Genomic DNA, 55,594 nt, shown 5'->3' on the forward strand with positions numbered 1-55,594 from the left:
GGGTCCTCCGACAGTGAGCGCGAGTCCCACATCAAGCGCTTCCGCCAGGCCCTCGACGCGACCGGCATGACCGTGCCGATGGCCACCACCAACCTCTTCACGCACCCGGTCTTCAAGGACGGCGCGTTCACCGCCAACGACCGCGACGTGCGCCGCTACGCGCTGCGCAAGACGATCCGCAACATCGACCTGGCGGTCGAGCTCGGCGCGAAGACCTACGTCGCCTGGGGCGGCCGCGAGGGCGCCGAGTCCGGCGCCGCCAAGGACGTGCGCGCGGCCCTGGACCGCATGAAGGAGGCCTTCGACCTCCTCGGCGAGTACGTCACCTCCCAGGGCTACGACCTGAGGTTCGCCATCGAGCCCAAGCCGAACGAGCCGCGCGGCGACATCCTGCTGCCCACCGTCGGTCACGCCCTCGCCTTCATCGAGCGCCTGGAGCGCCCCGAGATGTACGGCGTCAACCCCGAGGTCGGCCACGAGCAGATGGCCGGCCTGAACTTCCCGCACGGCATCGCGCAGGCGCTGTGGGCGGGCAAGCTCTTCCACATCGACCTCAACGGCCAGTCCGGCATCAAGTACGACCAGGACCTGCGCTTCGGCGCCGGCGACCTGCGCGCCGCGTTCTGGCTCGTCGACCTCCTGGAGAGCGCCGGCTACGACGGCCCGCGTCACTTCGACTTCAAGCCGCCGCGGACCGAGGACCTCGACGGCGTGTGGGCGTCGGCCGCCGGCTGCATGCGCAACTACCTGATCCTCAAGGAGCGTGCGGCCGCCTTCCGGGCCGACCCCGAGGTGCAGGAGGCCCTGCGCGCCTCGCGCCTGGACCAGCTCGCCCAGCCGACGGCCGCGGACGGCCTGCAGGCCCTGCTCGCCGACCGCGGCGCCTTCGAGGAGTTCGACGTGGAGGCGGCCGCCGCGCGCGGGATGGCCTTCGAGCGGCTCGACCAGCTGGCGATGGACCACCTGCTGGGGGCGCGCGGCTGAACGACACGCGTACGCGCGCGTGCGGGGCGATCCACCGTCAGGTACGCGCGCGTGGGCCTGGTGAAGGACCACCCGGATACGCGCGCAGTGATCGGTCCCCGCGCGGAATGCTCCGGAATCGTGCGGTCCATGGCATCGGGCCGTATCAACTTCCCGGCGGGGCTCGCGGCATGCCCGTTGTGCGGCGAGTCTGGACGGTATGGCCATGCCGCCCGTACCGCCTCAGCCGCCCGAGCCCCCGGGGAACACGCCGCCGCAGGGCGGCGGATTCGGCCCACCGGAGAAGCGCTACGACCCGCCGACCGAGCGCCTTGACCCACCGACGGAACCCTTCGGACGCACCCAACGCCTCGGTCCCGCCGAAGGATTCGGGCCGTCCTCCTACGGTGCCGGGCCGCCGCCTCCGCAGCCGCCCGGGCCGCCCGACGGAGCGGGTGGCCCGGCAGGTCCGAGGCGGCGGCGCAACCCGCTCTTCGTGCTGCTGGTCGGGATCGCGGCGATCGCGGCCGTGGTCGTCGTCGTGCTGATGGCGTCCGGGAGCGGCGACTCGTCGGACAAGAAGTCGCCGGCGCGGAGCAGCGCGGGCTCCAGCCGCTCGTCCACGCCGTCCCCGGGCATTCCGACCGAGCTGCCGAGCCGGCTGCCCAGCAAGCTGCCGACCCGCCTGCCCAGCGAGCTGCCCAGCAGCGTCCCGAGCGATCTGGAGTCGCTGATCCCGTCGCTGGTCGGTGACCTTCCCTAGCCGTCAGATGCCGTGCGGCAGCCGCACGTAGACCACCGTCGTCTCGATCCCGCTGTCGACCAGCCGTCCCTGCGCGTCGAACGCGCCCACGCCGTCCGTCATCCCGAAGTCGTTGTCGTTGACGAGAGCGAGCGTGTCGTGGTCCACGCGCGCGACGCCCTCGATCTTCCCCGGCACGCCGGTGACCTTCCCCAGGTCGACGACGAGCTTCTTGCCGAGCACCGGGACGCCCGAGGCCGCCGGGTCGGCGAGCTGCTCCAGGGAGGGGGACGTCGTGTCGTCGTCGTAGGGGCCGCCGAGGATGTCCGCCTCCCGGCTCAGCCGCACGAGCTGGAGACGGGCCGCCTTGTCGGTGCGCTCCTCGACCAGCAGCCGGTCGCCGCCCACGGCCACGACCGAGGAGATCTTCAGCTCGGAGGTGTCGTCCTCGCCGGGGTCCACCACGCCGACCGGGTCGAAGCGGTAGGCGTACTCGGCGGTGACGGCCTTCCTCTTCGGCGAGAAACGCAGCAGACGCGTGGTGCGCGAGGCCTCTCCGGAGGCCGTGTCCGGCAGCGACAGGGGGCTCTGCAGGGCGATCACCAGGTCGCCGCCGGAGAGTTGGGCCAGACCCTCGAAACCGCGGTTGGTCTTGCGGTGCAGCAGGACGGCGGGCAGCGCCTCCACGACCGGGTAGTCCGTGCCGGTGAGGTCGAGCCCCTTGGGCACGTAGCGCGTGAGGACCTTTCCGCGCGCGGAGACGTGCACCAGGGACGGCCCGTACTCGTCGACGAGCCAGAAGGTCCCGTCGCCGGCACGCACGATGCCCTCGGTGTCCAGTCCGTCGGGGTTGTACGACACAGGCGTCTGGGCGTTGTAGTCATAGGGCGCCTCGTCCCGTCCGGCCTGGTTCGGCAGCCCGGTGACCGCCTTCCCGGAGGACGTGGTGATGGGGATGGCGCCGAGCACCTTCACGGTGTCGCCGGTGACCCGGATCCGCACGATCGCCGGGTCGAAGCCCGGCACCGGGAAGGTGCGGCGCTTGGTGCCGTTCACCTTGATCTGCCCGTTGGGACCGCGGTCGGTGACCGTCCAGAACTCGCCCTTGCGGCCCGCCGGGTAGATGTCGCTGCCGATCCCGCCGAGGTCGATGCCGTGGTCGTCGTCCACCGTCCCCGGAAGCAGCGCGTTGCTGAACGCGCCGAGGGGGATGTCGCCGAGCGTCGCCGTGCGGGTGACGTGCGCATCCGCCGACGAGGCGCCCGCGGCCGGACCGGCCGCCGCGAGAGCCGCGATCACGGCGAGCGGCACCCCCGCCGCGACGGAACGATGGACGCGGCGCCGGCCGGTGGCGTGCGGGGACATCAGGCCTCCTGAGGTCAAGTTCGTTGCTGCTGGCCAGATTTGGGTCCCACACGGAATGCCGCGAGACGACGGGGTGAACGCAGGGCGTCGGACGTTCGACGGGCGGACGCCGACTTGCCGACGAGGGACGAAGACCGTCGATGAGCAGGGTGAGCGGACGGCACCGGGTTCCGGGGGAGGCGGCGGTTTCCGCCACGGATCTGGTGACGCTCGCCTGGCGCAGCGGCATGCTGGTGCGAGGACTGACCGCGCTGCCGTTGAAAGGGGGCTGTCCGGCCCACGACACCCCCAGCCGTACGCCGTAGGTTGGGGTGTCCCCTTCCACGAGACAGCATCTCCACGAAGACAGCAGCGCGCTCTCAGGGATTCGTCGGGGTCGCGAGTCAGGGACGTCTCAGGGTCGTGGTGCGGAACCGCCGTGAGCGCGGGTCCGTTTTCAGGACAGAGAGCGGCAGTGGCCGCGAAGGAGGCGACGCACATGTCGAGAAACGCGAAGATGGCCGCAGGAGGTGTGGCGGTCGGACTCATCCTGCTGTTCTGGCTGCCCTGGTGGGCCGCATTCCTGATCATCCTGGGGGTCCCGGCCGCCGCCTACCTCGCGCTGGACCCGTCACAGCGGCGGAGGCTGCGCCGCGTCACCCGCAAGGAGCTCGGCCGCTGACGCGCTAACGCGCACCGGCGGCGCGGTCGCCCAGCACGCAGGAGTCGACCACATCGCCGTCCGCGGGCCTGCCGACGGTATGGTCCGCGGGCGGCAGGGTGCCACGCTCCACCCAGGAGACCAGCGCGTCGAAGGCCGACCGGTAGCAGGGCAGGATCGGCCTCAACCGGTCCGGGAAGCTGTCGTACAGCCCGTCGACGTGCGTGCCGCCCTGGATCGTGTAGTAGCGGTGCAGGCGGCCGCGTCCGCTCGCGTCGATCATGCGGGCGTACACGTCGGAGTCGGCGGCCTTGGGCAGCAGCGCGTCCAGATCGCCGTGCAGGGTGATCAGCGGCTTGCCGATGCGTCCGGTCAGTGCCACGCGGGCCACGGCGCGGTGGACGGCCGCGGGGCGCGTCGCGTAGTCGTAGTCCGCGTCGCCGGCACACGGCGCGAGGATCTCTTCCGTGGTGGTCCCGGCGGACACCCCGGGGCAGGCGGGGTCGTAGCTCGGGTCGAACTCCGCGCGGTAGATCTTCTGCGTCAGACCCCAGTAGGCCTTCTCGTGGTAAGGCCACAGGAACTCGGAGCCCGGCGCGAACCCCACCGCGTACAGGTCCTCGTCCCGGGCCGTCCCCAGCGTCCGTGCCACGGCGGCGGGCAGGAAGGTGAGCAGGTTGGGGCCGTCCGCGGTCCACAACGCTCCCTCCCAGTCCACGCCCCCGTCGTACAGCTCCGGATGGTTCTCCAGCTGCCAGCGGGTGAGGTAGCCGCCGTTGGAGATGCCGGTGACGTAAGTGCGGCGCGGGAGCCGACCGTACCGCTGGGCCACGGCGCGCTTGGCGGCCCGGGTGAGCTGGGTGGTGCGCGTGTTCCACTCGGCGAGGGCGTCGCCGGGGCGGTCGCCGTCGCGGTAGAAGTCGGCACCGCTGTTGCCCTTGTCGGTGGCCGCGTACGCGTACCCCTGGGCGAGGACCTGGTCGGAGATCGCCGTGTCCGTCGCGTACTGCCGACGCGTGCCGGGGGCGCCAGTGACCACCAGGCCACCGTTCCAGTGGTCCGGCAGCCTGATCACGAACTGCGCGTCGTGGTTCCAGCCGTGGGTGGCGTTGAAGTGCGAGGAGTCCGGGAAGTACCCGTCGATCTGCACGCCCGGCACTCCGGACGGGGACCGGGTGGCCTTGGCGGTCAGCCCGGCCTGGTCAGCCGTGTCGGTGTACGGCGTGCCGGCGAGCCCGGCCGTGGTCAGGTCGGGCAGACAGGCGCTCCGTTGGAGGGCCGCGCCCGGCACCCGGACCTGCTCCTGCCGGGCGCAGTGACCTCCACCGCCCGCGACGGCCCCGGCGGGAGCGGGCCAGACGAGCGTGGCCGCCGCGACGGTGACGGCGACGAACGGGACACGGCGGGACGGACGCACGGCAGCCTCCAGGGCAGACGGGAGGGTGGCGGCGCCCGCCGGAGTGCGGGGCGCCGAGGACTGCCTCATGGTCGTGTCCGGCCCGTGGGCCAGCCATGGGCTAACACCACATCGCATGGCGTGCGTAAGTGGGTGCCCGCCACAGGACGCGTGTGCCCGCTCCGTCAGCTCGGCCGCACGGCCATCTTGTCGAGCGCCTCCAGCAGCCCCGGCAGCTCCGGGCCCCTGCCCACCGGCAGCACCTCACCCGGCTCCTCGTCCAGCAGGACGAACGCTATGTCGTCGGTCCTGGCCACGAGCGACCACCCCGGGCCGTCGGCGCGCAGGGTCCGTGCGTCACCGGGCGCGAAGGAGGACCGGACGCGCCCGAGCGGCGGGGGAGTCTCCACGTAGGCACGCGCCTCGGCGAGGACGCGCCGGATCTTGCTGTTCCCCCCGGACGCCGGCTTCCGGTCCCCGCCGCCGTCCCCGGCGGCCTCCTCGGCCTTCTCCGCCCCGTTCGCACCTTCGGCGCCCTGCGGGCCGTCGAACGTGGAATCGTCGATCTGCTCCCGCCACAGGGCCCACTGCAGCGCGATCTCGTCGGCTCCCAGCCGCCGCTGCGCCGGACCCCACCGGGTGGTGTCCGGCGGCGACAGCGGGGGCTGCTCGGCGACCTCGGGGTCCGGGTCGTGCGGGGCCGGCACATTCGGAGCCGCCACGGCCACAGCGAGCGGCCAGCCGGGCAGCGCGGTGACCACCGAGCGCTCGTCCGGCGACAGGTCGTACTCCATGCCGCAGTCCCAGGAGGCGATGGCCACCGCGACCAGGGAGACGTCATCGACGACGACCGTCCAGCGGGCACCGTCCCCGTCCTGGCCGAGCACCAGACCGTAGCCGTCGGCGAGCGGCGGCAGGCCGAGTGCCGCACAGGCCTCCGGATAGTCGTCGCCCAGCACGCTCGGAAACTTCGCCGGCGTCAGCAGTACCGCCGTCAGCACGTAGAGCGCGTCGTCCGCGGCGGCGACGGCCGCTTCGTCCGTCCCGGCCATCCCAGCCTCCCCATCGGTTCATCCAACGGCGCGCACCCTAGTGCGAGCGGAAGGCGCTTGTCACGACTCCCCGGCCCACCCGGAGCTGCAGTTTTCCGACTGGACGGGGCGAATCGCCCGCGGTCCGGGGAGCGCGGGTCAGGCCGCGGGAAGCCCGAGCAGCGCGCGAGCCACGGTCCGCGGCGACTCGTCGCGCTCCCGCGCGAGTGCGATCACGGCCCGGCAGGCCAGCTCGTTGACCCCGAAGGACAGGGCCTCCGGCGACACCCAGCCCGCCGCCTCGTCGATCCGGTCCTGGTCGTCCTCGGCGCAGGCCGAGACGTACGCGGCGGCGGCCTCGAAAAGATTGTGTGTACGTTTGTCCCGGCCCTCGTTCACTTCCGCGCGTACGGCGTTGAGGAATCTGACACAGGACTTGCGGACCCGGCCCAGCATTCCGACCACCTTCCCCCTGCGTGGTTGTCCTCGCCGATCGTTCATCTCCTGCTACTCAACGTAGAGTTGGAGCTCCGGCGGCAGAAGGGGGACGACGCGGTGAAGCGGTACGAGCGGCTCGAACGGATCCGGCGGATGGACCCCTACCGGGACGCCTCCGAGATCTACCGGCTCAGCGCGGCCTACGAGTTCCCCTGGGACTACACCCGCGCCCTGGAACTGGCCCTCTACCGCACCTACGCCGTGCCGAGCATCGGCCGGCTGCTCGCCGAGACGGCCGAGCTCACGGACCGGACGCAGAAGCGGTACGACGACACCACTCTGCTGCTGGACGCCGTCGTCGAGCACGGCTTCGGCAGCGAGGAGGCCCGCACCGCGATCCGCCGCATCAACCGCATGCACCGCAGCTACGACATCGGCAACGACGACATGCGCTACGTCCTGTGCACCTTCGTCGTCATGCCCAAGCGGTGGATCGACGCCTACGGGTGGCGCCGGCTCTCCCGCCACGAGACCATCGCGTCGAGCGTGCACTACGGCACCCTCGGACGGCACATGGGCATCCAGGACGTCCCCGGGTCCTACGAGGAGTTCGAGTCCTGCCTCGACGCCTACGAAGAGGCGCACTTCGCCTGGGACGAGCGCGCGCGGACCGTCTCGGACGCCACCCTCGCCCTGATGGCCTCCTGGTACCCGCGTCCCCTCGCCCCCGTGCTGCGCGCCACGACCCTCGCCCTCCTCGACGACCACCTGCTGCGCGCCTTCCGCTATCCGCCCCCGCACCCGGTCACCCGCGCTCTCGTGCGCCGCGCGGTACGCGCGCGTGGGCGCGCGGTCCGGCTGCTGCCGCCGCGCCGCGCACCGCACTACGCGCGGCAGAACTGGGAGGTCAGGAGCTACCCGGACGGCTACCGCCTGGACGAACTGGGCACCTGGCCGGTCCCGGGCGTGGGCGGCTGCCCGGTGCGCCGCCCGGGCACGTCAGCCGTCGAGTGAGCCGAGTGTGTCGCGCAGCCAGGCGAGTTCGGCCCGCGAGGTGGCACGCGCGATGGTCAGCAGCCCCCGGCGGAAGGGGTCGTCCAGTTCCTCGGCGCGCAGCGGCCGGTCACCGTCGTAGAAGAAGCTCGCCGGCTCCTCCAGGAACGCGAGCCTGCGCCGTAGCACCATCGCCTGGGCCGCCGGGTCGTCCAGGTGGCGCAGGAACGCGAGCAGCGTGAACCAGCGGTTCTCGTCGGTGATGTCGCGCTCGGCGGGCGCGGCGAGCCGCCGGCGCAGCTCCTGGCGGCCCTCCTCGGTGAGCGTCAGGACGTGCCGGGGCGCCGCCACGGAACCGGGCTGTGTGGCCCGTTCCAGCCGGCCCGCCTTCTCGAGCCGCTTGATGGCGGGGTACAGCGTGCTCTCCGCCACGGGCCGCACATGGCCCGTCAGTGCGGCGATGCGTTTGCGCAGCTCGTAGCCGTGCAGTGGGGCGTCGTACAGGAATCCGAGGATGGCGAGCTCCAGCATGCCCGCATTCTCCCTCATCGGCGCTGTACCTCGCTCACGTAATACATCGGCTCCGATGTATTGTGGTCGATGCAGGAGAGGCGCGGGTCGCGGGAGGGTGCGATGAGGCAGGCCGAGTTCGACGGCAAGGGGAGCTGCATTCGCTGGACGGAGACGCCGGGGGCGCAGCCCGCGCGCGTGTACGTGCACGGGCTGGGGTCGGTCTCGGCCGTCTACCACGCCCACATCGCGGCCCGTCCCGAACTCGCCGGCCGGCGCAGCCTCTTCGTCGACCTGCCCGGACACGGCATCAGCGACCGCCCCGACCACTTCGGCTACACCCTGGAGGGCCTCGCCGACGCGCTGGCCGCCGCCCTGGACGCGGCGGAGCTCACCGGCGCCGAGCTGATCGCGCACAGCATGGGCGGCGCCGTGGCCATCGTGCTCGCGCACCGCAGGCCGGAGCTCGTCTCCCGGCTGGTCCTCACCGAGGCCAACCTCGACGCCTTCCCGCCGCCCACCGCCGGCAGCAGCGGAATCGCCTCCTACGGAGAGGACGATTTCGTCGACGGCGGCTACGCGCGCGTGCTGGAGAAGGTGGGACCCCTGTGGGCGGCGACCATGCGGCTGGCCGACCCGCGCGCCCTGCACCGGGCCGCCGTGGGCCTGCGGCACGGATCCCAGCCCGTCATGCGCGAGATCCTCGAAGGACTGCCGATCGAGCGGGTGTACCTCCAGGGCGAACTGAGCGGCGAACTCGACGGCAGGGACGGCTTGGAGGCGGCCGGCGTGCGCGTGGTGACCGTGCCCGGCGCCGGGCACAACGTCATGTTCGACAACCCCGACGCCTTCGCCGCGGCGGTCGCCGGCCGCCCCTGACGTCAGCCCGCACGCACGGCCAGTGCCAGGAAACGGGCGTCCTCGTCGACGTATGACGTCATGCGGAAGCCCGAACCGGCCAGCAGCGGGCGCAGATTGGCCTCCGCGCGCAGGTCGTCCGGCGTGATCTGCCGCCCCTGGCGCGCCGCGAGCGCCGCCCTGCCGACGGGGTGGAACAGCGCCAGCGTGCCGCCGGGGCGCAGCACCCGCGCCAACTCCCGCAGGTTGGCCGACGGATCGGGCAGATGCGCGATGAGCCCGGCCGCGAACACCGCGTCCAGCGACTCCGACCGCAGTGGCAGCTCTGCCACGTCGGCGAGCAGCAGCCGCCCGTCGCGGTCCCGTCCCGCCCGCACGGCGGCCTGGAGCATCGCCGGGGTCAGATCGGCCCCGACGACCACTCCCGAGGCTCCCACGGCCGCACGCAGGGGCGTCAGGGCGCGTCCGGTGCCGCAGCCCGCGTCCAGCACCCGGTCTCGCTCGTGCAGCCCGAGGCCGGCCACCGCCGCCGCGTAGGCGGGGCCGTCGTCCGGGAACTTGCTGTCCCAGTCCGCGGCGCGGGCGGTGAAGAACTCCTGGACGTGTGTGTGGTCGTCGCTCATGCTCCGCATGATTCCTCACCGACACGGATGATGCCGCAGCGCACACGTTCGAGCTTCGCGCGATCGCCGAGGTGCACGTCTGCGCCATATTCCGGCACTTTTCGAAATGCGCCCCCTTTGTGCGCCCGTGCCCCCGCTAGCGTCCCCAGGCCATGGGACACCTGGACCACGCCACCTTCGGCTGGCTGACCCCCGTGCTGTCGTACGCGATGGCCAGCATCGGCGCCGCCCTCGGGCTGCGCTGCACCGTCCGCGCGCTCGGCGCCACCGGACGCTCCCGCCGCAACTGGCTGATCACCGCCGCCTCGGCGATCGGCACCGGCATCTGGACCATGCACTTCGTGGCGATGCTCGGCTTCGGCGTCAGCGGCACCGACATCCGCTACGACGTACCGCTCACCATCGTGAGCCTGCTCGTCGCCATGCTCGTCGTGTGCGCCGGGGTCTTCGCCGTCGGATACAGCCGCGACCGCACGCGCGCGTTGCTGCTCGGCGGCCTGACCACCGGGCTCGGCGTCGCCAGCATGCACTACCTCGGCATGGCGGCGGTGCGCCTGCACGGACACATCCACTACGACCCGGCCCTCGTCGGGCTCTCCGTCCTGATCGCGGTCGTCGCCGCGACGGCGGCCCTGTGGGCGGGGCTCAACATCAAGTCGCCCGTCGCCGTCGCCATCGCCTCACTGATCATGGGTGCGGCGGTCAGCAGCATGCACTACACGGCGATGTTCGCGGTGAGCGTCCGCGTCACGCCCTCCGGCGGCACCCTGCCCGGGGCCACGGCGATGCAGTTCATCTTCCCCCTCGCCGTCGGCCTCGGGTCCTACCTCTTCCTGACCTCGGCCTTCGTCGCGCTGTCGCCCACCACGGGGGAACGCGAGGCGTCCGCCTCCGCGCAACAACCGGTCGAGAGCCTGGCCCGCTGACACCGGTCCGCACGGCACGCCCCCGAACGACTCCCGAGCGAGGAGGCCATGCGCACACCCCGCAGGACCCCGACACCCGGCGCCGAGACGCCGCCCGCACCGCCGCGCGGCCGCCGCGCCCACGCCGGACCACCGGCCGACGAACTCCTCGACGATCCCGCCGGCACGGCACCGGACGACGCACCCGCGCGCGCCGGACGCCGACGTCTGCGCCCCCGCACCGTCCGGGCCAAGATCGTCTGCCTGCTGATGGTGCCGGTGGTCTCCCTGCTGGCCCTGTGGGCGTACGCCACCGTCACCACCGCCCAGGACATCGCCCGGCTACGGCAGTTGCAGCGCGTCGACTCCACCATCCGCACCCCTGTCGCGACCGCCGTCGCCGCACTCCAGGCCGAGCGCACGGCCGGGGTGCGCTGCGCGACGTCCGCCGGGGCGTGCGCCGACTACAGAAGGCTCCAAGCGCCCACCGACCGGGCCCTGGCCGCCCTGCGCCTCGGCGACGGCAACACGGTCGCCGACAGCGAGGAACTGCCCGCCGGGGTGGCCGGCCGGCTCCGGGCCTTCGTCACCGGCGCCGAGCGACTGCGCCCGCTGCGCACCGAGGTCCTCGACCGCCGCGCCGGCTGGGACGAGACCTACGGCCGGTACACCAGGACCATCGCGAGCGCCTTCGAGGTGGGCGGCGCGCTCACCGGCATCCAGGACGCCGACCTCGGATCCGACGCGCGCGTGCTGCTGGAGTTCTCCCGCGCGGGCGAGGCGCTGGCGCAGGAGGACGCGGTCCTGGCCGGCGCCCGGCTCACCGGCGGCCTCGGCGGCGAGCGGCTGCGGCTGTTCACCGGCGCCGTCGACACCCGCCGTACCCTCACCGCGTCCGCCGCCGTCGACCTGCGCGGCTCCGAACGCGCCGCCTGGCGCCGACTCGCCGACGGCGGCGCCTACACGGCCCTGACCGCCACCGAGGACCGGGTCCTCGCCAGGGCACCGGGCGAACGGGCCCTCGGCGCGGCACCGGCAGCCGACTGGTCGGGCGCGCACACGCGCGTGCAGGACGGGATGCGCGCCATCGAGCAGAGCGCCGGGCACGACGTCGCGGACCGCGCGGATCCCTTCACCCGCGGCCTGCTCACCCCGGCCGGCGCGGCCGTCCTGATGGGCCTCGCCGCCGTCGTCGCCTCGCTCGTCATCTCGGTGCGCATCGGCCGCGGTCTCGTCGTCGAGCTGGTCAGCCTGCGCAACGGCGCGCTGGAGATCGCCCGGCGCAAACTCCCCGAGGCCATGCGCAGACTGCGGGCCGGCGAGGAGATCGACATCCGGGCCGAAGCGCCGCCCGGACCACCCGCGGAGGACGAGACCGGTCAGGTCGCCGAGGCCCTGGGAACCGTGCACCGGGCCGCGCTGCGGGCCGCCGTGGAGCGCGCCGAGCTCGCCAGCGGCATCTCCGGGGTCTTCGTCAACCTCGCCCGCCGCAGCCAGGTCCTCGTGCACCGCCAGCTGAGCCTGCTGGACAGCATGGAACGCCGCTCCGAGGACCCGAACGAACTGAGTGACCTCTTTCGGCTCGACCACCTCACCACCCGCATGCGGCGCCACGCCGAGAGCCTGATCATTCTCTCCGGCGCCGCACCCGGCCGCGCCTGGCGCATGCCGGTGTCGCTGACGAACGTGGTCCGCGCGGCCGTCTCCGAAGTCGAGGACTACGCGCGCGTGGAGGTACGCCAGCTGCCCGAGGCGGCCGTCGTGGGCGCCGCCGTCGCCGACCTCACCCACCTGCTCGCCGAGATCGTCGAGAACGCCGCCCAGTTCTCGCCGCCCCACACGCGCGTGCGCGTCACCGGTGAACCCGTAGGCAACGGCTACGCCGTCGAGGTCGAGGACCGCGGGCTGGGGATGGGCAAGGAGACCCTCGCCGAGGCCAACCGCCGTATCGCGCAGTCCGAGGCGCTCGATCTCTTCGACAGCGACCGGCTCGGCCTGTTCGTGGTCAGCAGGCTCGCGGCCCGGCACGGCATCAAGGTGCACCTGCGCACCTCGCCCTACGGGGGCACGACCGCGGTCGTCCTGCTGCCCACCGCGCTGCTGCACAGCGGCGCGGCGGAACGTTCCCCCGGCGGGGTGGCCGAGGCCGAGCGCCCGGCGGAACGGGCCTACGCGCGCGTGCCCGCGCCCGCCCCGCACCAGGAGTCCGTCCCGGCGTCCGCCGAGCGGCCCGCACTCGTCGCCCCCGCGCGGACGTCCGCCGACGCACCGCCCCCAGGAGTCACTGCCCTGCGCCTGCACCGGCCCCCGGACGATCAGGAGGAGCCCGACCAGCCCGCCGACTCCGACGACCTGCCCCGCCGCGTCCGCCAGGCCAGCCTCGCCCCCCAACTTCGCGGACCGCGCGCCGAGGAACCCGCCCGCACCCCCGCCGCCCCCGACGACGACCAGCGCAGCCCCGAAGCCGTACGGGACCGCATGGCGGCCTACCGGGACGGCTGGGCGCGCGGCGGCGGCAGGCAGCCCGGCCGCGGCGCCACTCCCGATGCCCCCGAGGGCAGCGACAGCACCGAAGGAGACCGCCGATGATCCAGGATCCGAGCATGAGGGCCGGCATGGGGGTCCCCCCGCGTGAACGAAGCCGGGAGTGGGGGAGGTCCGGAGAACTCGACTGGCTGCTGGACGACTTGGTGCTCCGGGTGAGTGAGGTACGCCATGCCGTGGTGCTGTCCAACGACGGACTCGCCGTCGGCGCCTCGACCGACCTGCGCCGCGAGGACGCGGAGCACCTCGCCGCCGTCGCCTCCGGCTTCCACAGCCTCGCCAAGGGGGCGGGGCGGCACTTCGGCGCCGGCGGAGTGCGGCAGACCATGGTGGAGATGGACGACGGCTTCCTGTTCGTGGCCGCCGCCGGCGACGGCTCCTGCCTCGCCGTCCTCACCGCCGTGACCGCCGACATCGGCCTGGTGGCCTACGAGATGGCCCGCCTGGTCAAGCGGGTCGGCGAGCACCTGTACACACCGCCGCGCGCCGCCGCGCGCCCGCCCGCCGCCCGATGAGGCGAAGGGGGGTCCACGCGTCATGACCGACGACAGAAGGGGCGTCGCGGGCGAGCCGGGCAGTCAGTGGTACGACGGCGAGGCCGGCCCCCTGGTGCGCCCGTACGCCATGACCGGTGGCCGCACCAGGCCCGGGCCGACCGGCGTCCGCTTCGACCTGATCGCCCTCGTCACCCTCGACGCGGCCGCGGCCGGCTTCCACGACGCCCTCGCACTGGGGCCGGAGCACCGGGCCCTGATCGACCTGTGCCGCACCGAGACGCAGTCGGTCGCGGAACTCGCCGCCGGCTGCGACCTGCCCCTCGGAGTGGTCAGGGTGCTCCTCGGCGACCTGCTGGAGCTCGGCTGCGTGACGGTCAGCCGCCCGGTGCCCCCCGCACAGCTTCCCGACGAACGGATTCTGCGCGAGGTGATCGAGGGCCTGCGGGCGTTGTAGATGCAAGTTCACACCCATCCGGTCGCGCCGACGTCACACACCCGCGGTGACGCCGACGCCGCCGGCATTCCCGAGAGAAGTGATCGATGGTCTCCGAGCACTCCGATGCCCACGGCGGCGACTCCGCCGCGCTGGCGTTGAAGATCCTGGTCGCCGGCGGTTTCGGCGTGGGCAAGACCACCCTGGTGGGCGCGGTCAGCGAGATCAGGCCGCTGCGCACCGAGGAACTGCTCAGCGAAGCCGGTCAGTTGGTGGACGACACCGACGGCGTGGACCAGAAGGTCACCACGACGGTCGCCATGGACTTCGGTCGTATCACGATCCGCTCCGGCCTGTCCCTCTACCTCTTCGGCACCCCGGGCCAGGACCGCTTCTGGTTCCTGTGGGACGAACTGTCACAGGGGGCGCTCGGCGCGGTGGTCCTCGCCGACACCCGGCGGCTGGAGGACTGCTTCCCGGCCGTGGACTACTTCGAGCACCGGCACATCCCGTTCGTTGTGGCCGTCAACTGCTTCACGGGAGCCCGTACGTACCGCTCCCAGGACGTCTCGCGTGCCCTCGACCTCAACCAGGGCACGCCGGTCGTCCTGTGCGACGCCCGGGACCGCGACTCGGGCAAGGAGGTGCTCATCCGGCTCGTCGAGTACGCCGGGCGGATGCACACCGCCCGGCTGCTCGACTCGGTCGGCTGAGAGCGCCTCAGCTCGCGACGGCCTTCTGCGCCAGGACCTTGTCGATCGTGAGGCGCACGAGGAGTTCGCCCGGCACGCCGTTGCGCGCGCCGAACTCCTCGGCGCGCTCCTCGCCCATGTACCGCGCCCCGATCCGGGTGGCCCAGCGACGCACCTCGTCGAGGTCCTCCGAGATCCGGGCGCGGCCCTGCAGCACCACGAAGTCGTACGGCGGCCGGTCGTCGTCCACGCACAGGGCGGCCCGGCCGTCACGGGCCAGATTCCGCCCTTTCACACTCGTCTTGCCCGTGTTGAACACCACGTCGTCCCCGTCCAGCACGAACCAGATCGGCGTCACGTGCGGGCTCCCGTCGGCGCGGACGGTCGACAGCTTCGCGGTGCGGGTTCCGTGCGAGACGAACGCCCGCCATTCCTCATCGGTCATCTTCTGTGCCATGCCCCCATCCTCCTTGCTCGGACAGCGGCGGTGGGGAAGGCTTGCGGGCGATCCTCCGGCCAGGGGGAGTCGTCACACGGGGAGAAGACCGGATCATGGTGCAGAACCAGGGACTTGGCTGGTTGCTGGACGATCTGACCGAACGCGTCGAGCATGTCCGGCACGCGTTGGTCCTGTCCAACGACGGGTTGGTGGCGGGCGCGAGCACGGGGCTGCGGCGTGAGGACGCCGAGCACCTCGCCGCCGTCTCGTCCGGCCTGCACAGCCTGGCCAAGGGCTCGGGACGCCACTTCGGCGCGGGCCGGGTCCGCCAGACGATGGTCGAGTTCGACGACGCGGTGCTGTTCGTCACCGCGGCCGGCACGGGTAGCTGTCTGTGCGTGCTCAGCGGCGCCGAGGCCGACATCGGCCAGATCGCCTACGAGATGACGCTGCTCGTCAACCGAGTCGGCGAGCGTCTCGATGTGGATGCCCGGCAGCCGGAGCGAGCCGCAGACCTCTGACCTGGGCATTCGTTCTCTCCCGTGGAGTTATCCACAGGCCCGCCACGAGATCCGCCGTGACGGCTACGGTTTTTCCCGAGGCCGCGCGAACGGCGCGGGCCACCTACTCCACGGGGGAGACGACCATGTCAGGCGACACCGCCACCACCTCGCACAGCCCCTCCCTGACGCCCGGCCGCGCGGCGCGGGAACTGGGCCTCAAACGAAGCGAGTTCGACCTCGCCGCCCAGCTCGGATGCGTCCGCACCGTCCCCGACGAGGGAGGCGGCGGCCGGCGCGTGCCCCGCGCCGAGATCGACCGGCTGCACGCCCAGGACGGCTTCCCCGAGACGCTGCGCCGACGCGTCGAGGCGGTCGGCACCAAGGACGGCGCGGAACTGCTGGACGTGCCGCCGGCGAAGTTCACGCGCCTGGCCCGGCTCGGCGTGATCGTGCCGGTGAAGTTCTATCTCAATCGCTACCGTGCCGTGGTCTGGCTGTATCTGGCCGAGGAGCTACGGCAGTTCGCGGCCGACGAGGACAACGCACCGCTGCTGAAGGGACGGACACCGGCCGGTCTGCGGGAGCAGCTGGCGGCGGGGGTGGACCTGCGTCCCCGCAACTGGCGCGGACGCCACCTCGGTTTCCTGCTGCGGCAGGCCGACGACCATCCCTGGGCGCGGGCGGCGGCCGTGGCCTCACTGCTCGATCCCGTCCAGGTCGCCGAGATCGTCCGCGATCCGTACGAGCAGGCGCACCTGAACCGGTTCCTGCCGCGGCCACCGGCGCACGGCGCGCCGGGCTCGCCCGCCGCGCACCTCGCCGAGCGGATCGCGACGGCCGACGACGCGGACGAGATCGGCTGGCTGCGTGCCGACCTGCAACAGGCGGTGGACGAGGCCCGCGCCCACCACCCGGCACCCCGCCCGACACGCCCCCACGACGACGCGCGCTCCCACGACACGGCCCGTTCCCACAACACCGCACGGCCTCACGACACGGCGCGTCCTTACAACACCGCGCGTCCTCACGACACCGCGCGGCCCCTCGACACCGCGCGGCCTCACAACACCGCGCGGCCCCACGACACGGCCCGACCCCCGGCACCCGCCATCCCGCGACAGTCGCCGGCCCTCTCCGAGGAGTCGGCCCGCACCCGCGGTCTGCTCGGCTGGCTGCGCCGCAGAACGCCCTGACGCGGCCGGCCTACAGGGGGCGGAACAGGCCCTCCTGGACCACGGACACCAGCAGCCGCCCCTCCACGTCGTAGATCCGCCCGCGGGCCAGGCCCCGGCCGCCCGTCGCGATCGGTGACTCCTGGTCGTACAGGAACCACTCGTCCGCGCGGAAGGGCCGGTGGAACCACATGGCGTGGTCCAGGGACGCGATGTCGAAGGTCCGCGGACCCCACAGGGGCTGCACCGGGAGGCGGACGGCGTCCAGCAGGGTCATGTCGCTGGCGTAGGTGAGCGCGCAGGTGTGCACCACCGGGTCGTCGCCGAGCGGTCCGACGGCACGCATCCACACGGCGCTGCGCGGCTCGGCGTCCTTGACCTCCTCCGGCGTCCAGCGCAGCCGGTCGACGTAGCGGATGTCGAAGGGCTGGCGGCGCGCCATCCGCTCCAGCTGTTCCGGCAGCGTGCCGTGGTGCTCGCGGATCTCCTCGGTGACCGTCGGCAGCGACTCCGGGTCCGGGACCTTGCGGGCCGGTGGCAGCTGGTGCTCGAAGGGACCTTCCTCAGGCTTGTGAAAGGAGGCGGTGAGATTGAAGATCGTGCGGCCCTGTTGCACGGCGGTGACCCGGCGGGTCGTGAACGACCTGCCGTCCCGCACCCGTTCCACCTGGTACACGATCGGCACGCCCGGCCGGCCCGGGCGCAGGAAGTACGCGTGCAGTGAGTGCACCGGGCGTTCGCCGTCCGTGGTGCGGGCGGCGGCGACCAGCGCCTGGCCCGCCACCTGGCCGCCGAAGACCCGTTGCAGGGACTCGTGGGGGCTGCGGCCACGGAAGATGTTGACCTCGATCTGCTCCAGGTCGAGCAGATCGACCAGTCTTTCGGCCGGATTCGTCATGGGTGCGTTGCTCCTTGGCTCACAGCTGGCCGACGTCGGTGACACGGACGACCGCGCGGCCCTCCGCGTCGGAGGCGGCGAGGTCGATCTCCGCGCTGATGCCCCAGTCGTGGTCGTCGTTCGGGTCGTCGAAGATCTGCCGGACGCGCCAGATGCCGTTCTGCGGCTCCTCCTGGATCACCAGGAGCTTGGGCCCGCGGGCGTCGGGACCGGTGCCGAGGTCGTCGTACTCGTCCCAGTACTTGTCCATCGCCTCGCCCCAGGCGTCGGCGTCCCAGCCGGAGTCGGCGTCCATCTCGCCGAGCTCCTCGACCTGGTCCAGGGCGGCGAGTTCGACGCGGCGGAACATGGCGTTGCGGACCAGGACGCGGAAGGCGCGCGCGTTGGCGGTGACCGGCTTGACCTCGTCGGCCTTCTCCTGGGCCTCCTCGGCGGTCATCTCCTCCGGGTTGGCGAGCTGCTCCCACTCGTCCAGCAGGCTGGAGTCGACCTGGCGGACCATCTCGCCGAGCCACTCGATCAGGTCCTCGAGGTCCTCGGACTTGAGGTCGTCGGGGATGTTGTGGTCGAGGGCCTTGTAGGCGCCGGCGAGGTAGCGCAGCACGATGCCCTCGGTGCGGGCCAGTTCGTAGAAGGACACCAACTCCGTGAAGGACAGCGCCCGTTCGTACATGTCGCGGACGACGGACTTCGGCGACAGCGGGTGGTCGCCGACCCAGGGGTGGCTCTTGCGGTACGTGTTGTACGCGTGGAAGAGCAGCTCCTCCAGGGGCTTGGGGTAGCTGATGTCCTGGAGGCGCTCCATGCGCTCCTCGTACTCGACGCCGTCCGCCTTCATCGCGGCCACGGCCTCGCCCCTGGCCTTGTTCTCCTGGGCGGCGAGGATCTGGCGCGGGTCGTCCAACGTCGACTCGACGACGGACACCATGTCCAGCGCGTAGGACGGCGACTCGGGGTCGAGGAGTTCGAAGGCGGCCAGGGCGAACGTGGACAGGGGCTGGTTGAGCGCGAAGTCCTGCTGCAGGTCGACGGTGAGGCGGACGATGCGGCCGGTGGCGTCCGGCTTCTCCAGCTTCTCGACGATGCCGCCGTCCAGCAGCGAACGGTAGATGGCGATTGCCCGCCGGATGTGCCGCAGTTGCTGCTTGCGCGGCTCGTGGTTGTCCTCCAGCAGGTGCCGCATCGCCTCGAAGGCGTTGCCCGGGCGGGCGATGACCGACAGCAGCATCGTGTGGGTCACCCGGAAGCGGGAGGTCAGCGGCTCCGGCTCGGAGGCGATCAGCTTCTCGAAGGTGTTCTCCGTCCAGCCGACGAAGCCTTCCGGCGCCTTCTTGCGGACCACCTTGCGGCGCTTCTTCGGGTCGTCGCCCGCCTTGGCGAGCGCCTTCTCGTTCTCGATGACGTGCTCGGGCGCCTGCGCGACGACCAGCCCCGCCGTGTCGAAGCCGGCCCGTCCGGCGCGGCCGGCGATCTGGTGGAACTCCCGGGCGCGCAGGGTGCGCACGCGGCTGCCGTCGTACTTGGTCAGCGCGGTGAACAGCACGGTGCGGATGGGCACGTTGACGCCGACGCCGAGCGTGTCCGTCCCGCAGATCACCTTCAGCAGGCCGGCCTGGGCGAGCTTCTCCACCAGGCGCCGGTACTTGGGCAGCATGCCCGCGTGGTGGACGCCGATGCCGTGGCGGACGTAACGGGAGAGGTTGCGGCCGAACTTGGTGGTGAAGCGGAAGTTGCCGATCAGTTCGGCGATCTGCTCCTTCTCCTCGCGCGAGCACATGTTGATGCTCATCAGTGCCTGCGCCCGCTCCACGGCCTGTGCCTGCGTGAAGTGCACGATGTAGACCGGCGCCTGCCTGCTCTCCAGCAGGTCGGTGAGGGTCTCGGTGAGCGGGGTGAGCCGGTACTCGTAGGACAGGGGCACGGGGCGGGTCGCCGAGCGGACCACCGAGGTGGGGCGGCCGGTGCGGCGCGTGAGGTCCTTCTCGAAGAACGACACATCGCCCAAAGTGGCCGACATCAGGATGAACTGCGCCTGGGGCAGCTCCAGGATCGGGATCTGCCAGGCCCAGCCCCGGTCGCCCTCCGCGTAGAAGTGGAACTCGTCCATCACCACCTGACCGACGTCCGCGTCCTTGCCGTCGCGCAGCGCGATGGAGGCGAGCACCTCGGCGGTGCAGCAGATCACGGGCGCGTCGGCGTTGACGGAGGCGTCACCGGTGAGCATGCCGACGTTCTCCGTGCCGAACAGCTTGCACAGCTCGAAGAACTTCTCGGACACCAGAGCCTTGATCGGCGCCGTGTAGAAGGTGACCTCGTCCCGGGCCAGCGCGGCGAAGTGGGCGCCCGCCGCGATCATGCTCTTCCCGGAGCCGGTGGGCGTCGACACGATGACGTTCGCGCCGGAGACCACCTCGATCAGCGCCTCCTCCTGGTGGGGGTAGAGCGTCAGACCGCGCTCCTGGGCCCACGACTCGAAGGCTTCGTAGAGGGCGTCGGGGTCGGCGGTCGGCGGCAGCTGATCGATGAGTGTCACGCACCCATCTTGCCTGCCGTCCTCCTCCATGGGGGAATCGGATGCGGGCACGAAGATCACGACCAGTACGCTGTGACGCCGACGGAACGTCAGCGCACCGGGTCAACTGGACAGCGGCACACGAGGAATGGGGCGGGCAACGGCGATGATGGGACCAGCACACTCACTGTCGGGAGCCGCCGCCTGGCTCGGTGTGGGCGCGGCGGCCGCCGCGGCCGGGCACCCGATGCCCTGGCCGGTCCTCCTGGTCGGCGCCCTGATCTGCGCCGGAGCCGCCCTCGCCCCGGACCTCGACCACAAGGCGGCCACCATCTCCCGGGCCTTCGGGCCGCTCTCCCGGGGGCTGTGCGAGATCGTCGACAAGCTCTCCTACGCCGTCTACAAGGCGACGAAGAAGCAGGGCGACCCGCGTCGCTCCGGCGGCCACCGCACCCTCACCCACACCTGGCTCTGGGCGGTGCTGATCGGCGCGGGCACGTCGGTCGCCGCCATCACCGGCGGCCGCTGGGCGGTCCTCGCCATCCTGTTCGTGCACATGGTGCTGGCCATCGAGGGCTTGCTGTGGCGGGCGGCCCGCGGTTCCAGCAGCGACGTCCTGGTCTGGCTGCTGGCCGCGACCAGCGCGTGGATCCTCGCCGGAGTCCTGGACAAGCCGGGCAACGGCGCGGACTGGCTGTTCACCCAGCCCGGGCAGGAGTACCTGTGGCTGGGCCTGCCGATCGTGCTGGGCGCGATCGTGCACGACATCGGGGACGCGCTGACGGTCTCCGGCTGCCCGATCCTGTGGCCGATCCCGGTCGGCCGCAAGCGCTGGTACCCGATCGGCCCGCCCAAGGCCATGCGCTTCCGGGCCGGCAGCTGGGTCGAGCTCAAGGTGCTGATGCCGGCGTTCATGCTGCTGGGCGGGGTGGGCTGCGCGGCGGCGCTCAACTTCATCTGAGCCCGGGCCGGAGCCCGAGCCGCCGCCTGCGCTGGGGTCCGGCCCCGCCCGGCCGGCTCTCAGCCGCCCTGGGCGGCACCCCCGCCGTAGCGCCGTTCGAACCGGGCGATGCGGCCCTCGGAGTCCACCGTGCGGGCCTTGCCGGTGTAGAAGGGGTGGCTCTCGGAGGAGATCTCCACGTCCACCACCGGGTACGTCTCGCCGTCGTCCCACTCGATGGTCTGCTCGCTGGTGGCGGTGGACCGGGTCAGGAAGGCGTATCCGGCGGCGCGGTCACGGAAGACGACGGGGTGGTAGTCGGGGTGCTGGTCCTGCCGCATGCGTGCTCCTCGGTACAGGGGTGGGCAGTGGGGTCAGCCGGAGAGGGTGTCCTCGTCGACGATGTGCATGGCGGCCTCCTCGGCGGACGCCGCCGCGCCGTCGATCCCCACGTCCGTGGCGACGAGCGCGCTCTCCTCGTCCTCGTGCGCCCCTTCGTCGGGGGCCACGAGACGGCCGGAGCGGGCGGCGCCGACCTCGTTGTCCAGGAGTTCCCCGTCGGTGCCGTCGCAGTCGCCGATGCCGTCGCCGTCCGGCGTAGCGAGCTCCGGCAGCTCTTCGGCGAGCCGCTCCTCCAGCGTCTCCCCGCGATGGCCCTCGGCGGCCGTCACGCCCACGTGCTCCACGGCCCAGGGCCGCTCCGGCGGCGACCAGCCGCGGTCGAGCGGGTCGCCGACCCCGTCATAGTCCAGGGTGTCCTCCGCGTCGAGCAGCCCCGCGTCGTCCTGGATCTCGGATCCGTCGGGCTGGTAGACGTCGTCTCCCCATCCTTCGGCGCTGTTCACGGATACCTCCAGGGGGTGGGGACGGGACCGCCGCCACCGCGGCCGGCCGCTGGGCCGCGGGCGAGCGGGGTACAGGCCGCGCCCGGCAGTGCCGAAGGCGCTCCCCGAGCCGGTGCCGGTAACCAGCCTTCCACCCCTTTTCGCGACCGCGCAACGGCACGGCGCGAGGAGCCCCCGGGCGGCCGAAGGGCGGCGGCCCGGCCCGGCCCCGGGGGCCGCCGTGCTGCGGCCCCCGACCGGCTCACCGCCGGGTCACCCGTGCCAGGACCGCCACAGCGCCGCGTAGGCCCCGTCCGCCGCGACCAGCTCGTCATGGCTGCCCAGCTCGCGGATGCGGCCGTCTTCGACGACGGCGATGACGTCGGCGTCGTGGGCGGTGTGCAGGCGGTGGGCGATGGCGATCACCGTACGGCCGTCCAGGACCCGGGCCAGCGACCGCTCCAGATGCCGGGCCGCACGCGGGTCCAGCAGCGAGGTCGCCTCGTCCAGGACCAGCGTGTGCGGATCGGCGAGGACCAGCCGGGCCAGCGCGATCTGCTGGGTCTGGGCCGGGGTGAGGGTGAGACCGCCGGAGCCGACCTCGGTGTCGAGGCCGTCGTCCAGCGCCCGGGCCCAGCCGTCCGCGTCGACCGCGCCCAGCGCCGCCCACAGCTCGGCGTCCGCCGCGTCCGTCCGGGCCAGCAGCAGGTTGTCGCGCAGCGAGCCGACAAAGACGTGGTGTTCCTGGTTGACCAGCGCCACATGGGAGCGGACCCGTTCGGCGGTCATCCGGGACAGCTCCGCCCCGCCGAGGGTGACGTGGCCCTGCCGGGGCGCGTAGATGCCGGCGAGCAGCCTGCCCAGCGTGGACTTGCCGGCGCCCGAGGGCCCCACCAGCGCCAGACGGGTGCCGGGAGCGACCGCCAGGGACACCTCGCGCAGCACGTCGACGCCCTCCAGGTACCCGAAACGCACCCGGTCGGCGTGCACGTCCTGCCCGTCGGGGGCCACGGACGCGTCACCCGCCTCCGGCTCGACGTCCCGGACGCCCACCAGCCGGGCCAGCGACACCTGCGCCACCTGCAACTCGTCGAACCAGCGCAGGATCAGGTTCACCGGATCCACCAGCATCTGCGCGATCAGCGCGCCGGTCGTCAGCTGGCCGACGTCGATCCAGCCGTGCAGCACGAAGACGCCGCCGATCATCAGCACCGAGGACAGGACCAGCACATGGGTGGCGTTGATGACCGGGAACAGCACCGACCGCAGCCAGAGCGTGTACCGCTCCCAGGCCGTCCACTCCTTGATCCGCCGCTCCGACAGCGCGACGCGCCGGTCACCGAGACGGTGGGCCTCGACGGTGCGCCCGGCGTCCACGGTCTCGGCCAGCGCGGCGGCCACGGCGGCGTACCCCGCGGCCTCCGACCGGTAGGCGGACGGCGCCCGCCTGAAGTACCAGCGGCAGCCGATCACCAGCACCGGCAGTGCGAGCAGGACCGCCGCGGCCAGCGACGGCGCGGTGACCACCAGGCCGCCCAGCAGCAGCGCCGCCCACACCACGCCGATCGACAGCTGCGGCACGGCCTCGCGCATCGCGTTGGCCAGCCGGTCGATGTCGGTGGTGATCCGGGACAGCAGATCGCCCGTCCCGGCCCGCTCCAGGACGCCCGGCGGCAGTCCCACCGACCGCACCAGGAAGTCCTCCCGCAGATCGGCCAGCATCCGCTCGCCCAGCATCGCCCCGCGCAGCCGCACCTGCCGTACGAACACGGCCTGGACGGCCAGCGCGAGCACGAACAGGCCCGCGGTGAGCCCGAGATGGAGCTCCCGCGCCCCGTCCGACACGCGCTGCACGAGGTCGCCCAGCAGCCAGGGGCCCGCCATCGAGGCGATCACGGACACCGTGTTGACCGTGATGAGCAGCAGGAAGGCCCGGCGGTGACGCCGGAACAGTTCCGCCACGTAGGCGCGTACGGTCGTGGGGGCGCCGACGGGCAGGGTGCTCGCCGTCGTCGGGGCCGCCGGGTCGTACGCCGGTGGCGCCACGCCGATCATGCCGACTCCTCGATCTCTTCCCGTGCGCCCCGCAGGGCGGCTTCGTCATCGGTCTCCCGGGTCACGACGGCCCGGTACCGCGGTTCGGTGTGGACCAGGTCGCGGTGGACGCCGACCGCCGCGACCTCGCCCTCGTGCACGAGCACGACCCGGTCGGCGTGGTCCAGCAGCAGCGGCGAGGACGTGAACACCACCGTCGTGCGCCCGGCCCGCAGTTCTCGCAGGCCCGCCGCGATCCGCGCCTCCGTGTGCGAGTCGACGGCGGAGGTCGGCTCGTCCAGGACCAGCACCTCGGGGTCGGTGACCAGCGAGCGGGCCAGCGCGAGCCGTTGCCGCTGGCCACCGGAGAGCGACCGGCCCCGCTCGGTGATCCGGGCGTCCATCGGGTCGGCCGCGTCCAGCGAGCCCTGCGCCAGCGCCGCCAGCACGTCCGCGCACTGCGCGGCGGCCAGCGCCTCGTCGGCCCGTACGGCGCCGGAGCCCGGCACGTCGAGCAGTTCGCGCAGCGAACCCGACAGCAGCACCGGGTCCTTGTCCTGGACGAGGACGGCCGTACGCGCCGAGGCGAGCGGCAGCTCGTCCAGCGGCACCCCGCCCAGCAGCGCCGAGGCACCGGCCACCGAGGCGTGCCCGCCCAGCCGTTCGGCCAGCCGTCCCGCCGCGTCCGGGTCGCCGCACACCACGGCCGTCAGCCTGCCCGCGGGAGCGAGCAGACCGCTCGACGGGTCGTACAGATCCCCGGTGGGGACGTCGGCCTCCAGCGAGCCCGCGGCGTCCGTGGGCCGTTCCAGCGCCAGCACACCCGCCGCGCGCCGGGCCGACGGCTTCGAGAAGGAGTACGCCATGGCGATCTCCTCGAAGTGGCGCAGGGGATAGGTCAAGACCATCACCGAGCTGTAGACGGTGACCAGTTCGCCGACGGTGATACGGCCCTCGCGGGCCAGCCGGACGCCGTACCAGACCACCGCGATCAGCAGCAGGCCCGGCAGCAGCACCTGGATCGCCGAGATCAGCGACCACATGCGGGCACTGCGCACGGCGGCCCGGCGCACCTCCTGGGAGGCGCGGCGGTAGCGGTCGAGGAACAGCTCCTCGCCGCCGATGCCGCGCAGCACCCGGAGGCCGGCGACGGTGTCGGAGGCCAGTTCGGTGGCCCGGCCCGCCTTCTCGCGCTGCACGTCGGCGCGCCGGGTCGCCCGCGGCAGCAGCGGCAGCACCGCGACCGCCAGCACGGGCAGGCCCACGGCGACGACCACGCCGAGCGCCGGCTGGTAGACGAGGAGGGCGACGCAGACCAGCACGATGGTGACCGCCGCCGCGGTGAACCGGGAGACGGCCTCCACGAACCAGCCGATCTTCTCGACGTCGCCCGTGGAGACGGCCACGACCTCGCCGGCCGCGACGCGCCGGGTCAGCGCGGAGCCCAACTGGGCCGCCTTGCGCGCCAGCAGTTGCTGGACGCGGGCGGCGGCCGTGATCCAGTTGGTGATCGCGGCCCGGTGCAGGAAGGTGTCGCCGAGCGCGATGCCGAGACCGGCGAGGGCCAACAGCCCGCCCGCGAGGGCGAGTCGGGCCCCGGAGCGGTCGACGACGGCCTGGATGGCGAAGCCGACGCCGAACGGCAGCGCGGAGACCGACGAGAAGTGCAACAGGCCCCACAGCAGCGCCCGGAACTGCCCGTCGAGCTGATTCCGGCCCAGCCACCACAGGAATCGGGGGCCCGAGCGCGCGTCCGGCACGCCCGGATCGGGATGGGGAAGGTCTTGGATCTGCATGACGGATGACGTCCAGGTGGCTCGTGTCAGGGGGTGGGGGCGGAAGCGGGACAGCGCGGGGAGTGACTGCAAACCGTGAAAGGTTCGCGTCATTGCGTGGTCGGAGGCAAACGGTTTTCGGTGGCGGCAATCGTCCCGAAACAGGTGGGAACATGGGGCGATGTGCATGCGCAGTGATGTGCGGCGTGCGGTGCTCGCGACGGCCGCGCTCTGTTCCCTTCTCCCTCTCCTGTCCGCGTGTGACGGCGGCGCGCGCAGGGACGACGGCGCGAACGCCCGCTCCCGGCACACGGCCACGGCTTCGGCGCCGACCCGCATCCCCGGTGTCGGCGACCGGCTCCAGCGACGCATCCCGGCCGGCTCCCGCCAGGTCGTCGCGGTCTACGGGGCGGGCAGGGACCTGGCCGACTCGACGGTCGTGCTGTACACGAGGGACGGCACCACCTGGGAGCGCACGCGCAGTTGGCCGGCGCACAACGGCAAGAACGGCTGGACCACCGACCACCATGAGGGCGACCGGCGCAGTCCCGTGGGCGTGTTCACGCTCACCGACGCGGGCGGCGTCCTCGCGGACCCCGGCGCCCGGCTCCCGTACACGCGCGACGCCTCCTTCGCGGCCCCGCGCTGGTGGGCGAGGTCCCACTGGCACGACTTCGACTACGTCATCGCCATCGACTACAACCGCGTCAAGGGCACCCCGCCCAACGACCCCACCCGCCCCGAGGGGCAGGCCAAGGGGGGCGGCATCTGGCTGCACATGGACCACGGCAGCGGTACGTCGGCCTGCGTCAGCCTGTCCAGGCCGGCGATGGAGTACCTCCTGCGCACGCTCGACCCGGACCGGCATCCCGTGGTGGTGATGGGGGACAGGGCGGACCTGTCGGCCTAGCGCTCCTGCCGGAGGCGCCATTGCGGGGACGGGCGAGTCGCCGTAGAACACCGGCCATGAAGAGACGGTTCATCATGTCCATGCTCGCCGGGGCGACCCTCCTCGCGGGCTCCCTCCTCGGGGCGACGCCGGCTCAATCCGCCGGCCCCGCATCCCGATCCGCCGACGTCCCGGCCGAGTTCGGCAGCGACTGGCACGACCCGGTGACCGCGGCCCCGCCGGTGGCCGAGCCCGCCGGAAAGTCCTGCCAAGTCACCCTGGCGGAGGCGCAGTTCAGGGACTTCACGCCGTACAAGGGCACCTACACCCCGCCACGGGGCTGCGGCGACCGCTGGAGCAAGGTGGTGCTGCGGCTCGACGGAAAGGTCAAGGGACGGCAGTACGACCGGCTCGGCTACCTGCACGTCGGCGGGGTCGAGATCCTGCGCACCTCCACCCCGGAGCCCTCGCCCGACGGTATCGAGTGGTCCGTCGAGAAGGACGTCACGCGCTACAGCGACACCTTCCGCGACCCCGGGGACGTCGAGATGCTCATCGGCAACGTCGTCGACGACACCTACACCGGCGTCATCGACGTCAAGGTCACCCTGACCTTCTACGCCGGGAAACCGGCCGAGGCGGCGCCCGACAAGGTCCTCACCCTCTCCGGCGACGGCACCCTCACCACCCCGCGCAACAGCGAGCGCGTCCTCGCCGAGGTGTACGCCACCGGATCGGGCGGCGGCTGCGAGGAGTTCTGGTACCTGGCCGTGCCCGACAAGGCGCCGTACTCCTGCCAGGCCGACGGCGGACCCTACCGCGAGGTGCAGATCACGGTGGACGGCCAACTGGCGGGAATCGCCGCGCCGTTCCCGCACGTGTGGACCGGCGGCTGGTCCAACCCCTTCCTCTGGTACGTCATCCCGGGCCCGCGCGCCTTCGACGTCCAGCCGATCGCCTACGACCTGACGCCCTTCGCCGGCGTCCTCAACGACGGCCGGCCACACCGGGTCGAGGTCTCCGTCGTCGGCGTCCCCGCAGGGCAGAGCGGCTGGAGCGCGCCCGTCAACATCCTCGTCTGGCAGGACGCGCACCGCGCGCGGGTCACCGGAAAGCTCACCGCGCTCAAGGCCGGCGGCCTCGCCAACTCCTCGACGTACACGCCGGGTTCCGAAGAACGCGTGGACACCGACGCGGGCCACCGGCTCACCGTCTCCGGATACGTCGACACCTCGCACGGCCGCGTCACCACGACCGTCACCCGCACCCTGGCCAACACCTCCACGCACCGCTGGACGGACGGCGAGAACGTCGACGGGCTCGACGCCACCTGGACGGACGACGAGTCGGTCACGGTCGACGGTCGCACGACGCGCACGCACCGCACGTACACGATGAACGGCACGACCACGCTCGGCGACGACGCCCGGCTGCGCACCGTGCTGACCCTCGGCGACCGTGCCGCGGTCACCGAGACCCGCGGCGGACGGCGCACCGCGTGGTCGCGGCTCGACGACACCTACACCGGAGACGCCACGTACACCACGGGTGTCCCGCGCGAGGAGCGGCACGCGGTCGGCACGACGAGCGAGCGCTACCGCCTGTACGGCTCCTCGGGCTGCTACGACCGTGCGCTGACCACCGTGCAGGGCGTGCTCACGGAGGAACGCGACCGCTGCTAAGGGCAGTTGCGTACGACGGGTCAAGCCGCTCGGGGGCGGCTGCGGGTGTGGGAACTGCGCGACCGGCCACGAACCATCCGCAGCCGCCCCCGCGCCGCACCTATCGGCAGCGCCGCCCGGACTCCGGCCCGCCGTCCACCAAGGTGTCCAACAAGCCCCCCAGCACCGCCCGTTGCTCTCCGGTCAACGGCGCCAGAATCTCCTGCGCGGCCGAGCGGCGAGCGCCCCGCAGCTCGCGCAGCGCCTTGCGGCCCTCGTCCGTGAGCTCGATGCGGATCACCCGGCGGTTCGTCGGATCCGGCACCCGCCGCACCTTGCCGCCCGCCTCCAGTCCGTCCACCAGCGTCGTCACGGCACGCGGGACCACCTCAAGGCGCTCGGCGAGGTCGGCCATGCGCGGCGGCGAGCCGTAGTGCGCCAGGGTGCGCAGCAGACGGGACTGGGCCGGGGTGACGCCGAGGCCGCACTGCTCGATGTGGCGTTTCTGGATGCGGTGCACACGGCGCGTGAACCGCAGCAGCTGGTCGGCGAGCAGGCCGTCCGGATCGGGGGTGCTCATACGGGAACAATATCAGGACGACATTCATTGTGAGTATAGGTAACAATGAGCTATGCTCCGCCAGTCTCCGTCCTCTCACTCCCCGTAGGAGCCCATGCACCCCGACCACGAACCCCGCTGGACACCGCCGGCCGACGCCAAGGGCCAACCCCGGCAGGTGCGCCGCATCCTGGCACTCTTCCGCCCCTACCGCGGGCGCCTCGCCGTCGTCGGCCTCCTGGTCGGCGCCGCCTCCCTGGTCTCGGTCGCCACCCCCTTCCTGCTGAAGGCGACCCTCGACGTCGCCATCCCGCAGGGCCGCACCGGACTGCTCAGCCTGCTCGCGCTCGGCATGATCTTCAGCGCGGTGCTGACCAGCGTCTTCGGCGTCCTGCAGACGCTGATCTCCACCACCGTCGGCCAGCGCGTCATGCACGACCTGCGCACCGCCGTCTACGGGCGCCTGCAGCGCATGTCCCTCGCCTTCTTCACCCGCACCCGCACCGGCGAGGTGCAGTCCCGCATCGCCAACGACATCGGCGGCATGCAGGCCACCGTCACCTCCACCGCCACCTCCCTGGTCTCCAACCTGACCAGCGTCGTCGCCACGATCGTCGCGATGGTCGCCCTGGACTGGCGGCTGACCCTCGTCTCGATGGTCCTGCTGCCGGTCTTCGTGTGGATCAGCCGCCGCGTCGGCAACGAACGCAAGAAGATCACCACCCAGCGCCAGAAGCAGATGGCCGCGATGGCCGCCACGGTCACCGAGTCGCTCTCGGTCAGCGGCATCCTGCTCGGCCGCACGATGGGCCGCACCGACTCGCTGACGAGGTCCTTCGCCGAGGAGTCGGAGGGCCTGGTCGACCTGGAAGTGCGGTCGAACATGGCCGGTCGCTGGCGGATGGCCGTCATCACGATCGTCATGGCCGCCATGCCGGCCGTCATCTACTGGACCGCGGGCGTCGCGCTCCAGGCGGGCGGCCCGGACATCTCCATCGGCACGATCGTCGCCTTCGTCTCGCTGCAGCAGGGCCTGTTCCGCCCCGCCGTCAGCCTGCTGTCGACCGGCGTCCAGATCCAGAGCTCGCTCGCGCTCTTCCAGCGCATCTTCGAGTACCTCGACCTGCCCGTCGACATCACCGAGCGCGACAACCCGGTCCACCTCGACCAGATCAAGGGCGAAGTCCGTTTCGAGGACGTCGAGTTCCGCTACGACGACAAGGGCGGCCCCATCCTCGACGGCATCGACGTCCACGTCCCCGCGGGCAGCAGCCTCGCCGTCGTCGGCCCGACCGGCGCCGGCAAGTCCACCCTCGGCTATCTCGTCCCGCGGCTGTACGACGTCACCGGCGGCCGCGTCACCCTCGACGGCGTCGACGTCCGCGACCTCGACTTCGACACCCTCGCCCGCGCGGTCGGCGTCGTCTCGCAGGAGACGTACCTCTTCCACGCCTCCGTCGCCGACAACCTCCGCTTCGCCAAGCCGGACGCCACCGACGAGGAGCTGTACGCGGCGGCCGAGGCGGCCCAGATCCACGACCACATCGCGTCCCTGCCCGACGGCTACGACACGGTCGTCGGCGAGCGCGGGCACCGCTTCTCCGGCGGTGAGAAGCAGCGCCTGGCCATCGCCCGCACCATCCTGCGCGATCCGCCGGTGCTGATCCTCGACGAGGCGACCAGTGCCCTGGACACCCGCACCGAGGCCGCCGTCCAGGAGGCCATCGACGCCCTGTCGGCCAACCGCACCACCCTCACCATTGCGCACCGCCTGTCCACCGTCCGCGGGGCCGACCAGATCGTGGTCCTCGACTCCGGGCGGGTGGCCGAGCGCGGCACGCACGAGGAACTGCTGGAGCAGGACGGGCGGTACGCGGCGCTCGTACGCCGGGATGTCCAACTGGAACCGACAAGCTGAAAATATGCCGGGTTTGTGACGGTATGCGGGTTAACGTGCCCGCATGTACCCCACCACACCGCCACCGAGCAGCCGCAAGGCTCGAAGCACTCGGAAGACGATTCGACTGACGCGCAGGGGCCGGCTCGCCCTCGTCGCGACCGGAGCCGTCGTGGCCGGCACCGCCGTGGCGGTGCCGCTGCTGAGCCTGGAGAGCGACGGGGACACCCGGCCCACCTCACTGGTGATCCCGGAGGGCTGGCGGGCGAGCCAGGTCTACGATGCCGTCGACAAGGCCCTCGCCCTGCCCGCCGGCAGCACCAGGAAGTCCCTGGCGAAGGCGAACCTGAAGCTGCCCGCCGACGCGGAGGGCAACCCGGAGGGCTACCTCTTCCCGGCCACGTATCCGCTCGAACAGAACGGCAAGCGGGCGACGCCCGAGTCCCTGCTGTCGTTCATGGTCGACACCGCGAACAGGAAGTTCAACGGCGCACCCGTCGCGGCCGGCGCGCAGCGCAACGCCATGAACGTCTACCAGGCGGTCACCATCGCGAGCATCGTCCAGGCCGAGGCGGCCTCGAAGGCCGACATGGGGAAGGTGGCCCGGGTCGTCTTCAACCGGCTGGAGCGGGGGATGCCGCTGCAGATGGATTCCACCATCAACTACGCCCTCCACCGCGCCACGCTGAAGACGACCGGCGACGACACGCGCATCGACAGCCCCTACAACTCGTACCAGCGCATGGGGCTGCCGCCCACGCCGATCGACAACCCGGGCGAGGAGGCGATGCGCGCCGCCATCAACCCGCCGCCAGGGGACTGGCTGTACTTCGTCACGGTCAAACCGGGGGACACCCGCTTCACCGCCGACTACGCGGAGCACCAGCGCAACGTGGCCGAGTTCAACGCCCTCCAGGCCGGCACACGTCCGCCGAGGTGACGCGTCAGGCGGCCACCGGCTCGGGCTCCGCCAGCAGCCGCCTGATGTCCCGGACGGCGGCCCGGCCGGCGCGGTTGGCGCCGATGGTGCTGGCCGAGGGGCCGTACCCGACGAGATGGACCCGCGGATCGGCGACCGCGCGCGTGCCCTCGACCCGGATGCCGCCGCCCGGCTCACGCAGCCGCAGCGGGGCGAGATGGTCGATGGCGGCCCGGAAGCCGGTGGCCCACAGGATGACGTCGGCCCGCACGTGCCGCCCGTCCCGCCACTGGACGCCGTCCGGCACGATCCGGTCGAACATGGGCTGCCGGTCCAGGACGCCGTCGGCGATGGCCTGCCGGACGGAGTCGTTCAGCGGCAGCCCGGTGACCGACACCACGCTCTTCGGCGGCAACCCCTGCCGCACCCGCTCCTCCACGAGCGCGACCGCCGCCCGGCCCGCGTCCTCGGTGAAGGGGCCCTCGCGGAAGACCGGCGGGCGCCGGGTCACCCACGTGGTGGAGGCCGCGTACGGGGCGATCTCCATCAGGTGCTGCGTGCCGGAGGCGCCACCGCCGACCACGACCACCCGCAGCCCGGCGAACGCCTCCGGGCCCGGGTACTGCGCGGTGTGCAACTGCCGCCCCCGGAAGGACTCCTGGCCGGGATGGCGCGGCCAGAACGGCCGGTCCCAGGTGCCCGTCGCGTTGATCAGCGCCCGCGTCGACCAGTTCCCGTCCGAGGTCTCGACGAGCAGCCGCCCGCCCTCGCCCTCGCGCACCGCCCGCACGTCGACGGGCCGCCGCACGCGCAGGTCGAAGGCGCGCTCGTAGTCGGCGAAGTACGCGGCGATCACCTCGGAGGAGGGCCGCGCCGGATCGGCGTCCGTCAGCTCCTTGCCGGGCAGCGCGTGCATCCCGTGCACCTTGCCGTACGTCAGTGACGGCCACCGGAACTGCCAGGCGCCGCCGGGGCCGGGGGAGTGGTCCAGCACGACGAAGTCCCGCTCCGGCTCGAAACCGGTGCGCCGCAGGTGATAGGCGCTGGACAGACCTGCCTGACCTGCGCCGATGACGACGACGTCGACCTCGCGCGTGTTGTTCACGCTTCTACCAACGGTCGTGAAGGCGTGGATCTTCCCGTGTGGATCGCCTGGGTGCGCGGCGCCGTGCGTCAGGATGGGAGGCATGTCAGACGCCTTCACCACCCGAGTCCTGAACGTCACGTCCGGCTCCAGTGAGCGGATCGTGGACCTCACCCACGACTGCGAGGCGTTCCTCCGGGACGCCGCCGCGGGCCGCGACGGGCTGCTGAACGTCTTCGTCCCGCACGCGACCGCCGGCATCGCGTTGATCGAGACGGGCGCCGGCAGCGACGACGACCTGCTCGCCGCGCTCCACACCCTGCTCCCCGCCGACGACCGCTGGCAGCACCGCCACGGCAGCCCCGGTCACGGCCGCGACCACGTCCTGCCCGCCCTCGTCCCCCCGCACGCGACCCTGCCGGTGGTGGGCGGCCGGCTGGAGCTGGGGACGTGGCAGTCGGTGTGCCTCGTCGACACCAACAGGGACAACGCCAACCGTCAGGTGAGGTTGAGCTTCCTGGCCTGAGACGACCCGGCGTGACGGCTGCGGCAGCGACGCCGGGCCCGGTCCCGGGGCCCGTCGCAGCCTTCGTCGTCGTCGGGTGAGGGCCTCAGCGGACGCCCGGCTCTGTCTCCGCCGTACCGGCGCACCCGCAGCTGCCCCGCCGTACCACCGTCACGGGAAGCATCACCGACCTCGGCTCGGTTTCCCGTGCCCCGCTCAGCCGCCTCATCAGCAGTTCCACCGCCTCCTCTCCCATTCGCAGCATGGGCTGGCGCACCGTGGTCAGCGCCGGACGCACCAGGCGGCTGAGGGGAATGCCGTCGAAGCCGGTGACCACCACGTCCTCCGGGACGCGCAAGCCGCGCTCCTGAAGCGCGTGCAGGGCGCCCACGGCCATCTGGTCGTTGGCGAAGACGAGGGCCTCGGGTCGTCCGGCGTTCCGGGCGAACAGGGTGTCCACGACCCGCGCGCCCTCGGCCTGGGTCATCATCCCCACCCGCAGGTCGGGCTCGTCGCCCACCTCCAGTCCGCCGGACCGGCAGGCCGCGAGATAGCCGCGGAAGCGGGCTTCCACGTCCGGGGACTCCTCCGCCGAGCCGACGTAGGCGAGGCGGCGCAGGCCGTGGTCCTCGACGAGGTGCCGGGTCAGTTCCAGCTGGCCGTCGAAATTGGCGACCTCGATGTGGTCCAGGTGGTCGGCTCCCTCCCGGGGCCCGGCCAGCATCACCACCGGCTGACGGCGGGAGATGACCTCCAGTTCCTCCGTCGGCACCGTCCGGGCGAGCACCGCGAAGCCGTCGACGCGCCCGGCGACCTTGGCCACCAGACTCTCCGGGCCGCCTTGCAGGGACGCGGCGATGAGCAGCGCGTAGCCGTGGCGGCGCGCGGCGCGCTCCATGCCCCGGATGATCTGGTCGGAGTAGAGCATGGCGGCGTCCTCGTCCTCCGCCTCGGTCGCCTCCGCGTCCGGGTCGGAGTAGTCCGGGAAGCACAGGCCGAGGATGCCGGTGGAACGGCTGGCGAGCCCGCGGGCGTTGCCGCTCGGCACGTAGCCCAGTTCGCGGGCCGCCGCCAGCACGCGCTCACGCGTCTCGGCGCGGACGGAGTCCGGGGTGCGGTACACCCGGGAGACGGTGGCGATCGAGACCCCGGACCGTTCGGCGACGTCGTACACCGTGGGGGCGTTGCTCACGTAAAGGGACTCCCGGAGTGGTGGGCGTGCACGCGCATACGTTTGTAAGCGCATTCATTTTAGGTCCTGTCCCGATGGCCGGGCAAGAGACACCGGCGCCCGTCACGGGCGCGAAGGGAGCCCCGGGAGCTCAGATGCCGAACCGCTCCCTGCCCAGCAGGGGCCGCACCCGGGAGCGGAACCCTCCCGTGCGGAAGGGGCGTTGGAGCAGTCCGGGACGCAGGTGCTGGGCCAGCGCCGCGGCGATCATGCCCTGGTCCAGGGCGAGGACGAAGTCGCTGACCAGGCCCGTCCGGACGTTCACGGAATCCCGGAAGCCGTAGCGGTCGTCGTACGCTGCGAAGTCCCGGTCGAGCGCCCGGAGGTTGGCGACGGCCTCCTCGGCCGCCTGGGGCAGGGCGAGGAAGGAGGCGTGCGGGGTGACCACGCCCAGGGAGTCGTAGCCGTCCTCCTGCATGCCGATGGCGTCGACGCCGTACTCGCGGTATCCCCCTTCGGGGATGCTGGCGGGGGAGAAGCCCCAGTAGCCGTACCTCTCCTCGTCCAGGCCGTGTTCGATCTGGCTGCGGACATAGCGTTGGTGCGTGGTCCCCCAGGAACGCGGCGACCACTCCGCCTCGGGCACGAACAGGGGCACCATCAGGGCCTCGAACATCGAACCGCCCCAGGTGGGGACGAGGTCGCGGCCGCGGTAGGTGTAGTGGCCCTCCCAGACGCGCACGCCGTCGACCGTGACGTAATCGCCCTCGGGCTCCTGCTCCTGCCCCATGCCGGGCAGCAGGGTGCGAAAGAGGTGCCAGTAGTGCTCGGCGGGCAGCGAGCCGTCGGCTATGCCGAGGTAACTGGCCATGCGGGGCTCGGTGTTGAGAGCTCCGTAGTGGTGGCCGGTGGGCTCGCCCTTGCCCGGCTTGTCGGGCCAGTAGCCGCCGCGCAGCTGGCCGGGTCCCGCGACGGGATCGGCGGGGTCGTAGGGGGTGTAGAAGTACGACCAGTCGGCTGCGTCGAGGAGGCGGGCGACGCGCGGGCGCAGCGCGGGGTCGGCGTCGGCGGCGATGCGCAGACCGGTGATCAGCCAGGCGTTGTCCACGGTGGACAGGAACGGGCGGACCGCGCTGCCGTTCTCCGGCCACGTCGTCAGGACCGAACCGTCATGGGCGTCGTACCAGTTGAACCAGAAGCCGTGCGCGCGCTCCAGCCGCTCCACCGCCGCCACCATGCGCGCGAGGCGGTCGTGCATGCGGGAGGGGGAGAGGACGCCGAGACCGGCCGCGGCCACCGTGGACCACAGCCCGCAGCCGATGTTGGTGGGCGAGGTCTGCGAGGAGGGGACGGGCGCGCCGGCGCCACTGACGTCGATCTTGTCGGCGGCCAGGCCGAACTCCGTGGTCATGGCCGTGATCGAGCGGTACGTCGCCTCGAACCAGGTGCGCAGCAAGGCGCCGTCGGGGGCGGTGCCGGCCCGGGTCGCGGTGCCGGCGAAGGCCGTGGGGCCGCCGGCGCAGACGGCCGCTGCCGTGCCGGTGGCGGCCGTGAGGAACCTGCGACGGTTCATGCGGGATCAACTCCTCGATGGGGCGGGCGGGGACGGGAGCCGGCGGGTGTCAGGGGACCGCCGGCTCCCGGGTACGTAGGCTCCCGGGTACGCGGGGATGCGGGGATGGGGTGCGTTCAGGCGGTGCCGCGCGGCAGCCGGCGGCTGCGGCCGAGGCCGCCGAGCCATTCGGCGGACGGCCTGGGGGTGCGTGCGAAGGTGACCGGGTCGACCGCGATGAGGCCGAAGGTGGGCTTGAAGGAGCCCCACTCGTAGTTGTCCAGGGCGCTCCAGGCCAGGTAGCCCCGGACGTCGACGCCGTCCTCCAGGGCGGCGGCGACCGCCGCGAGGGCGCCGGTGTAGTAGTCGACGCGGCGGCTGTCGTCGCTGGTGGCGATGCCGTTCTCGGTGACGATCAGCGGCATGCCGGCGCCGGCGATCCGCGCGGTGTGGCGCAGGGCGTGGCCGACGGCGGCCGGGTAGTACTCCCACTGCGTCAGCGTGCGCTCGGCGTCCGCGGGTGCCGGAATCGGGCCGTCGGGCCCGATCCGGGTGCGGGTGTAGGACTGGACGCCGATGAAGTCGTCGCCGCGGGCCGCCTCGATGAAGACGTCCTCGCGGGGGTGGCGGTAGGCGTCGGCGACCTCCTCGGCGCCGGGCAGCGCCTGGTAGACCTGGTTGGCGATGGTCCAGCCGACCCGGATGTCCGGGTTGACGGCCCGCACCGCCTTGACCGCCGCGTGGTGCGCCGCGATCACGGCGCTGCTGGTCTCGCGGTCCGGGAACGGCAGCCCGGCGGGCGGGAAGCCCCGCTCGCCGCGCCTGGCGAGGCCGGCCATCACGGCGATCATGTTGGGCTCGTTGATGGTGCACACGTGGCCCACTCCGTGGGCGATGATCGGCGCGCAGTGCTCGACGTACCGGGCGAACAGCTCCACGGCGCCGTCGGCGGTCCAGCCGCCGAGGTCCTCGAACCAGCGCGGCACGGTGAAGTGGTGCAGGGTCACCATCGGGCGCAGCCCGCGGGCCAGGGCGCCTTCCACCATGCGGCGGTAGTGCGCGATCTCGGCCCGGGAGAAGGCGCCGGGGACCGGCTCGATACGGGCCCACTCGACGCTGAAGCGGTAGTCGGTGAAGCCGAGGCGGGCGAGCAGGTCCATGTCCTGCTCCCAGCGGTGGTAGCTGTCGCAGGCGTCCAGGCTCGGCTCCTCGATGCCGGCCGCCGGGTCGTGCTCCTTGCGCCACCAGTCGCTGTTGACGTTGTTCCCCTCGATCTGGTGGGCGGCGGTGGAGGCACCCCACAGGAAGCCGTCGGGGAAGGGGAGGGAAGTGTGCGTCATCGTCCGTTTCTGTCTGTGTGAGCGGGGCGCGTCTGTCTGCGTGAGCGGGGCGCGATCGGTCTGTCCGGGCGGCGGGCCGGTCACTTGAGGCCGGCGGTGGCGATGCCCTGGGTGAAGTGGCGCTGGAGGACGGCGAAGACGACCAGGACGGGCAGCACGACCAGCAGCGAGCCGGCCATGAGCATCCCGTTGCCGCCGGCGACCGTGCGGTTGGGATCGTTGGCGAAGGTCGCCAGCGCCACCGGAAGCGTGTACTTGCCGGGGTCGTTGGTGGCGACCAGCGGCCAGACGAAGTTGTTCCACGAGCCGAGGAACGTGAAGATCGTCAGCGTCGCCAGGGCGGGCTTGACCAGGGGCAGCACGATGCGCCAGAAGATGTACCACTCGCCCGCGCCGTCGATCCTGGCCGCCTCCAGCACTTCGTCGGGCACCGACTGCATGAACTGCCGCATCAGGAAGACACCGAAGGCGCCCGCGGCGAACGGCAGGACGAGCCCGGCGTAGGAGTCGATGAGGTTCAGCTCGCTCATCAGCACGTACAGCGGAAGGATCAGCAGGTTCGCCGGCACCATCAGCGCCGCGAGCACGACGCCGAAGACCTTGGAGCGGCCCGCGAAGTCCAGCTTCGCCAGCGCGTAGCCGAGCATGGAGCAGAACAGCAGATTGCAGACGGTCACGAGGACGGCCACGATCAGCGAGTTCAGGAAGTAGCGCGGCATGTCCAACTGGTCCAGCAGGGCACGGAAGTTGCCCAGTGTCCACCGCGTGGGCAGCCACACCGGCGGGCTGGCCGTCAGGTCCCGCCGGGTCTTGAAGGCGGACAGCGCCATCCAGAGGAACGGCGTCGCCATCACCAGCAGGCCCAGCGAGGCGAGCAGGTACATCAGGGGCCGGCGGGCGCGGTCAGGCCGGCGCAGGTCGCTGGGGGCGCTCATCGGGTGTTGTCCTTCAGCAGTCGGAGCTGGAGCACCGTGATGCCCATGATCACCACGAACAGGACGTACGCCATGGCGCTCGCATAGCCCATGTGGAAGAAGTTGAAGCCCTCTCGGTACATGTCCAGGGACACCGTCAAGGTGGCGTTGTCGGGTCCGCCCTGCGTCATCACGAAGGGTTCCTCGAAGACGTTCAGATAGCCGATGGTCGTGATGACCGTGGCGTACAGCAGCGTCGGCCGCAGCAACGGCACGGTGATGCGCCGCAGTTCCTGCCAGCCGCCGGCGCCGTCGAGCCGTGCGGCCTCCCGCACTTCGGCGGGAATCGCCTGCAGCCCGGCGATGAACAGCACCATGACGGTGCCCAGGTTGCGCCAGACCGCCAGCAGGATCAGCGAGGGCATGGCCCAGGTCTCGGAGCCGAGGAAGTCCGGTGCCTTCGCGCCGAGTTCGGCCGCGAGGCCGGCCACCAGGCCGTCGGTCGGGTCGAGCACGAAGCGCCAGACGACGGCCACCGCGACGATGGAGGTGACGACGGGGGCGTAGAAACCGACGCGGAAGAAGGTGCGGGCCCGGTCGATGCCGTTGTTCAGCAGCAGCGCCACCAGCAGGCCGAGCACGATGGTCAGCGGCACTCCGACCACCACGAAGTAGGCGGTGTTGAACAGGGCCGTGAGGAAGGTGTCGTCGCTGAAGAGCTTCGTGTAGTTGTCGAGGCCGACGAACTGCGCCTCCAGCGGCTGCCGGACGTCGCGGACCCCGAAGTCGGTGAAGCTCATCCAGAGCGTCGCCACGATCGGGAACAGCATGAAGACGCCGAACAGCACCAGGAAGGGCGTGGAGAACAGCCAGCCGTGGAGGGTGCGGCGGCCCAGCGAACGCGGTCGGCCGTGCGGCCGCGATCCGCTGTCCGGCGACGGGGTACCGGTTGCGCGGCGGCTCTTCGACACGGCGGTGTCGTCCGCGGCCGGTCCGATGGAGAGCGACATGCCGGTCAGCCCACCAGGTTCTCGATCTCGGCCTGCGCCTTGTCCAGGGCCGCCTTCGCCGAGGACTTGCCCTGGCTCACCGCCCCGATCGCGTCGTCGACCTTGGCGGTGATCTCGGTCCCCTTGGGCTCGGCGGGCAGCGCCTGGGCGGTCTCCATCTGCTTGCGGAACACGTTCATGGTCGCGTCGGTGGCGAGCTCGCCCGTCTTCCACGCCGCGGTGTTGGCGGGCAGGTCCTTGGTGCGCTCGTACCAGTCGGCCTGGCCCTTGGCGTCGGTGAGGTAGCCGATGAACTCCTTGGCGGCGGCCTTGTGCGTGCTGTCCGCGGAGATCGCCAGACTGGATCCGCCGGAGTAGGACCCCGAGGTCTTGTCCGTCGGCACGTTGGCCACGGCCCACTTGCCCTTGAGGCCGGGGTAGTTGTCGTCGAGGAGGCCGACGACCCAGGGGCCGCTGAAGAACATCGGTACGGTGCCGGTGTTGAAGTCCTTCGTGACGTCGTAGCCCGGCCGGAACGTCTTGTCGCTCAGCCCCTTGGAGAAGTAACTGCCGTAGTTCTCCAGTGCCTTGACGGCCTCGGCGCTGTTGACGACGGGCTTGCCGTCGTGGTCGAGGATCGCTCCGCCGGCCGAGTACAGGAAGGGGTAGAAGCTCTGTACGGCGTCCAGTCCGCTGGGCTGGATGGACAGCCCCCACTTGGAGCCGGCCTTGTCCTGGTAGGCCGCGGCCGCCTTCTGCAGGTCCGCCATGGTGGCCGGGGCGCCGTCGAGACCGGCCTTCTCGGCCAGGTCGGTGCGGTAGAAGAGGACGCGGGTGTCGACGTACCAGGGGACACCGTAGACCGTGCCGTCGTAGACGCCCTGGTCCCAGGCGGCCGGGAAGAAGTCGCCCTTGTCGAAGACCTTGGTGTCGACCGGTTCCAGAGCGCCCATGTCGGCGAACTCGCCCAGGTAGCTGGAACCCATCTGCATCACGTCGGGCAGCTTGCCCGCGGCGGCCGCGGCGACCAGCTTCTGGTGGGCGACGTCCCAGCCGATCGGGGTCACCTTGACGGTGACGTTCGGGTGGGCCTTCTCGTACTGCTCGGCGACGTCGGCGAGCTTCTCCCCTTCCGTGCCCATGGCCCAGACGGTCAGCGTCTGCTTCGCGCCGGCGTCGACGTCCGAACCCCCTTTGCCTCCGCACGCGGTCAGAGTCAGGGCGGACGCCGCGACGAGGGCGAGGAGAGGGGTTCTGGCGGCGCGGTGCATGGGGTGCTCCTCCTTGAGCCTGGCCGATGTATGCGCTGTCTGTAAGCGCATACATCACTCTGTGGGAACCGCCGGAGTGGTGGCAAGTGGGTCGCCGATAACGCTCTCGTAACGGCCCGGCGGTGGTGAGAGGTAGATATGTCAGGGTTCGCGCGATTTTCACATGCGGGATAAGAGGCCGGCGGGAGGAGGCGCCTCGGCTGGTGAAGTTGCCGTCCATCGAGCGGGCGTCGGCGTCCGCTTGGTTCTCGATCCGGCCGGGGTGAAACCCTCAGGTCCTTAGATCAGGTGCTTCGAAGGAGCCGGACCCGTGAGAGCGGCCTGGGACCTCGGTGCTGCTCGGACCGAGGCACGCGGACCCCGTGGGCGGTTGCCTTCGCGAAGTTTGGCGTCAGCGAACAGGGGCAGTGGTGAGACCGGAGTCGTAGGGAGGGTCGGCATGTTGAGGACCGTCCGGGAGCAGGCGTCCGGCCTGACGAGGGATCAGCGCAACGCCTTCGTCGCCGCCTACTTGGGCTGGGCGATGGACGCCTTCGACTACTTCCTGGTGGTCCTCGTCTACAGCGAGATCGCCGACGACTTCGGCGTCTCCCTCACCGACATGGCCTTCCTCACCACCGCGACCCTCATGATGCGCCCCGTCGGCGCCCTGCTCTTCGGCATGTGGGCCGACCGCAAGGGCCGCCGCGTCCCCCTCATGGTCGACGTCGTCTTCTACTCCGTCGTCGGCTTCGCCTGCGCCTTCGCCCCCAACTACGCCGTCCTGCTGGTGCTGCGCCTGCTGTACGGCATCGGGATGGGCGGCGAGTGGGGCCTCGGCGCGGCGCTGGCCATGGAGAAGATTCCCGCAGCGCGGCGCGGCTTCTGGTCCGGTCTGCTGCAGAGCGGCTACTCGCTGGGGTACCTGCTCGCCGCCGTGGCGTTCTTCGTCATCGAACCCGCCTTCGGCTGGCGGGGGTTGTTCGCCTTCAGCCTGGTGCCGGCGCTGGTCGCGCTGTGGGTGCGCGCCCGTGTGGAGGAGAGCGAGGTGTGGGAGAAGAGCGTCGCGGTCAACCGCACCCCCGCCTACCAGGTGTTCAGGAACCCGGCGGTGCTGCGGCGGTTCGTCTACCTCGTGGCGCTGATGACCGCCTTCAACTGGATGTCGCACGGCACCCAGGACGTCTACCCGACCTTCGTCAAGAAGGGCCTCGGACTGTCCCCGGACACGTCCATCGCCATCGCCGTCGTCTACAACGTCGGCGCCATCATCGGCGGTGTCCTGCTCGGCGCGTACTCCGAGCGGCTGGGCCGCCGCCGCACCATCATGGTCGCGGCGGCCGCGGGTCTGGTCGTGGTCCCCTTCTTCGCCCTCTCCACGCAGGTGGGCTGGCTCATGCTCTCCTCCTTCCTGATGCAGGTGTGCGTCCAGGGAGCCTGGGGCGTCATCCCCGCCCACCTGACCGAGATGAGCCCGGACGCGATCCGCGGCTTCTACCCGGGCGTCACCTACCAGCTCGGCAACCTCATCGCCGCCCTCAACCTGCCCATCCAGGAGGCCATCGCCGACCGCCACGGCTATCCGGCGGCGCTGACCTGGACCGTGGTGCCCGCCCTCACCGCGGTGATCGTCCTCAGCGCGGTCGGCAGGGAGGCGAAGGGCATCCGCTTCGGGAGCACGGGGGACCGGGCGCCGAGCGCGGCGGCGGCGGACAGCGCGTAGGGCGTCAGGAAAGACTGGCCGGCATGGAGTTCTTCTGCTTCCACCGTGACCGGCCCGGTGCTCTGGCGCTGCGGTACGAACTGCTGGAGGCGCACTGGTCGTACATGGACCGGTACGCCGACGAGATGATCGCCCGCGGTCCGACGACGGCCGACGGGGAACCCACGGGCAGTGTGCACATCCTCGAACTGCCGGACGGCGCCGCCGCGCGGGCGTTCGCCTTCGACGAGCCGGGCTACCAGGCCGGTGTCTACCGGGACGTGCTGCTGCGCCGGTGGCGCAACGCGCTCGGGCGGACCATGTGGGAGTTTCCCGGCGGCCGCAGCGGTGGCAACCGGTACCTGGTGCTCGGTCTCGGGTGGGGGCAGGCGGTTGATCTCGATGTGCCGGCCGACCGGGACTCCCTGATCGCCTACGGGCCCCTGCTGTCCGACGACGGTGCCGCCTGGCTCGGAACGGCGGCCCTGGTCCGGGCGCCGGACCCGGCGGCGGCCCGGGCCGTCCTGACGGTGGAGCAGTATGCCGACGTCGAGGTCCGCGCCTGGCAGTTCGGCGGGCGCGATCAGGGAATCGACGTTCCTTTCCGCGTCAGGAGCTCGTGAGGACGACGAGGCGCTGGGTCGCCCGTGTCATCGCCACATACCGGTCCACCGCCCCCTCGATCCCCGCCCCGAACCTCTCCGGGTCGACGAGGACGACCAGGTCGAACTCCAGGCCCTTCGAGAGTTCCGGCGTCAGCGACTGGACGCGGGGGCGGGCACGGAACGCGGGGGCGCCGATGACGCAGGCGGTGCCCTCCGCGTGGGTGGCCAGCCAGGTGTCGACGGTCGTGTCCAGGTCGGCGGTGGAACCGTGGGTCACGGGGACACCGGTGCTGCGGATGGACGTCGGTACGTTGGCGTCGGGAAGGACGGCACGGATGACCGGTTCGGCCTGCGTCATGATCTCCTGCGGGGTGCGGTAGTTGAGGGTGAGGGAGGCGAGGGTGATCCGGTCCAGGCCGATCCGTTCGAGCCGTTCCCGCCAGGACTCCGTGAAGCCGTGCCGGGCCTGGGCGCGGTCGCCGACGATGGTGAAGCTGCGGGACGGGCAGCGCAGCAGCAGCATCTGCCATTCGGCGTCGGTCAGTTCCTGCGCCTCGTCGACGACGATGTGCGCGAACGGGCCGGCGAGCAGGTCGGGTTCGGCGGTGGGCGGAGCGTCCGTGTCGATCAGGGTGTTCTGCAGGTCCTGGCCGGTCAGCATCGTCATCAGCATGCGCTGCCAGTCGTCGTCGGTCCGCAGCAGGTTCTCGGTCACCTGGGCCCGGTAGGCGCGTTCGGCGGCGGCTTCCGCCTCCCGCCGGCGCCTGCGCCGGGACGCCCGCGGGTCGCCGAGCCGCTGTCGCGCCGCGTCCAGCAGCGGCAGGTCGGAGACCGTCCAGGCCTGCGGGTCGGCGCGTTGCAGCCTGCGTACCTCCTCGGGCGTGAGCCAGGGAGCGCACAGGCGCAGGTACGCCGGTACCGACCACAGGTCGCCGACCAGGTCGGCCGCTTCCAGCAGCGGCCACGCCCGGCCGAGCGCCGCGTCGAGCTCCTCGTCCTGCCGCAGCGCCCGCGCGAACCGGTCGGGCGGGACGTCACCGTCGTACTTGTCGCGCAGGATCGCGACCAGCTTCTCCCAGACCTGGTCGCGCGCCTCGTTGTGCGGCGTGCCCGGCTCCGGGGACTCGAAGGCCTCGGCCCAGTCGTCGGCGGTCAGCACGAGGTCGGACCAGTCGACGGTCACCGTCAGCGGCTCGGTGGGCGGCTCCTCGTAGAACGCGACGGCCTTCTCGATCGCCTTCACCATGTCCGCCGACGCCTTCAGCCGGGCCACCTCCGGTTCGCTCTCCACGCCCGCGGTGGCCCCCTCGGGGACCAGGTCCCGCAGCAGGCACGTCTGCACGCCCTCCTCGCCCAGACTGGGCAGGACGTCGGAGACGTAGGCCAGATAGGGGCGGTGCGGGCCGACGAACAGCACCCCGCCCCGGCGGTGACCGAGACGCGGGTCGGAGTAGAGCAGGTGGGCCGTGCGGTGCAGGGCGACGACGGTCTTGCCGGTGCCCGGCCCGCCGTCCACGACGAGCGCGCCCCGCGAGCCCGCCCGGATGACGGCGTCCTGGTCGGCGGCGATGGTGGCGAGCACGTCGCGCATCCGCGCCGACCGGCCCGCGCCCAGGCTGGCGATGAACGCGGACTGGTCGTCGAGCGCCGCGCGCCCCTCCAGGCCGTCGGCGTCGAACACCTCGTCCCAGTAGTCGCTGATCCGGCCCTCGGTCCAGCGGTACCGGCGGCGGCTGACCAGGCCCATCGGGCGGGCGTGGGTCGCGGCGAAGAAGGGTTCCGCCGCGGGGGAGCGCCAGTCGATCAGCAGCCGGCGTCCCTCGCCGTCGGTGAGCCCGAGCCGTCCCACGTACACGGGCTCGGGGTCGCCGGCGCGGACCATGTGCCCCAGACACAGATCCAGGCCGAAACGGCGCAGGGTGCGCAGCCGTCCGCCCAGCCGGTGGACCTCGATGTCCCGGTCCATCGCCTGCTGGCCCGTACCGCCCGGCGCCTTCAGCTCGGCGTCGAGACGCTCGGAGAGTTCGGCGATCGTCTGCCGCAGACACTCCGCAACCGCCGCGAAGTGCCGCTCGTCCTGGGCGATCAGGGCCGGATCGGCCTTCGCGGAGAGACGGTCGGGCAGGTTGAACGCGCCGGTGGTCTGGTGGTGGGGTGGGTCGAACGCGCCGGTGGTCTGGTGGTTGGGCGGGTGGAGCGTGCCGGTGGTCTGGTGGTTGGGCGGGTGGAGCGTGCCGGTGGTCTGGTGGTGGGGCGGGTGGAGCGTGCCGTCGGTCTGGTGGTTGGGCGGGTCGAGCGTGCCGTCGGCCGGGTGGTCGGGCGGGTCGAGCGTGCCGTCGGCCGGGTGGTCGGGCGGGTCGAGCGTGCCGTCGGTCCGGTGGTGGGGTGGGTCGGACGCGTCGGTGGCCAGGTGGTCGGGCGGGTCGGACGCGTCGGTGGCCAGGTGGTTCGCGTCAGTGGGTCCCATCCGCGGCCACCTCCTCCAGCAGCAGCTTCGCGGCCGTCGCCGCCCCGTCGGTGCGGACCGTGCCGGACACGGCGGTCGCGCGGGCGCGGGTCTCGGGCGTCAGGGCCGTGCCGAGCGCGGCGGAGAGGGAGCCGAGGGTGGGCGTCGGGCCGTCGTGCGCCGCGCCGATGCCGAGCTCGGCCACGCGCCGCGCCCAGGACGGCTGGTCCGCGATCTGCGGTACGACCACCTGCGGCGCCCCCGCTCGGGCGGCGGCCTGCGTGGTGCCCGCCCCGCCGTGGTGCACGACGGCGGCCACCCGGGGGAACAGCGCCTGGTGGTCGGTCTCGCCGGCCACGAAGCAGTCAGCCCCGTCGTCGACCGCGGCCAGACCGGCCCAGCCCCGGGAGAGGAGGACGCGGCGGCCGTGGGCGCGCACCGCCTCGACGGTCACCCGGGCCAGGTCGGGCGCGGCCTGCATGGCCATGCTGCCGAAGCCCACGTACACCGGAGGCTCGCCGGCTCCCAGGAACGCCTCCAGGTCGTCGGGAAGCGGGCGGGCCTCCGGCAGGAACCAGGCGCCGGTCTGGACGAGGTCGAGATCCGTGAGGTGCTGCCACGGCGCCAGGACCGGGTCGGCCGCCAGCAGCGCCAGGCCGTCGAAGGCGTAGTCCCGCACGCTCTCCAGGGGCGGTAGGCCGAGCGCGTCCCGGTGGCTGTTCTCCGCCTCCAGGTAGAGCGCGTTGACCCGCTGGTCGTCCTGCCGCCACAGCACCTTGAGGTCGGTCTCGTCCGGCGACGACGGGGTGCCCGGCCGCCTGCCCGGCGGGAAGTGCTTCGAGGGCAGTCCGAACGGGTGGAAGCACGCGAACGCGTAGCGGATGCCCAGCTTGTCGGCCACCGAGTGCGCGCCGGAGGGCATCAGGCCGGTCGCCAGCAGCAGGTCGGCTCCCTCGGCCGCCGCGGTGAGCGTGCCGAACCGGGCGGCCACCAGCTCCGGCGCGAGCCGGAACGCGTCCGCCGCCGTCGGCGGTCGCTCACCCCGCACCACCGACCCCACCGTGGGACCGAGCGGCACCAGCTCCAGGCCGACCCGGTCCAGCAGCGTCACGAACTCCTCGTCCGGCGGGGCGCACACCCGCACCTCCGCACCGAGTTCCCGCAACCGCACCCCGAGCGCCGCCAGCGGTTCGACGTCACCGCGCGAGCCCCAAGTCGTCAGCACGACACGCATGCCTGTTCCCCCATTTCCGCAGGTCGTGGTCCAGGCAGGCGATTCTGCGGTACACAGGGGGCCTTGCCGCAAGCCCCCCTGTGTGTTATAAGTTGAGAGTGGCAAGGAGAGGATGACCTCCTTGCCTTTTCTGTTGCCCTGAGCGTTTCCCGTTGCCCTGACCCGTCATGCCGTCCCGTCATACTGGCCCGATGTGCTGGAGTGCGACGGCCGACCTGGTGGCGGGCAGCGGCATCGCTGCCGTAGGAGCGGTCTGCGTGGCCCGTACGCGCCGGCGGCGTGATCTGCCGCTCGCCGCGCTGCCGTTGCTGCTCGGCGCCCACCAACTCGTCGAGGCCGCCGTCTGGCACGGCGGCGGGGGCACCGGCCCGGCCACCGTCGCCTGGGCGGTCATCGCGCTGCCCCTGCTGGCGGTGTGGGTGCCCGCCGGGGTGCTGTGCGCCGCGCCCCGACGCGCGCTGCCCCGGCTGGCGGGGCCCGCGGCGGCCGGCGCGGCGACCGCCGCGGGGCTGGCGTACGCCCTCGCCACCCGACCCGTCCTAGCCGAGATCCGCGGCCACACCGTCGGCTATGCGATCGGCCTGTCGCACCCCCAACTGCTGATCGCGGGCTACCTTTTCGCCACCGTCGGCGCCCTGCTGCTGTCCGGCGACCGCCGGCTGACCCTTCTCGGCGTGCTCGTCGGCGCGGGCGCGCTGGTCTGCTGGGCGCTGTGGCGGTTGGAGTTCGTCTCGACGTGGTGCGCGGTCGCGGCGGTGTGCTCGGTGGTGGTGTACGGGTGGGTGCGACGGGAGCCGGCCGGGACGGTGGGCGAGGCGGGGCGGGTACGGGCCGGGTCCCGGCGACGGGACGCGGCATGACCGTGCCACAGCGTCGCCGGGTCGCCAGGCACCGGGTTGCCGGGTGCCAGGCGTATCTCGCGGCCCAGCGGTGAAAGCGGCCGACTGCTGACGGCAAATCCTTCCCGGCGGTCCCGCCCCGCCCCGCTCCGGCGTCCGGTGTGCCGGGCGCCGCGCTGGTGTGCCCGGCCATGCCTCCCACCGCAGGCCGTGACAGCGATGCTCATCCGCCAACGGGCGTTCCCGGCCAGGGAGATGACGCGCGGGAGCCGTCAGTAGCGCGCCGCCACCGCCGCCAGATACCCCCGCAGCATCACCTTCGCCTCCTTCAGCAACTCCCCGTCACCGCCCGCGTCCCGCCGGAACGCCTCCTGGGCGAGGGCGTCGGCGGCGAGGATCGCCGCGTGGCAGGCGCGGGCGAGGGCGGCGTCATCGCGGGCGACGCCGAGGGCGAGCAGGACGCGGCGGACGCCGTCGGCCATACGGCGCTTGTGCTCGCGGTCGGCGGCGCGGGTGCGTTCGGTCAGGCCGCTGCCGAACCACAGGGCGCGGAAGCCGTGTTCGGTGCGGTACAGCCCCGCGTAGGTGTCCACCAGAACGCCGACCGGGTCCTCCCACGCCCGCGCCGCCGCGGCCTCGACCAGGTCGTCCATGACCGCTTCCAGCTTCGTGAAGTAACCGGCCGCCAGGGCGTCGATGATCGCGTCCCGGTCCGGCAGGTACTGGTACAGCGACCCGATCGACACCTTCGCCTCCGCGGCGACCCGCGTCGTGGTCAGCGCCTCCACCCCCTCCCCGACCAGGACCCGTTCGGCGGCCTGCAGCACCCGCGCCAACCGGGCCCGGCTGCGCGCCTGTTGCGGGGTACGGCGCAGGGGAGCGGCCCCGCCGGGACGTGCGGTCGGCTCTGCCACCCACAACCTCCAAACCTGAACGTGACTTTGTTTCAGGTTTAGGTTACGGTCACGCACATGACCGACTCAAGCTCGGAGCCGGGTCGGGAGCGGGCCGCCGTGGCGGACGCCTGCCGTCGCCTGGGAGCCGCGGGCCTGCTCATCGGCACGGCCGGGAACGTCAGCGTGCGGGTGGGGGAGCGGGTCGCCGTCAGCGCGACCGGAGCGGTCCTCGCCGAACTGACCGAGGATCAGGTGACCGTCGTGGACCTCGACGGGACCATCGTCGCCGGCACCCTGGAGCCGACCTCCGAACTCGACCTGCACCTCGGCGTGTACCGGCGCTACGGCACTGGCGCGATCGTCCACACGCACGCCCCGATGGCCACCGCCCTGTCCTGCATGCTGGACGAACTGCCCTGCATCCACTACCAGTTGCTCGCCCTCGGTGGCACCGTACGGGTCGCGCCGTACGCCACCTTCGGCACCCCCGAACTCGCCGCCTCCGTCATCACCGCCCTGGAGGGCCGCAGCGCCGCCCTCATGGCCAGCCACGGTGCGCTCACCCACGCCCCGACCCTCGACCAGGCCGTCGAACACGCCCTGCTGCTGGAGTGGGCGTGCGGGGTCTACCAGCGCGCGGCGGCGCTCGGGCAGCCCCGCGTTCTCGACGAACAGCAGCAACTCGCGGTCATCGAGGCCGCGATCGCCCGCAACTACGGCACCACCCACCCCGTGCAGGAGGGACAGCGATGAAGGTCGTCACGATGGGCGTGCACGTACTGGACGTACTGGTACGGCCGGTGGAGGAGATACCCGAGGGCCAGGGTGCCACCCTCGTCGAGGACATCCGCATGACCGCCGCCGGCACGGCCGCCGGCACCGCGCTGACCCTCGCCAAGCTGGGCGCCGAGGTCCGCACCGCCGGCGCCATCGGCACCGACCCCACCGGCGACCTCCTCGTCCAACTGCTGCAGAAGGCCGGTGTCGACACCGAGTTCCTGGTCCGCCGCATCGACACCGCCACCTCGGCCACGGTCCTGCCCATCCGCCCCAACGGCGAGCGCCCCACCCTCCACCTGCTCGGCGCCAACGTCACCTACGGCCTCGACGACGTGCCCTGGGACGCGGTCGCCGAGGCCGGCCACCTCCACCTCGGCGGCCCGGAGCTGATCGGCGCCGAGGTCGCCGCGCGCATCCTCGAACACGCCAAGGAACACGACGTGATCACCTCCGTCGACCTCCTCGCCCCCGGCGCGCTCGGCACCTTCGACCAGATCGAGCCGCTGCTGCCCTACGTCGACCACCTGCTGCCCAACGACGACCAGGTCCTCGGCTTCAGCGAGGAGGAGGACCTCGTCACCGGCGCGAAGAAGCTCCTCGCGGCCGGAGCGGGCGTCGTCGCCGTCACGCGCGGCGCCCAGGGCGCGCTGCTGGTGACGGCGGACGGCACCGAGGAGGTGCCGGCCTTCGAAGTCGACGTCGTCGACACCACCGGCTGCGGCGACGCCTTCTCGGCCGGCTACCTGCGCGGCATCGACCTCGGGCGCACCCTGCGCGAGGCCGCCGTCCTCGGCAGCGCCTCCGCCGCCCTGGTCGCCCAGGGCCTGGGCAGCGACCACGGCGACTTCGACCTGCCGGAAGCCGACGAGTTCGCCATGACCCACAAGACCCGGACATGACCGCAGGCGCGTTCCCCGTCGCACGCCGCAAGCGCGTCTGACCCCTCGTCCGCGGTCCGCCACCGCCCGGGAGGCGACCGCGGGACAGTTCGCGGATCCTGTGGCGGCGACGGTCTTCGCCCGGAACAATGCGACGAGGGAGCTACAGGGGGCGGTGGCGTGAACGGAGCGACCGGGCGTGCGGGGTCCGGGCTGGACGGCGTCGCACGCGTCCTGGACGCCCACGGGATGGTCGTCGGGTCGGGTTTCCTGCTGACCGAGGACACGCTGCTCACCTGCGCCCACGTGGTCACCGCCGCGCTGGGCGGGGAACCGACGCGAGCCCGGCCGACGGACGTCGTGCGCGTCGACCTGCCGCAGGCAGGGCAGGAGCGGGACGCCGAAGTGCTGCCCGGCGGCTGGCTGCCCGCCGAACCGGACGGCGGCGGGGATCTGGCTGTCCTGAGCCTGCTCGGCCCGCCGATCGGCGTGGTGCCGCCCCGCCTCGAAGAGGGCGTCGCTGACGGCACGGTGGTCCGTGTCGCCGGATACCCCGGTGCCCAGGGCGCGGTCGTATCCGCCCGGGCACGCGTCGTGAGTGCCTTGCCCCGCTCCTGGGCCCTCGATCCCGACCGCCCCTCGAGTCCCTGGGACGCCCGAGGGTTCAGCGGAGCCCCCGTCCTGTCGGAGACGACCGGCGGCGTCGTGGGAATCGTCACCACGACACCGAGGCTCCCTTCGTCCTTCCGGGCGTTGGTACTGCCCACAAAGGCGATCGCGGAGTGCTGGCCGCCGCTCTCCGCTTTGTCCGGCGTCCACGGGACGAAGTCTCTTGGGACGCTGGCGCCGCGAGATGCGGGAGCGATCGTCGACGCGCTGCTGGACGTGCCCGACCTCGCCGATCGGCGGCTGCGCGGCCTCTACGCCGAGATGATGGCCGAGCGGGCCGGCCGTGGTCCCGACATCGGGCGGAGCGATGACACACGCCGTGAGTTGTGGTCGCTCGTGCTGTGGTGCGCTCGGCGGGCTGACGGTTTCCAGTGGCTGCTGGAGGCCATGAAGACGTATCACCCGGCGAGCGTCGAGCTGGAGTTCCTGACGGAGCGCGTTCGCCGGATCGTTCCTCCGCCGTTGCTGACCGAGACGGAGCGGGATGAGCTCCTCGCGTTGGCCGAACGGTGCGGACGCGAGGGCTGGGAGCGGGCCCTGCGGCAGGGGACCGGCTCGGCGGTTCCCCGGTTGCGTGGCACCGCCGACGATTTCCCGGCCCTGCTGCGGGAGCTGGAGGATGCCACGACCGGGCCGGGTGGCGACCATCCCCTGACCGGGTTCGTGGCGCGGCTGGCGGCGCAGCAGGACGCGGGCCTGAGTTGGCAGTTGCAGGCCTGGCTCGACGCGTTCGTACGCCGCACCGGACTGTCGCTGCCGTCCGCGCCGGTCGTACCGGACGCCCGGAGGTCGTATCTGACCATCCAGTTCGAGGAGGACGGTCTCGATCCCGACAGGTACCTGATGTCGGTCCGGTTCGAGGACGGGGACGGCGGCGGAGGCGCGGTGCTCATGTCCGACGAGCTGATCCACGCCGCCGACGCGGAGCACCGGGTCGCTCAAGCGGTCCTGCGCGCGGAGCGGGAGATCGCGGGCGTCCGGACCGTCGCGCCCATGGTGATCGAGTTCGTACTGCCACTGGCGTTGATGAACCTTCCGGTGGAGTACTGGCGAGTCGGCGCCGAGGAGCCGGAGGTTCCCATCGCGGTGGACTACGAGGTGGTGATCCGCAGTCTGGAGCGCCTGCGCGAGCACCGGCTGCACAGGCGACTGCGGGAGCGCTGGAACGCTGCCCTGCAGGCAAGCGAGCCGGCGCTTCGGTGGGCCGGTCACGGTGACCGCCGCGAGCTGCGGGAGGCAATCCGCGAGGGCAACCCGGCCGTCGTGTGGGTGCGGGGCCGGCCCGACCCCCGGGCGGTCGACGACCTGCACGACTTCCTGGACCGCACGAGACTGACGGACCTCCCTCGCCGGGTCGCGGAGTTCAGGAGACGGACTCTGGCGGGGGCACGGCCCGATGCCCCTCTGGGCCTGGGCCTGCTCTACGACGACCCGGATCGTCTCGTCGGCGAGGCGATGCAACTGCGGATTCCCGAGGCGTCCGAGGAGACGGCATGAACGGGCAGCACGGCACGGCGGGCGTGTACACGGGCAGCGGCGTACCCCACGACGGCATCGAGCGGCTTCCGCCTCCACCGCCCTGGCGGACCTTCGACGGAGACCCCGTCCTGCCCAGTCCTTACGCCGCCGACGACGACTACCGGCAACAGCAGCGCGCCCGGTCGTACCAGGCCGAGCCCGCCGCCGTCGAGATGATCAACGCCGCGCTGCTCCTGCGCCGCCCTCTGCTGGTGACGGGCCCTCCCGGCAGCGGCAAGTCGTCGCTCGCCTACAGCATCGCCCACGAGCTGCAGCTCGGACCGGTGCTGCGTTGGTCGGTCGTGCGCGCGTCGACGCTGGGCAGCGGTCTGTACGAGTACGACGCGCTGGGACGCATACAGGAGGCGAACCTGACGGCGGCCGGGGACAGACGCCCGGACGTCGGGTCCTTCATCCGCCTCGGGCCGCTCGGCACCGCCCTGCTGCCCACGGAGCGTCCGCGGGTGCTGCTCGTCGACGACTTCGACCAGAGCGATTTCGACCTGCCGAACGAGCTCCTGCCTGTCCTCGAAGAGGGGCAGTTCGACATTCCCGAGCTGGTACGGGAGTCCTCCACCACACCGCAGGTCGAGGTCATGACGGCCGACGGGTCGAGGGCCGACGTGCGGCACGGGCGCGTGCGGTGCCGGGCCTTCCCGATGATCGTCATCACCAGCAGCGGTGAGCGGGAGTTCCCACCGCGCTTCCTGCGCCGCTGTCTGCCGCTCGCCCTCGGGTTCCCCGACTGGACGCAGGTCGAGTCCATCGTCGCCGCCCATCTGGGCCAGGACATGATGGAGCGCAGCCGACCGGCGATCCAGGAGTTCCTGAGCCGGCGCGAGCGGGGTGACGTCTCCACCGACCAGCTGCTCAACGCCGTCTTCCTGGTCACCTCGTGGGGATCGTCCGACGGCGCTCGACTCGCCAGCCGGGTGATGGCGCCGGGTGAGGCGGACTACCACGCATGATCGAACGGCTGCTCAGGGCGCTCGGCGACCTCGGCCAGGAACCCACGGCCGAGGAACTCGCCGATGCCCTGTGGCTGGCCGAAAGGCACCGGGTCGGCCCGCTGCCGAGCGGTCCCGGTGCGGCCGTTCGCCACAGCGCCCCGCCGCCCGGCCCGGACTCGGGCCTGGTCGCTCCGCTTCGCGAGCGTGATCTCCACAAGGCACTTCAGCCGCTGCGCAACTCCGGCGCCGGCACGCGACGGCGGCCCGCCGAAGCCGTGCTCGCCGAGTCCACCGCTTCGGGCACATTCCTGCCACTGCCACCCCGGCCGGCGCCTCCTCGACGCGAGGTCGATCTCACCCTCGTGGTCGACGCCGGCCCCTCGATGGTCCTGTGGCAGCCGACCATCAGCCGCTTCCGCACGCTCATGGCACGGTCGGGCGTCTTCGACCAGGTGCGGACCTGGCTGGTGGCGGAGGCCGCGGCCGGCGGCATCAGCGTCCGGACCGAGGGCGGCGCCTCCGGACGGCGCGCCGCCGAGATCGTGATCCCGTCCCGGCGCCAGCTCGTCCTCGTGCTCAGCGACTGCGTCAGCGGGCTGTGGCGACCGGACGGAGCCATGCGGACGCTGCTGCCGCGGTGGGGCCGCAGACAGCCGGTCGCGATCGTGCAGATGCTTCCGCAGCGCATGTGGCGGCAGAGTGCGCTGACGCCCGTCCCCGTCCGGTGGCAGTGCGGCTCGCCACCGGGAACGGCGAACACCATGCTGACCTGCCGCAGGCGGGACGACGACACTGCGCCCCAAGGGGTGGCGATCCCGGTCCTGGAGTTGGCGCCCCGCTGGCTGAACGCCTGGACGACCATCCTGTCCGGAACCGGCGCCGGATGGGTCAACGGCGTCGCCCATCTCGTCGGCCGGCACGCCCAGGCGCCGGAGGCCGGACCACCTGTCCCCGGGACCATCGCGCCGGCCGACCGGATCCGACGGTTCCTGCTGAACGCCTCCCCGGAAGCCGCGGATCTGGCCGGGTATCTGGCCGCGGTGGCGCCGCTCACCCTCCCCGTCATGGGGGTGATCCAGCGCAGAATGGCACCGCACACGCTGCCCGCCCACCTCGCCGAGGTGTTTCTCGGCGGCCTTCTGCGCCGGGTGGACGGCCAGGGACCCGACGGCTACGACTTCCATCCCGGCGTACGGGAGCTCCTGCTCGCCCGTCTGACCCGGGCCGAGGTCGTGAGAACCGTCAGCGCTGTGGAAGACATCCTCGAAGCACGCCAGGCGTCGGCCGTGCGGTCCGTGACCCGCGAGGTCATGCAGAGCGTCCACGTCCCGGCCGCCGCCACACCGCTCACACCGGCCGCCCCGGAGCCCGTACGGGGGCATGCCCCCGTCACGGCGCCGAGGCCGCGGGTCTGGGGCGCCGTCCCCAGCCGCAATCCGCGCTTCGTCGGTCGGGAGGCGCTGCTCGACCAACTGCGGACCCGGTTGGTCACCGGCAGGGCGGCCCGGCTGACCTGTTCGCTCCATGGGATGGGGGGCGTCGGCAAGACCCAGCTCGCCGTGGAGTACGTGCACCGGTACGCCGACCAGTACGACCTGGTGTGGTGGATCCCGGCCCAGCAACGCGGTGAGATCCGCGCCTCCCTGACCGAGCTGTCGGTGCGCCTCGGCCTGCCGGGACCGCACGACTCGGGTGAACCCTGGACCCGAGCCCTGGACGCGCTGCACGGCGGCGACCCCTACGAACGCTGGCTTGTGGTCTTCGACAACGCCGACAGACCCGAGGACATCGAGGGCTATGTGCCCCAGGGCCCCGGGCACCTGATCATCACGTCGCGCAACTCCGTGTGGTCCCTGGGGGAGGACGCCGTCGACGTCGGTGTGATGAGCCCCGAGGAGAGCGTCCTTCTGCTGCACCGTCACATCCCGCAGACGCGCAGGCTGTCCGACGCCGACGCCCTGCGGTTCGCGGACGTCGCCGACGGCCTGCCCATGGCCCTGGTGCAGGCGGCCGAGTTCCGGGCCTGGACGCACATGAGCGTGGACGAGCACCTGCGCGGTTTCGAGAACGTGCACGTCCTGCCGGCGCTACAGGGCCAGGCACCGGCACGCGGCGTTCCCATACCGCTGTACAGGACATGGCGGATGGCCATCGACCGCCTCCACGAGGAGCACCCCGCTGCCGTCCAACTGCTGGAACTGTGCAGCTTCTTCGCGCCGGAACCGGTTCCCCTCTCCTTGCTCCGCACGCCGGACGCCGAAGGTCTGCCGAAGTCCTTCGCCGCGACCCTGTGTGACGCGGCCGCCTTTCATGTCGCCCTTCGGGAGCTGAGCCGCTTCGCCCTGATCCAGCACGACTTCAGACGGGGCACCGTACAGGTGCACCGGCTGATGCAGGCGGTCGTCCGCGGCGACGGGTCACCCATGTCGATGGCGCGCAGGGTGCACGTCGCACACGTCGTGCACTGTCTGCTCCTGCGCTACGCCCCGCGAGATCCCCGCAACCGGCGCGACTGGGGGCGCTTCAAGGAGATCCAGCCCCATCTGCTGCCGTCCGGCGTACTGGACTGCGAGACGGAGGAGGTACGGCGGCTGGCGGTGACCCAGGCACAGTACCTGGA

General features: G+C 72.2%; 51 protein-coding genes (2 of these 51 only partly in view). 27 read left to right on the forward strand and 24 right to left on the reverse strand.

The window, feature by feature from the left end:
- A protein-coding gene (gene xylA, locus ACYF6T_RS03610) for a xylose isomerase (RefSeq protein WP_461693315.1) crosses the window boundary here: on the forward strand, positions 1-984 show its 3' portion. It extends 183 nt beyond the left edge of the window; only the last 984 of its 1,167 coding nucleotides appear in the window; its start codon lies off the left edge, out of view; its stop codon occupies positions 982-984.
- A gap of 475 nt (positions 985-1,459) precedes the next feature.
- Entirely contained in the window at positions 1,460-1,726 is a 267-nt protein-coding gene (locus ACYF6T_RS03615; RefSeq protein WP_461693316.1) for a hypothetical protein, read from the forward strand.
- Between the two features lie 3 nt (positions 1,727-1,729).
- On the opposite strand, the gene ACYF6T_RS03620 is transcribed toward ACYF6T_RS03615, so the two are convergent.
- On the reverse strand, positions 1,730-3,070 hold the full coding sequence (locus tag ACYF6T_RS03620; protein WP_461693318.1) for an esterase-like activity of phytase family protein: 1,341 nt from the start codon (positions 3,068-3,070) through the stop codon (positions 1,730-1,732).
- A 140-nt stretch (positions 3,071-3,210) separates the two neighbouring features.
- Between ACYF6T_RS03620 and ACYF6T_RS03625 the strand changes: the two genes are divergently transcribed.
- Both ACYF6T_RS03625 and ACYF6T_RS03630 read left to right on the forward strand, forming a co-directional pair.
- On the forward strand, positions 3,211-3,375 hold the full coding sequence (locus ACYF6T_RS03625) for a hypothetical protein (protein ID WP_461693320.1): 165 nt from the start codon (positions 3,211-3,213) through the stop codon (positions 3,373-3,375).
- 173 nt (positions 3,376-3,548) lie between these two features.
- On the forward strand, positions 3,549-3,731 hold the full coding sequence (locus ACYF6T_RS03630) for a hypothetical protein (RefSeq protein WP_461693322.1): 183 nt from the start codon (positions 3,549-3,551) through the stop codon (positions 3,729-3,731).
- Between the two features lie 4 nt (positions 3,732-3,735).
- Here the strand turns inward: ACYF6T_RS03630 and ACYF6T_RS03635 are convergent, their stop codons facing one another.
- The 3 genes from ACYF6T_RS03635 to ACYF6T_RS03645 all read right to left on the reverse strand — a co-directional run bounded on the left by ACYF6T_RS03635 (position 3,736) and on the right by ACYF6T_RS03645 (position 6,593).
- Positions 3,736-5,127, reverse strand: coding sequence for a tannase/feruloyl esterase family alpha/beta hydrolase (locus ACYF6T_RS03635; protein WP_461693708.1), 1,392 nt, complete (start codon positions 5,125-5,127; stop codon positions 3,736-3,738).
- Positions 5,128-5,291: 164 nt separating this feature from the next.
- Positions 5,292-6,158 (reverse strand): hypothetical protein, encoded by an 867-nt coding sequence (locus tag ACYF6T_RS03640; RefSeq protein WP_461693323.1) that lies wholly within the window; start codon positions 6,156-6,158, stop codon positions 5,292-5,294.
- A 138-nt stretch (positions 6,159-6,296) separates the two neighbouring features.
- Positions 6,297-6,593 carry a hypothetical protein gene (locus ACYF6T_RS03645; RefSeq protein WP_461693324.1) on the reverse strand — a complete coding sequence of 99 codons (297 nt, stop codon included), beginning with the start codon at positions 6,591-6,593 and terminating at the stop codon, positions 6,297-6,299.
- A 99-nt stretch (positions 6,594-6,692) separates the two neighbouring features.
- On the opposite strand from ACYF6T_RS03645, the gene ACYF6T_RS03650 reads away from it, so the two are divergent.
- Positions 6,693-7,589 carry an oxygenase MpaB family protein gene (locus ACYF6T_RS03650; protein ID WP_461693325.1) on the forward strand — a complete coding sequence of 299 codons (897 nt, stop codon included), beginning with the start codon at positions 6,693-6,695 and terminating at the stop codon, positions 7,587-7,589.
- Here ACYF6T_RS03650 and ACYF6T_RS03655 read toward each other — a convergent pair.
- The gene (locus ACYF6T_RS03655) at positions 7,575-8,099 is read right to left on the reverse strand and encodes a PadR family transcriptional regulator (RefSeq protein ID WP_461693710.1); all 525 of its coding nucleotides are present in this window, start codon (positions 8,097-8,099) and stop codon (positions 7,575-7,577) included. The two genes, ACYF6T_RS03650 and ACYF6T_RS03655, sit on opposite strands and share 15 nt — an antisense overlap.
- 102 nt (positions 8,100-8,201) lie before the next feature.
- Here ACYF6T_RS03655 and ACYF6T_RS03660 point away from each other — a divergent pair, with 102 nt between their 5' ends.
- Positions 8,202-8,957: an alpha/beta fold hydrolase gene (locus ACYF6T_RS03660; RefSeq protein WP_461693326.1), complete on the forward strand. Its 756-nt coding sequence runs from the start codon at positions 8,202-8,204 to the stop codon at positions 8,955-8,957.
- A 2-nt stretch (positions 8,958-8,959) separates the two neighbouring features.
- Here the strand turns inward: ACYF6T_RS03660 and ACYF6T_RS03665 are convergent, their stop codons facing one another.
- Positions 8,960-9,559 carry a class I SAM-dependent methyltransferase gene (locus ACYF6T_RS03665; RefSeq protein WP_461693328.1) on the reverse strand — a complete coding sequence of 200 codons (600 nt, stop codon included), beginning with the start codon at positions 9,557-9,559 and terminating at the stop codon, positions 8,960-8,962.
- 152 nt (positions 9,560-9,711) lie between these two features.
- Between ACYF6T_RS03665 and ACYF6T_RS03670 the strand changes: the two genes are divergently transcribed.
- From ACYF6T_RS03670 to ACYF6T_RS03690, 5 genes are all read left to right on the forward strand, one after another.
- The gene (locus ACYF6T_RS03670) at positions 9,712-10,485 is read left to right on the forward strand and encodes an MHYT domain-containing protein (RefSeq protein ID WP_461693330.1); all 774 of its coding nucleotides are present in this window, start codon (positions 9,712-9,714) and stop codon (positions 10,483-10,485) included.
- A 48-nt stretch (positions 10,486-10,533) separates the two neighbouring features.
- Positions 10,534-13,053, forward strand: a complete 2,520-nt coding sequence (locus tag ACYF6T_RS03675) for a sensor histidine kinase (RefSeq protein ID WP_461693331.1) — start codon at positions 10,534-10,536, stop codon at positions 13,051-13,053.
- Complete coding sequence (locus tag ACYF6T_RS03680; protein WP_461693332.1) at positions 13,050-13,523, forward strand: roadblock/LC7 domain-containing protein; 474 nt, start codon at positions 13,050-13,052, stop codon at positions 13,521-13,523. The genes ACYF6T_RS03675 and ACYF6T_RS03680 overlap by 4 nt, the downstream gene beginning before the upstream one ends.
- Positions 13,524-13,545: 22 nt before the next feature.
- Positions 13,546-13,959: a DUF742 domain-containing protein gene (locus ACYF6T_RS03685; RefSeq protein ID WP_461693334.1), complete on the forward strand. Its 414-nt coding sequence runs from the start codon at positions 13,546-13,548 to the stop codon at positions 13,957-13,959.
- An 86-nt stretch (positions 13,960-14,045) separates the two neighbouring features.
- Positions 14,046-14,651 carry a GTP-binding protein gene (locus ACYF6T_RS03690; RefSeq protein WP_461693336.1) on the forward strand — a complete coding sequence of 202 codons (606 nt, stop codon included), beginning with the start codon at positions 14,046-14,048 and terminating at the stop codon, positions 14,649-14,651.
- A gap of 7 nt (positions 14,652-14,658) precedes the next feature.
- Here the strand turns inward: ACYF6T_RS03690 and ACYF6T_RS03695 are convergent, their stop codons facing one another.
- On the reverse strand, positions 14,659-15,087 hold the full coding sequence (locus ACYF6T_RS03695) for a PPOX class F420-dependent oxidoreductase (RefSeq protein WP_461693337.1): 429 nt from the start codon (positions 15,085-15,087) through the stop codon (positions 14,659-14,661).
- A gap of 95 nt (positions 15,088-15,182) precedes the next feature.
- Here ACYF6T_RS03695 and ACYF6T_RS03700 point away from each other — a divergent pair, with 95 nt between their 5' ends.
- Complete coding sequence (locus ACYF6T_RS03700; RefSeq protein WP_461693338.1) at positions 15,183-15,590, forward strand: roadblock/LC7 domain-containing protein; 408 nt, start codon at positions 15,183-15,185, stop codon at positions 15,588-15,590.
- A gap of 125 nt (positions 15,591-15,715) precedes the next feature.
- A complete protein-coding gene (locus tag ACYF6T_RS03705) occupies positions 15,716-16,765 on the forward strand; it encodes a DUF6397 family protein (protein ID WP_461693339.1) in 1,050 nt (349 codons plus the stop codon).
- A 10-nt stretch (positions 16,766-16,775) separates the two neighbouring features.
- Here ACYF6T_RS03705 and ACYF6T_RS03710 read toward each other — a convergent pair whose 3' ends face one another.
- Positions 16,776-17,642, reverse strand: coding sequence for an acyl-CoA thioesterase (locus tag ACYF6T_RS03710; RefSeq protein ID WP_461693341.1), 867 nt, complete (start codon positions 17,640-17,642; stop codon positions 16,776-16,778).
- Positions 17,643-17,661: 19 nt separating this feature from the next.
- Positions 17,662-20,175 carry a DEAD/DEAH box helicase gene (locus ACYF6T_RS03715; protein WP_461693343.1) on the reverse strand — a complete coding sequence of 838 codons (2,514 nt, stop codon included), beginning with the start codon at positions 20,173-20,175 and terminating at the stop codon, positions 17,662-17,664.
- A 145-nt stretch (positions 20,176-20,320) separates the two neighbouring features.
- Here ACYF6T_RS03715 and ACYF6T_RS03720 point away from each other — a divergent pair, with 145 nt between their 5' ends.
- Positions 20,321-21,115, forward strand: a complete 795-nt coding sequence (locus ACYF6T_RS03720; protein WP_461693344.1) for a metal-dependent hydrolase — start codon at positions 20,321-20,323, stop codon at positions 21,113-21,115.
- Between the two features lie 59 nt (positions 21,116-21,174).
- Here ACYF6T_RS03720 and ACYF6T_RS03725 read toward each other — a convergent pair whose 3' ends face one another.
- The 4 genes from ACYF6T_RS03725 to ACYF6T_RS03740 all read right to left on the reverse strand — a co-directional run bounded on the left by ACYF6T_RS03725 (position 21,175) and on the right by ACYF6T_RS03740 (position 25,748).
- Positions 21,175-21,435, reverse strand: coding sequence for a type B 50S ribosomal protein L31 (locus ACYF6T_RS03725; RefSeq protein WP_461693346.1), 261 nt, complete (start codon positions 21,433-21,435; stop codon positions 21,175-21,177).
- Between the two features lie 33 nt (positions 21,436-21,468).
- Positions 21,469-21,939 carry a DUF5709 domain-containing protein gene (locus tag ACYF6T_RS03730; protein WP_461693348.1) on the reverse strand — a complete coding sequence of 157 codons (471 nt, stop codon included), beginning with the start codon at positions 21,937-21,939 and terminating at the stop codon, positions 21,469-21,471.
- A gap of 252 nt (positions 21,940-22,191) precedes the next feature.
- Positions 22,192-23,973: an ABC transporter ATP-binding protein gene (locus ACYF6T_RS03735; RefSeq protein ID WP_461693349.1), complete on the reverse strand. Its 1,782-nt coding sequence runs from the start codon at positions 23,971-23,973 to the stop codon at positions 22,192-22,194.
- Positions 23,970-25,748, reverse strand: a complete 1,779-nt coding sequence (locus tag ACYF6T_RS03740) for an ABC transporter ATP-binding protein (protein WP_461693351.1) — start codon at positions 25,746-25,748, stop codon at positions 23,970-23,972. Before ACYF6T_RS03740 ends, ACYF6T_RS03735 begins: the two co-directional genes overlap by 4 nt.
- Before the next feature lie 166 nt (positions 25,749-25,914).
- On the opposite strand from ACYF6T_RS03740, the gene ACYF6T_RS03745 reads away from it, so the two are divergent.
- On the forward strand, positions 25,915-26,637 hold the full coding sequence (locus ACYF6T_RS03745; RefSeq protein WP_461693352.1) for a L,D-transpeptidase family protein: 723 nt from the start codon (positions 25,915-25,917) through the stop codon (positions 26,635-26,637).
- A gap of 56 nt (positions 26,638-26,693) precedes the next feature.
- Positions 26,694-28,298: a peptide-N4-asparagine amidase gene (locus ACYF6T_RS03750; protein ID WP_461693353.1), complete on the forward strand. Its 1,605-nt coding sequence runs from the start codon at positions 26,694-26,696 to the stop codon at positions 28,296-28,298.
- Positions 28,299-28,398: 100 nt separating this feature from the next.
- Here the strand turns inward: ACYF6T_RS03750 and ACYF6T_RS03755 are convergent, their stop codons facing one another.
- The gene (locus tag ACYF6T_RS03755) at positions 28,399-28,857 is read right to left on the reverse strand and encodes a MarR family winged helix-turn-helix transcriptional regulator (RefSeq protein ID WP_461693355.1); all 459 of its coding nucleotides are present in this window, start codon (positions 28,855-28,857) and stop codon (positions 28,399-28,401) included.
- Positions 28,858-28,951: 94 nt separating this feature from the next.
- Between ACYF6T_RS03755 and ACYF6T_RS03760 the strand changes: the two genes are divergently transcribed.
- Both ACYF6T_RS03760 and mltG read left to right on the forward strand, forming a co-directional pair.
- Positions 28,952-30,754, forward strand: a complete 1,803-nt coding sequence (locus ACYF6T_RS03760) for an ABC transporter ATP-binding protein (protein ID WP_461693356.1) — start codon at positions 28,952-28,954, stop codon at positions 30,752-30,754.
- 43 nt (positions 30,755-30,797) lie between these two features.
- Positions 30,798-31,673: an endolytic transglycosylase MltG gene (gene mltG / locus ACYF6T_RS03765; protein ID WP_461693357.1), complete on the forward strand. Its 876-nt coding sequence runs from the start codon at positions 30,798-30,800 to the stop codon at positions 31,671-31,673.
- A gap of 4 nt (positions 31,674-31,677) precedes the next feature.
- On the opposite strand, the gene ACYF6T_RS03770 is transcribed toward mltG, so the two are convergent.
- Positions 31,678-32,757: an NAD(P)-binding domain-containing protein gene (locus ACYF6T_RS03770; protein ID WP_461693359.1), complete on the reverse strand. Its 1,080-nt coding sequence runs from the start codon at positions 32,755-32,757 to the stop codon at positions 31,678-31,680.
- Between the two features lie 82 nt (positions 32,758-32,839).
- Here ACYF6T_RS03770 and ACYF6T_RS03775 point away from each other — a divergent pair, with 82 nt between their 5' ends.
- Entirely contained in the window at positions 32,840-33,262 is a 423-nt protein-coding gene (locus ACYF6T_RS03775; RefSeq protein ID WP_461693360.1) for a secondary thiamine-phosphate synthase enzyme YjbQ, read from the forward strand.
- A gap of 85 nt (positions 33,263-33,347) precedes the next feature.
- Here ACYF6T_RS03775 and ACYF6T_RS03780 read toward each other — a convergent pair whose 3' ends face one another.
- From ACYF6T_RS03780 to ACYF6T_RS03805, 6 genes are all read right to left on the reverse strand, one after another.
- A complete protein-coding gene (locus tag ACYF6T_RS03780; RefSeq protein WP_461693362.1) occupies positions 33,348-34,487 on the reverse strand; it encodes a LacI family DNA-binding transcriptional regulator in 1,140 nt (379 codons plus the stop codon).
- Between the two features lie 76 nt (positions 34,488-34,563).
- Positions 34,564-35,985, reverse strand: a complete 1,422-nt coding sequence (locus tag ACYF6T_RS03785) for a glucoamylase family protein (RefSeq protein WP_461693363.1) — start codon at positions 35,983-35,985, stop codon at positions 34,564-34,566.
- 116 nt (positions 35,986-36,101) lie between these two features.
- A complete protein-coding gene (locus ACYF6T_RS03790; RefSeq protein WP_461693365.1) occupies positions 36,102-37,304 on the reverse strand; it encodes a glycoside hydrolase family 1 protein in 1,203 nt (400 codons plus the stop codon).
- 80 nt (positions 37,305-37,384) lie between these two features.
- Positions 37,385-38,239: a carbohydrate ABC transporter permease gene (locus ACYF6T_RS03795; RefSeq protein WP_461693366.1), complete on the reverse strand. Its 855-nt coding sequence runs from the start codon at positions 38,237-38,239 to the stop codon at positions 37,385-37,387.
- Complete coding sequence (locus ACYF6T_RS03800) at positions 38,236-39,228, reverse strand: carbohydrate ABC transporter permease (protein ID WP_461693368.1); 993 nt, start codon at positions 39,226-39,228, stop codon at positions 38,236-38,238. The genes ACYF6T_RS03795 and ACYF6T_RS03800 overlap by 4 nt, the downstream gene beginning before the upstream one ends.
- 5 nt (positions 39,229-39,233) lie before the next feature.
- Positions 39,234-40,478 carry a sugar ABC transporter substrate-binding protein gene (locus ACYF6T_RS03805; RefSeq protein WP_461693370.1) on the reverse strand — a complete coding sequence of 415 codons (1,245 nt, stop codon included), beginning with the start codon at positions 40,476-40,478 and terminating at the stop codon, positions 39,234-39,236.
- A 439-nt stretch (positions 40,479-40,917) separates the two neighbouring features.
- Here ACYF6T_RS03805 and ACYF6T_RS03810 point away from each other — a divergent pair, with 439 nt between their 5' ends.
- Together ACYF6T_RS03810 and ACYF6T_RS03815 are read left to right on the forward strand one after the other, a co-directional pair.
- On the forward strand, positions 40,918-42,180 hold the full coding sequence (locus ACYF6T_RS03810) for an MFS transporter (RefSeq protein ID WP_461693371.1): 1,263 nt from the start codon (positions 40,918-40,920) through the stop codon (positions 42,178-42,180).
- A gap of 23 nt (positions 42,181-42,203) precedes the next feature.
- Entirely contained in the window at positions 42,204-42,782 is a 579-nt protein-coding gene (locus ACYF6T_RS03815; protein ID WP_461693372.1) for a YciI family protein, read from the forward strand.
- Here ACYF6T_RS03815 and helR read toward each other — a convergent pair.
- Positions 42,769-45,231, reverse strand: coding sequence for an RNA polymerase recycling motor ATPase HelR (gene helR / locus ACYF6T_RS03820; protein WP_461693373.1), 2,463 nt, complete (start codon positions 45,229-45,231; stop codon positions 42,769-42,771). The two genes, ACYF6T_RS03815 and helR, sit on opposite strands and share 14 nt — an antisense overlap.
- Positions 45,218-46,444 (reverse strand): glycosyltransferase, encoded by a 1,227-nt coding sequence (locus ACYF6T_RS03825; RefSeq protein ID WP_461693374.1) that lies wholly within the window; start codon positions 46,442-46,444, stop codon positions 45,218-45,220. Before ACYF6T_RS03825 ends, helR begins: the two co-directional genes overlap by 14 nt.
- Positions 46,445-46,635: 191 nt before the next feature.
- On the opposite strand from ACYF6T_RS03825, the gene ACYF6T_RS03830 reads away from it, so the two are divergent.
- Positions 46,636-47,304 (forward strand): DUF6629 family protein, encoded by a 669-nt coding sequence (locus ACYF6T_RS03830; protein WP_461693375.1) that lies wholly within the window; start codon positions 46,636-46,638, stop codon positions 47,302-47,304.
- 251 nt (positions 47,305-47,555) lie between these two features.
- Here the strand turns inward: ACYF6T_RS03830 and ACYF6T_RS03835 are convergent, their stop codons facing one another.
- A complete protein-coding gene (locus ACYF6T_RS03835; RefSeq protein WP_461693376.1) occupies positions 47,556-48,197 on the reverse strand; it encodes a TetR/AcrR family transcriptional regulator in 642 nt (213 codons plus the stop codon).
- A 57-nt stretch (positions 48,198-48,254) separates the two neighbouring features.
- Here ACYF6T_RS03835 and ACYF6T_RS03840 point away from each other — a divergent pair, with 57 nt between their 5' ends.
- The 5 genes from ACYF6T_RS03840 to fxsT all read left to right on the forward strand — a co-directional run.
- Positions 48,255-48,932, forward strand: a complete 678-nt coding sequence (locus ACYF6T_RS03840; RefSeq protein ID WP_461693377.1) for a class II aldolase/adducin family protein — start codon at positions 48,255-48,257, stop codon at positions 48,930-48,932.
- Positions 48,929-49,858, forward strand: coding sequence for a carbohydrate kinase family protein (locus ACYF6T_RS03845; RefSeq protein WP_461693379.1), 930 nt, complete (start codon positions 48,929-48,931; stop codon positions 49,856-49,858). Before ACYF6T_RS03840 ends, ACYF6T_RS03845 begins: the two co-directional genes overlap by 4 nt.
- A gap of 159 nt (positions 49,859-50,017) precedes the next feature.
- Complete coding sequence (locus ACYF6T_RS03850) at positions 50,018-52,003, forward strand: VMAP-C domain-containing protein (RefSeq protein ID WP_461693381.1); 1,986 nt, start codon at positions 50,018-50,020, stop codon at positions 52,001-52,003.
- Complete coding sequence (locus ACYF6T_RS03855; protein ID WP_461693383.1) at positions 52,000-52,992, forward strand: AAA family ATPase; 993 nt, start codon at positions 52,000-52,002, stop codon at positions 52,990-52,992. Before ACYF6T_RS03850 ends, ACYF6T_RS03855 begins: the two co-directional genes overlap by 4 nt.
- Positions 52,989-55,594: the 5' portion of an FxSxx-COOH system tetratricopeptide repeat protein gene (fxsT, locus tag ACYF6T_RS03860; RefSeq protein WP_461693385.1), read on the forward strand. Its footprint extends 133 nt past the window's final position; the window shows 2,606 of its 2,739 coding nt (coding positions 1-2,606); the start codon lies at positions 52,989-52,991; the stop codon falls past the right edge of the window. The genes ACYF6T_RS03855 and fxsT overlap by 4 nt, the downstream gene beginning before the upstream one ends.

It is taken from the genome of Streptomyces sp. 7R007 (assembly GCF_054850255.1).

What these genes read in the sequence shown, in the direction of transcription:
- ACYF6T_RS03785 (WP_461693363.1), bottom strand. Translation starts at nt 35,985, where the DNA reads ATGAACCGTCGCAGGTTCCTCACGGCCGCCACCGGCACGGCAGCGGCC.
- ACYF6T_RS03700 (WP_461693338.1), top strand. Translation starts at nt 15,183, where the DNA reads ATGGTGCAGAACCAGGGACTTGGCTGGTTGCTGGACGATCTGACCGAA.
- ACYF6T_RS03755 (WP_461693355.1), bottom strand. Translation starts at nt 28,857, where the DNA reads ATGAGCACCCCCGATCCGGACGGCCTGCTCGCCGACCAGCTGCTGCGG.
- ACYF6T_RS03845 (WP_461693379.1), top strand. Translation starts at nt 48,929, where the DNA reads ATGAAGGTCGTCACGATGGGCGTGCACGTACTGGACGTACTGGTACGG.
- ACYF6T_RS03720 (WP_461693344.1), top strand. Translation starts at nt 20,321, where the DNA reads ATGATGGGACCAGCACACTCACTGTCGGGAGCCGCCGCCTGGCTCGGT.
- ACYF6T_RS03840 (WP_461693377.1), top strand. Translation starts at nt 48,255, where the DNA reads ATGACCGACTCAAGCTCGGAGCCGGGTCGGGAGCGGGCCGCCGTGGCG.
- ACYF6T_RS03640 (WP_461693323.1), bottom strand. Translation starts at nt 6,158, where the DNA reads ATGGCCGGGACGGACGAAGCGGCCGTCGCCGCCGCGGACGACGCGCTC.
- ACYF6T_RS03750 (WP_461693353.1), top strand. Translation starts at nt 26,694, where the DNA reads ATGAAGAGACGGTTCATCATGTCCATGCTCGCCGGGGCGACCCTCCTC.
- ACYF6T_RS03735 (WP_461693349.1), bottom strand. Translation starts at nt 23,973, where the DNA reads ATGATCGGCGTGGCGCCACCGGCGTACGACCCGGCGGCCCCGACGACG.
- mltG (WP_461693357.1), top strand. Translation starts at nt 30,798, where the DNA reads ATGTACCCCACCACACCGCCACCGAGCAGCCGCAAGGCTCGAAGCACT.
- ACYF6T_RS03790 (WP_461693365.1), bottom strand. Translation starts at nt 37,304, where the DNA reads ATGACGCACACTTCCCTCCCCTTCCCCGACGGCTTCCTGTGGGGTGCC.
- ACYF6T_RS03690 (WP_461693336.1), top strand. Translation starts at nt 14,046, where the DNA reads ATGGTCTCCGAGCACTCCGATGCCCACGGCGGCGACTCCGCCGCGCTG.
- ACYF6T_RS03675 (WP_461693331.1), top strand. Translation starts at nt 10,534, where the DNA reads ATGCGCACACCCCGCAGGACCCCGACACCCGGCGCCGAGACGCCGCCC.
- ACYF6T_RS03705 (WP_461693339.1), top strand. Translation starts at nt 15,716, where the DNA reads ATGTCAGGCGACACCGCCACCACCTCGCACAGCCCCTCCCTGACGCCC.
- ACYF6T_RS03630 (WP_461693322.1), top strand. Translation starts at nt 3,549, where the DNA reads ATGTCGAGAAACGCGAAGATGGCCGCAGGAGGTGTGGCGGTCGGACTC.
- ACYF6T_RS03810 (WP_461693371.1), top strand. Translation starts at nt 40,918, where the DNA reads ATGTTGAGGACCGTCCGGGAGCAGGCGTCCGGCCTGACGAGGGATCAG.
- ACYF6T_RS03855 (WP_461693383.1), top strand. Translation starts at nt 52,000, where the DNA reads ATGAACGGGCAGCACGGCACGGCGGGCGTGTACACGGGCAGCGGCGTA.
- ACYF6T_RS03655 (WP_461693710.1), bottom strand. Translation starts at nt 8,099, where the DNA reads ATGCTGGAGCTCGCCATCCTCGGATTCCTGTACGACGCCCCACTGCAC.
- ACYF6T_RS03710 (WP_461693341.1), bottom strand. Translation starts at nt 17,642, where the DNA reads ATGACGAATCCGGCCGAAAGACTGGTCGATCTGCTCGACCTGGAGCAG.
- ACYF6T_RS03745 (WP_461693352.1), top strand. Translation starts at nt 25,915, where the DNA reads ATGCGCAGTGATGTGCGGCGTGCGGTGCTCGCGACGGCCGCGCTCTGT.
- ACYF6T_RS03680 (WP_461693332.1), top strand. Translation starts at nt 13,050, where the DNA reads ATGATCCAGGATCCGAGCATGAGGGCCGGCATGGGGGTCCCCCCGCGT.
- ACYF6T_RS03685 (WP_461693334.1), top strand. Translation starts at nt 13,546, where the DNA reads ATGACCGACGACAGAAGGGGCGTCGCGGGCGAGCCGGGCAGTCAGTGG.
- ACYF6T_RS03805 (WP_461693370.1), bottom strand. Translation starts at nt 40,478, where the DNA reads ATGCACCGCGCCGCCAGAACCCCTCTCCTCGCCCTCGTCGCGGCGTCC.
- ACYF6T_RS03660 (WP_461693326.1), top strand. Translation starts at nt 8,202, where the DNA reads ATGAGGCAGGCCGAGTTCGACGGCAAGGGGAGCTGCATTCGCTGGACG.
- ACYF6T_RS03695 (WP_461693337.1), bottom strand. Translation starts at nt 15,087, where the DNA reads ATGGCACAGAAGATGACCGATGAGGAATGGCGGGCGTTCGTCTCGCAC.
- ACYF6T_RS03760 (WP_461693356.1), top strand. Translation starts at nt 28,952, where the DNA reads ATGCACCCCGACCACGAACCCCGCTGGACACCGCCGGCCGACGCCAAG.
- ACYF6T_RS03740 (WP_461693351.1), bottom strand. Translation starts at nt 25,748, where the DNA reads ATGCAGATCCAAGACCTTCCCCATCCCGATCCGGGCGTGCCGGACGCG.
- ACYF6T_RS03825 (WP_461693374.1), bottom strand. Translation starts at nt 46,444, where the DNA reads ATGCGTGTCGTGCTGACGACTTGGGGCTCGCGCGGTGACGTCGAACCG.
- ACYF6T_RS03775 (WP_461693360.1), top strand. Translation starts at nt 32,840, where the DNA reads ATGTCAGACGCCTTCACCACCCGAGTCCTGAACGTCACGTCCGGCTCC.
- ACYF6T_RS03830 (WP_461693375.1), top strand. Translation starts at nt 46,636, where the DNA reads ATGTGCTGGAGTGCGACGGCCGACCTGGTGGCGGGCAGCGGCATCGCT.
- helR (WP_461693373.1), bottom strand. Translation starts at nt 45,231, where the DNA reads ATGGGACCCACTGACGCGAACCACCTGGCCACCGACGCGTCCGACCCG.
- ACYF6T_RS03645 (WP_461693324.1), bottom strand. Translation starts at nt 6,593, where the DNA reads ATGCTGGGCCGGGTCCGCAAGTCCTGTGTCAGATTCCTCAACGCCGTA.
- ACYF6T_RS03670 (WP_461693330.1), top strand. Translation starts at nt 9,712, where the DNA reads ATGGGACACCTGGACCACGCCACCTTCGGCTGGCTGACCCCCGTGCTG.
- ACYF6T_RS03815 (WP_461693372.1), top strand. Translation starts at nt 42,204, where the DNA reads ATGGAGTTCTTCTGCTTCCACCGTGACCGGCCCGGTGCTCTGGCGCTG.
- ACYF6T_RS03795 (WP_461693366.1), bottom strand. Translation starts at nt 38,239, where the DNA reads ATGAGCGCCCCCAGCGACCTGCGCCGGCCTGACCGCGCCCGCCGGCCC.
- ACYF6T_RS03625 (WP_461693320.1), top strand. Translation starts at nt 3,211, where the DNA reads ATGAGCAGGGTGAGCGGACGGCACCGGGTTCCGGGGGAGGCGGCGGTT.
- ACYF6T_RS03800 (WP_461693368.1), bottom strand. Translation starts at nt 39,228, where the DNA reads ATGTCGCTCTCCATCGGACCGGCCGCGGACGACACCGCCGTGTCGAAG.
- ACYF6T_RS03620 (WP_461693318.1), bottom strand. Translation starts at nt 3,070, where the DNA reads ATGTCCCCGCACGCCACCGGCCGGCGCCGCGTCCATCGTTCCGTCGCG.
- ACYF6T_RS03725 (WP_461693346.1), bottom strand. Translation starts at nt 21,435, where the DNA reads ATGCGGCAGGACCAGCACCCCGACTACCACCCCGTCGTCTTCCGTGAC.
- ACYF6T_RS03665 (WP_461693328.1), bottom strand. Translation starts at nt 9,559, where the DNA reads ATGAGCGACGACCACACACACGTCCAGGAGTTCTTCACCGCCCGCGCC.
- ACYF6T_RS03780 (WP_461693362.1), bottom strand. Translation starts at nt 34,487, where the DNA reads ATGCGCTTACAAACGTATGCGCGTGCACGCCCACCACTCCGGGAGTCC.